At 38.6% G+C, this 57,671-nt stretch carries 44 protein-coding genes and 1 tRNA gene (1 of these 45 only partly in view); 27 read left to right on the forward strand and 18 right to left on the reverse strand.

Annotation, left to right across the window (positions count from 1 at the left end):
- Positions 1–68: the start of a sensor histidine kinase gene (locus tag NMK50_RS10135; protein ID WP_254770360.1), read on the reverse strand. It extends 1,714 nt beyond the left edge of the window; 68 of the gene's 1,782 nt are visible here — the first part of the coding sequence; the start codon lies at positions 66–68; its stop codon lies beyond the left edge, outside the window.
- A 39-nt stretch (positions 69–107) separates the two neighbouring features.
- On the reverse strand, positions 108–830 hold the full coding sequence (locus NMK50_RS10140; protein ID WP_241437912.1) for a response regulator transcription factor: 723 nt from the start codon (positions 828–830) through the stop codon (positions 108–110).
- Between the two features lie 395 nt (positions 831–1,225).
- Between NMK50_RS10140 and lysM the strand changes: the two genes are divergently transcribed.
- A complete protein-coding gene (gene lysM / locus NMK50_RS10145; RefSeq protein ID WP_254770361.1) occupies positions 1,226–1,681 on the forward strand; it encodes a peptidoglycan-binding protein LysM in 456 nt (151 codons plus the stop codon).
- A 121-nt stretch (positions 1,682–1,802) separates the two neighbouring features.
- Here lysM and NMK50_RS10150 read toward each other — a convergent pair whose 3' ends face one another.
- Positions 1,803–2,357, reverse strand: coding sequence for a copper chaperone PCu(A)C (locus NMK50_RS10150; protein WP_254770362.1), 555 nt, complete (start codon positions 2,355–2,357; stop codon positions 1,803–1,805).
- Positions 2,358–3,148: 791 nt separating this feature from the next.
- Between NMK50_RS10150 and dnaK the strand changes: the two genes are divergently transcribed.
- The 6 genes from dnaK (at position 3,149) to lepA (ending at position 13,143) form a co-directional block, all read left to right on the forward strand.
- Entirely contained in the window at positions 3,149–5,041 is a 1,893-nt protein-coding gene (gene dnaK, locus NMK50_RS10155) for a molecular chaperone DnaK (RefSeq protein WP_254770363.1), read from the forward strand.
- Positions 5,042–5,198: 157 nt separating this feature from the next.
- Positions 5,199–6,344 carry a molecular chaperone DnaJ gene (gene dnaJ / locus NMK50_RS10160; protein ID WP_309486027.1) on the forward strand — a complete coding sequence of 382 codons (1,146 nt, stop codon included), beginning with the start codon at positions 5,199–5,201 and terminating at the stop codon, positions 6,342–6,344.
- Between the two features lie 1,474 nt (positions 6,345–7,818).
- Positions 7,819–8,724, forward strand: a complete 906-nt coding sequence (argB, locus tag NMK50_RS10165) for an acetylglutamate kinase (protein ID WP_254770365.1) — start codon at positions 7,819–7,821, stop codon at positions 8,722–8,724.
- 31 nt (positions 8,725–8,755) lie between these two features.
- On the forward strand, positions 8,756–9,670 hold the full coding sequence (locus NMK50_RS10170) for a DMT family transporter (protein WP_254770366.1): 915 nt from the start codon (positions 8,756–8,758) through the stop codon (positions 9,668–9,670).
- Positions 9,671–10,930: 1,260 nt separating this feature from the next.
- Positions 10,931–11,083, forward strand: a complete 153-nt coding sequence (locus NMK50_RS10540; protein ID WP_309486016.1) for a hypothetical protein — start codon at positions 10,931–10,933, stop codon at positions 11,081–11,083.
- A gap of 254 nt (positions 11,084–11,337) precedes the next feature.
- Positions 11,338–13,143 carry a translation elongation factor 4 gene (lepA, locus tag NMK50_RS10180; protein WP_254770367.1) on the forward strand — a complete coding sequence of 602 codons (1,806 nt, stop codon included), beginning with the start codon at positions 11,338–11,340 and terminating at the stop codon, positions 13,141–13,143.
- Between the two features lie 63 nt (positions 13,144–13,206).
- Here the strand turns inward: lepA and dapD are convergent, their stop codons facing one another.
- On the reverse strand, positions 13,207–14,055 hold the full coding sequence (gene dapD, locus NMK50_RS10185) for a 2,3,4,5-tetrahydropyridine-2,6-dicarboxylate N-succinyltransferase (protein WP_254770368.1): 849 nt from the start codon (positions 14,053–14,055) through the stop codon (positions 13,207–13,209).
- Positions 14,056–14,161: 106 nt separating this feature from the next.
- Between dapD and NMK50_RS10190 the strand changes: the two genes are divergently transcribed.
- The gene (locus tag NMK50_RS10190; protein ID WP_254770369.1) at positions 14,162–15,025 is read left to right on the forward strand and encodes an LOG family protein; all 864 of its coding nucleotides are present in this window, start codon (positions 14,162–14,164) and stop codon (positions 15,023–15,025) included.
- Between the two features lie 33 nt (positions 15,026–15,058).
- On the opposite strand, the gene truA is transcribed toward NMK50_RS10190, so the two are convergent.
- The 3 genes from truA to def are packed head-to-tail and all read right to left on the reverse strand — an operon-like array spanning position 15,059 to position 17,263.
- Complete coding sequence (truA, locus tag NMK50_RS10195) at positions 15,059–15,802, reverse strand: tRNA pseudouridine(38-40) synthase TruA (protein WP_254770370.1); 744 nt, start codon at positions 15,800–15,802, stop codon at positions 15,059–15,061.
- A gap of 1 nt (position 15,803) precedes the next feature.
- On the reverse strand, positions 15,804–16,733 hold the full coding sequence (fmt, locus tag NMK50_RS10200; protein ID WP_254770371.1) for a methionyl-tRNA formyltransferase: 930 nt from the start codon (positions 16,731–16,733) through the stop codon (positions 15,804–15,806).
- Positions 16,733–17,263, reverse strand: coding sequence for a peptide deformylase (gene def, locus NMK50_RS10205; protein ID WP_254770372.1), 531 nt, complete (start codon positions 17,261–17,263; stop codon positions 16,733–16,735). Before def ends, fmt begins: the two co-directional genes overlap by 1 nt.
- A 90-nt stretch (positions 17,264–17,353) precedes the next feature.
- Here def and NMK50_RS10210 point away from each other — a divergent pair, with 90 nt between their 5' ends.
- Both NMK50_RS10210 and NMK50_RS10215 read left to right on the forward strand, forming a co-directional pair.
- Complete coding sequence (locus NMK50_RS10210) at positions 17,354–18,538, forward strand: DNA recombination protein RmuC (protein WP_254770373.1); 1,185 nt, start codon at positions 17,354–17,356, stop codon at positions 18,536–18,538.
- A 353-nt stretch (positions 18,539–18,891) separates the two neighbouring features.
- The gene (locus tag NMK50_RS10215) at positions 18,892–19,479 is read left to right on the forward strand and encodes a transglycosylase SLT domain-containing protein (RefSeq protein ID WP_254770374.1); all 588 of its coding nucleotides are present in this window, start codon (positions 18,892–18,894) and stop codon (positions 19,477–19,479) included.
- Positions 19,480–20,333: 854 nt separating this feature from the next.
- On the opposite strand, the gene NMK50_RS10220 is transcribed toward NMK50_RS10215, so the two are convergent.
- Positions 20,334–20,585: a BQ00720 family protein gene (locus NMK50_RS10220; RefSeq protein ID WP_254770375.1), complete on the reverse strand. Its 252-nt coding sequence runs from the start codon at positions 20,583–20,585 to the stop codon at positions 20,334–20,336.
- Between the two features lie 29 nt (positions 20,586–20,614).
- The gene (locus NMK50_RS10225) at positions 20,615–21,043 is read right to left on the reverse strand and encodes an Hsp20 family protein (RefSeq protein WP_254770376.1); all 429 of its coding nucleotides are present in this window, start codon (positions 21,041–21,043) and stop codon (positions 20,615–20,617) included.
- 118 nt (positions 21,044–21,161) lie between these two features.
- On the opposite strand from NMK50_RS10225, the gene nth reads away from it, so the two are divergent.
- From nth to NMK50_RS10275, 10 genes are all read left to right on the forward strand, one after another.
- Positions 21,162–21,911: an endonuclease III gene (gene nth, locus NMK50_RS10230; RefSeq protein ID WP_254770377.1), complete on the forward strand. Its 750-nt coding sequence runs from the start codon at positions 21,162–21,164 to the stop codon at positions 21,909–21,911.
- Positions 21,912–22,102: 191 nt separating this feature from the next.
- Positions 22,103–22,306 carry a 50S ribosomal protein L35 gene (gene rpmI, locus NMK50_RS10235; RefSeq protein WP_254770378.1) on the forward strand — a complete coding sequence of 68 codons (204 nt, stop codon included), beginning with the start codon at positions 22,103–22,105 and terminating at the stop codon, positions 22,304–22,306.
- Positions 22,307–22,339: 33 nt separating this feature from the next.
- A complete protein-coding gene (gene rplT / locus NMK50_RS10240; RefSeq protein WP_254770379.1) occupies positions 22,340–22,741 on the forward strand; it encodes a 50S ribosomal protein L20 in 402 nt (133 codons plus the stop codon).
- 95 nt (positions 22,742–22,836) lie between these two features.
- Positions 22,837–23,922 (forward strand): phenylalanine--tRNA ligase subunit alpha, encoded by a 1,086-nt coding sequence (pheS, locus tag NMK50_RS10245; RefSeq protein ID WP_254770380.1) that lies wholly within the window; start codon positions 22,837–22,839, stop codon positions 23,920–23,922.
- Positions 23,923–23,953: 31 nt separating this feature from the next.
- The gene (pheT, locus tag NMK50_RS10250) at positions 23,954–26,368 is read left to right on the forward strand and encodes a phenylalanine--tRNA ligase subunit beta (RefSeq protein ID WP_254770381.1); all 2,415 of its coding nucleotides are present in this window, start codon (positions 23,954–23,956) and stop codon (positions 26,366–26,368) included.
- A gap of 274 nt (positions 26,369–26,642) precedes the next feature.
- Positions 26,643–27,551, forward strand: a complete 909-nt coding sequence (locus NMK50_RS10255) for a metal ABC transporter substrate-binding protein (RefSeq protein WP_254770382.1) — start codon at positions 26,643–26,645, stop codon at positions 27,549–27,551.
- A complete protein-coding gene (locus tag NMK50_RS10260) occupies positions 27,548–28,378 on the forward strand; it encodes a manganese/iron ABC transporter ATP-binding protein (protein WP_254770383.1) in 831 nt (276 codons plus the stop codon). The genes NMK50_RS10255 and NMK50_RS10260 overlap by 4 nt, the downstream gene beginning before the upstream one ends.
- Positions 28,375–29,241 (forward strand): metal ABC transporter permease, encoded by an 867-nt coding sequence (locus NMK50_RS10265; RefSeq protein WP_254770384.1) that lies wholly within the window; start codon positions 28,375–28,377, stop codon positions 29,239–29,241. Before NMK50_RS10260 ends, NMK50_RS10265 begins: the two co-directional genes overlap by 4 nt.
- Positions 29,238–30,143, forward strand: a complete 906-nt coding sequence (locus tag NMK50_RS10270) for a metal ABC transporter permease (RefSeq protein ID WP_254770385.1) — start codon at positions 29,238–29,240, stop codon at positions 30,141–30,143. Before NMK50_RS10265 ends, NMK50_RS10270 begins: the two co-directional genes overlap by 4 nt.
- A 391-nt stretch (positions 30,144–30,534) precedes the next feature.
- Positions 30,535–30,921: a YbaN family protein gene (locus NMK50_RS10275; RefSeq protein WP_254770386.1), complete on the forward strand. Its 387-nt coding sequence runs from the start codon at positions 30,535–30,537 to the stop codon at positions 30,919–30,921.
- 411 nt (positions 30,922–31,332) lie between these two features.
- Here NMK50_RS10275 and pncB read toward each other — a convergent pair whose 3' ends face one another.
- From pncB to aroA, 6 genes are all read right to left on the reverse strand, one after another.
- Positions 31,333–32,637, reverse strand: coding sequence for a nicotinate phosphoribosyltransferase (gene pncB / locus NMK50_RS10280; protein WP_254770387.1), 1,305 nt, complete (start codon positions 32,635–32,637; stop codon positions 31,333–31,335).
- A 116-nt stretch (positions 32,638–32,753) separates the two neighbouring features.
- Entirely contained in the window at positions 32,754–39,596 is a 6,843-nt protein-coding gene (locus NMK50_RS10285) for a glycoside hydrolase family 94 protein (RefSeq protein WP_374112180.1), read from the reverse strand.
- Entirely contained in the window at positions 39,545–41,344 is a 1,800-nt protein-coding gene (locus tag NMK50_RS10670; RefSeq protein ID WP_374112181.1) for a hypothetical protein, read from the reverse strand. The genes NMK50_RS10285 and NMK50_RS10670 overlap by 52 nt, the downstream gene beginning before the upstream one ends.
- Before the next feature lie 219 nt (positions 41,345–41,563).
- The gene (rpsA, locus tag NMK50_RS10290) at positions 41,564–43,264 is read right to left on the reverse strand and encodes a 30S ribosomal protein S1 (protein WP_254770388.1); all 1,701 of its coding nucleotides are present in this window, start codon (positions 43,262–43,264) and stop codon (positions 41,564–41,566) included.
- A gap of 146 nt (positions 43,265–43,410) precedes the next feature.
- Complete coding sequence (gene cmk, locus NMK50_RS10295; RefSeq protein ID WP_254770389.1) at positions 43,411–44,058, reverse strand: (d)CMP kinase; 648 nt, start codon at positions 44,056–44,058, stop codon at positions 43,411–43,413.
- Positions 44,055–45,383, reverse strand: a complete 1,329-nt coding sequence (gene aroA, locus NMK50_RS10300; protein ID WP_254770390.1) for a 3-phosphoshikimate 1-carboxyvinyltransferase — start codon at positions 45,381–45,383, stop codon at positions 44,055–44,057. The genes cmk and aroA overlap by 4 nt, the downstream gene beginning before the upstream one ends.
- A gap of 187 nt (positions 45,384–45,570) precedes the next feature.
- Between aroA and NMK50_RS10305 the strand changes: the two genes are divergently transcribed.
- From NMK50_RS10305 to NMK50_RS10470, 4 genes are all read left to right on the forward strand, one after another.
- Positions 45,571–45,954: a TIGR02300 family protein gene (locus NMK50_RS10305; RefSeq protein ID WP_241437942.1), complete on the forward strand. Its 384-nt coding sequence runs from the start codon at positions 45,571–45,573 to the stop codon at positions 45,952–45,954.
- A gap of 122 nt (positions 45,955–46,076) precedes the next feature.
- Positions 46,077–46,152: transfer RNA gene (locus NMK50_RS10310), tRNA-Ala, on the forward strand.
- A 448-nt stretch (positions 46,153–46,600) separates the two neighbouring features.
- The gene (gene ilvD / locus NMK50_RS10315; protein WP_254770391.1) at positions 46,601–48,439 is read left to right on the forward strand and encodes a dihydroxy-acid dehydratase; all 1,839 of its coding nucleotides are present in this window, start codon (positions 46,601–46,603) and stop codon (positions 48,437–48,439) included.
- A gap of 43 nt (positions 48,440–48,482) precedes the next feature.
- The gene (locus NMK50_RS10470) at positions 48,483–48,605 is read left to right on the forward strand and encodes a hypothetical protein (protein ID WP_256481476.1); all 123 of its coding nucleotides are present in this window, start codon (positions 48,483–48,485) and stop codon (positions 48,603–48,605) included.
- A gap of 388 nt (positions 48,606–48,993) precedes the next feature.
- Here NMK50_RS10470 and mutS read toward each other — a convergent pair whose 3' ends face one another.
- A complete protein-coding gene (gene mutS, locus NMK50_RS10320; protein WP_254770392.1) occupies positions 48,994–51,735 on the reverse strand; it encodes a DNA mismatch repair protein MutS in 2,742 nt (913 codons plus the stop codon).
- Between the two features lie 206 nt (positions 51,736–51,941).
- On the opposite strand from mutS, the gene NMK50_RS10325 reads away from it, so the two are divergent.
- On the forward strand, positions 51,942–54,239 hold the full coding sequence (locus NMK50_RS10325; protein ID WP_254770393.1) for an NADP-dependent malic enzyme: 2,298 nt from the start codon (positions 51,942–51,944) through the stop codon (positions 54,237–54,239).
- A 51-nt stretch (positions 54,240–54,290) separates the two neighbouring features.
- On the opposite strand, the gene secB is transcribed toward NMK50_RS10325, so the two are convergent.
- A complete protein-coding gene (gene secB, locus NMK50_RS10330) occupies positions 54,291–54,773 on the reverse strand; it encodes a protein-export chaperone SecB (RefSeq protein ID WP_254770394.1) in 483 nt (160 codons plus the stop codon).
- Between the two features lie 140 nt (positions 54,774–54,913).
- Positions 54,914–55,420 (reverse strand): FxsA family protein, encoded by a 507-nt coding sequence (locus NMK50_RS10335; RefSeq protein WP_254770395.1) that lies wholly within the window; start codon positions 55,418–55,420, stop codon positions 54,914–54,916.
- Between the two features lie 203 nt (positions 55,421–55,623).
- Between NMK50_RS10335 and NMK50_RS10340 the strand changes: the two genes are divergently transcribed.
- Entirely contained in the window at positions 55,624–56,316 is a 693-nt protein-coding gene (locus NMK50_RS10340; RefSeq protein ID WP_254770396.1) for a Tim44/TimA family putative adaptor protein, read from the forward strand.
- 57 nt (positions 56,317–56,373) lie between these two features.
- On the forward strand, positions 56,374–56,964 hold the full coding sequence (locus NMK50_RS10345; RefSeq protein ID WP_254770397.1) for a Smr/MutS family protein: 591 nt from the start codon (positions 56,374–56,376) through the stop codon (positions 56,962–56,964).
- Positions 56,965–57,671 lie beyond the last annotated feature (707 nt).

Below are 57,671 nucleotides of genomic sequence, written 5' to 3' on the forward strand. Positions count from 1 at the left end.
GAAAAGAATGTTGATATACTCTTTGGTATCGTTTTTTGTAGTATTTCCTGTTGCGTATTTTTTGTCATCGATTTAATTGGTGTTTAGACGAATGCGACAAAAGAGCTTCATACTTCGTGGAAACGATAGCCTACCCCATAAAGTGTTTCAATCATTGCAAAATCATCATCCACTTGTTTAAACTTTTTACGCAGACGTTTAATGTGACTATCGATGGTGCGATCATCGACATAGACTTGATCACTATAAGCAGCATCCATCAGAGCATCACGACTTTTTACAACTCCCGGTCTTTGTGCGAGGGTTTGCAGAATCAAAAATTCCGTGACGGTTAAAGTAACAGGTTTATCTTTCCATGTACATGTATGACGCTCTTGATCCATCACCAGATCTCCACGTTTGAGAGAAGAGGTAGGAGAAGTCCCTGTTGCAAGCGGCTGGTTACGCGCGCTTGAACGACGCAAAATAGCTTTTACCCGTTCAATAAGCAAGCGTTGAGAGAAAGGTTTTGTAATAAAGTCGTCTGCGCCCATTTTGAGACCAAACAGCTCATCAATTTCGTCATCCTTAGAAGTGAGGAAAATAACAGGAATATCAGACTTTTGACGCAAGCGACGCAAGAGTTCCATTCCATCCATTCGGGGCATCTTAATATCAAAAATGGCTAAATGTGGGGGATGGAGTGTTAGGCCTTTGAGTGCAGAGGCTCCATCTGTATAGCTTTCAACCCGATAGCCTTCTGTCTCAAGCGCAAAAGATAAAGATGTTAAAATATTGCGGTCATCATCAACAAGTACAATCGTTTGCGTGATTGCTGGTGCATCTTTCATGGCTTCTCAGACCTTTCTATTGCTGTAGTAGCAAGTTATCCATATTATTTATATGGGATTTCACATTTTTTTTGCAAAACAAATATGATACAAATTGTAGCAGAGTAAAAAACCTTTCATCATGACGATAAAAGCTTGTTTTGCTTTCATAATTTTATAATGTTTTTGCGTGTGTTGAGATCCATTTGCTTGAGAGAAATTTTTCATTGCGGTGTTTTTTATCAAAATTTATGACTGTTTTTATCGAAATTTATTACCATCATTGTCCCATAATTGAACAGATTTGTTTTTGGTTGTTGAAGTTTAGAAAAACTGCCTATCTGTCTTAAGAGCAAGGAAGCGCGGTGGTATATATATACAAAAGATTTTCTTCCACTGCACAACAGGAGGGCACAATGGGATTTTTTAATTTTATGAAAACGGTTGGGGAAAAACTTGGTATTGGGGATAAAGAACCAGAAGAAAAGGATTTTAAGAATGCCTTTGATAATTTTCAACTGAGCACAGAAAAAGTAAATATTCAGGTTGAAAACGGCAAGGCTATTTTAAGCGGAGAGGTTCCAGATAGAGAAACTCTTGAAAAAGCGCTTTTGGTTGTTGGTAATGCACAGGGTATCTCTTCTGTTGATGTTGACCAATTAAAGATTGCAAATACTGAATCTACGAAATCTTCTCGCTTTTATGAGGTGAAGTCCGGTGATAATCTTTGGAAAATTGCTGAAGAAGTTTATGGAAAAGGGCAAGGGAATAAAAACACATTTATTTTTGAAGCCAATAAGCCAATGCTCAAATCTCCCGATAAAATTTATCCTGGACAAGTTTTGCGTATTCCTGAAATTGACAGCGCTTAATTCAAGAAAAAAATTAAGCTTATTTTTACGGAGTTGTATAAAAATTAAAGAGCATGAAAGTTCTCTTCATGCTCTTTAACGATATCATGCTTAATTACGTGTTAAATAGTCATGAAAGTGCTTAACGCGTAGGATGTTTTTTGGCAGGTGATTTATCATGTATAGCATGTACGGAAAATTCAATGTCAATCGTTCCCGCTTTTTCGAATGTTAATTTTGCGCTAATTTTGTCATCGGGTTTGAATGGTTGTGAAAGTCCCATGAACATAATATGGTCACCTCCAGGTTTAAGGGAAACTTCACCATCGCCGGGAATTTCAACACCATTGTGCATTTTTTCCATTTTCATAATATCATTAACGAAAGCCATGGAGTGGATTTCTGTTGTTTGTACCCCATTTGTTGAAACAGAAACCAAACGATCAGGGGTATTACTGTGATTAATGATATAGAGATAACCACTGCTCACTTTGATACCTTTAGGTGTTGCACGCGTCCAAGGATGAAGGATTTCTATATTTCCAATTTGATATTGTTGAGCTGTTGCAGGTAGGGTTACAAAAGTAAAGAAACAAGCCCACACAACATTTTTGATAATATTTTTTATGCGACATTGTGCGAGAACTAGATTTTTAGATATAAGATCTTTTATTCTTTTGACAATAAATATTATCATTGATTGACCCTCCTTAGTGAGATTCACTTTTCTCTATTTTAGCAGAGTTTTTATGCAAAATAAAAGAGAGAATTGCTAGAAGTTATACGAATTTCAATATAAGAAGGGAGGATGCATTTCTTTGGTTTAGAGGAAGACAATAAATTTTAAGATGACAGTGTGCTTAAAGGCAAAGGAGAACTTTTAAATATATTTTGCAAATTTAATATTTAATACGCAGAGAAAAAGAAAGTTAAGTGAGATATATCCAAAGTGGTTTTAAATCTCTAAACTGCTAGAAGTGAAGCTGTTAAGGGTAGATTGGCGGAATTTCTTATAAATTATGCATTTAGCATGCATGTGGTTTCATGTCATTGTTATAGAGAGTATATATGCATCTCTATGAGATTATATAAAAGTCATTAGAGAGTTTTGGTTATGGGAAGCTCTGATTGTGATATAAATCATTTGCGTTTGAATGATCTTTAAGAAATTTTTCTTATGAGAAATAAGGGAAAAAGTTTCGCTATTATCTTGTATTTTTTTAATCTCAATGAATAAAGGTGGCGTCTGTGTGTAATGAAAATGCCTCTTTTAAAAGAAAAATTTTATTTTAAGAATGTTTCTCTCATTATTCCCTTGTAGCGATAGGAGCCTGTTCTTATATACGGAGCAGAAAGGCTTTTGCGACTTGCGGTTTATTGTTTGTGTAACTTTGAAATGTGAGGTGCAGGCTTTTAAGTTTTATGAGGAGCTGTCTTAGAAAGATGCTTTATGAAGGTTGAGGTAGCTTGCTAAATGGAGATTATAATATGGCGAAAGTAATTGGTATTGATTTGGGGACGACGAACTCTTGTGTCGCTGTTATGGATGGCAAAAACGCAAAAGTGATTGAGAATTCAGAAGGAGCACGTACGACACCTTCTGTTGTTGCTTTTACAGATGGTGGAGAGCGGCTTGTTGGACAACCTGCTAAACGGCAAGCGGTTACGAATCCTGAAGGAACGGTTTTTGCAGTTAAACGCTTGATTGGCCGTCGTTTTGATGACCCCATGGTTGAAAAAGATAAAGCACTTGTGCCTTATAAAATTGTTAAAGGCGATAATGGTGATGCTTGGGTGGAAGAAGCCGGTAAAAAATATTCTCCGTCACAGATTTCTGCGATGATTTTGCAAAAGATGAAAGAAACAGCAGAGTCTTATCTTGGTGAAAAAGTTGAGCAAGCGGTTATCACTGTTCCTGCGTATTTCAATGATGCACAACGTCAAGCTACCAAAGATGCAGGTAAAATTGCTGGACTTGAAGTTTTGCGGATCATCAATGAGCCAACAGCCGCTGCTTTAGCCTATGGTTTGGATAAAAAAGACGGTAAAACCATAGCTGTTTACGACCTTGGTGGCGGTACATTTGATATTTCTGTGCTTGAAATCGGAGACGGTGTTTTTGAAGTTAAGTCGACCAATGGAGATACTTTTTTAGGCGGTGAAGATTTTGATATGCGTCTCGTTGGTTATTTTGCCGATGAATTCAAGAAAGAACAAGGGATTGATCTGAAAAATGATAAATTAGCATTACAGCGTTTAAAGGAAGCAGCAGAAAAAGCAAAGATTGAACTTTCTTCTTCACAACAAACAGAAATTAATTTACCATTTATCACGGCAGATCAATCTGGTCCCAAGCATTTAACGATGAAATTGACGAGGGCAAAATTTGAATCTCTCGTTGATGATTTGGTTCAACGCACTATCGAGCCTTGTAAAGCCGCATTAAAAGATGCAGGCTTGAAAGCGGGTGAGATTGATGAAGTCGTTTTAGTGGGCGGCATGACACGTATGCCCAAGATTCAAGAAGTTGTGCAAAAATTTTTCAACAAGGATCCACACAAAGGCGTTAATCCTGATGAAGTTGTCGCAATGGGAGCGGCTATTCAAGGTGGGGTATTGCAGGGTGATGTGAAAGATGTGCTGCTTTTGGATGTAACGCCTTTATCTTTGGGAATTGAGACATTGGGAGGCGTTTTCACACGTCTTATTGAACGCAATACCACTATTCCAACGAAAAAATCGCAAGTTTTTTCAACAGCTGATGATAATCAAAGTGCTGTAACTATTCGTGTTTTCCAAGGTGAACGTGAAATGGCTAATGATAACAAGTTATTAGCGCAATTTGATCTTGTTGGTATTCCACCAGCGCCGCGTGGTATGCCTCAGATTGAAGTTACTTTTGATATTGATGCAAATGGTATTGTTAATGTTTCAGCTAAAGATAAAGGGACTGGTAAAGAGCATCAAATTCGTATTCAAGCATCGGGTGGTTTAAGTGACACTGATATTGAAAAAATGGTAAAAGATGCAGAAGACCACGCAGCTGAGGATAAAAAGCGCCGTGAAGGTGTTGAGGCTAAAAATCAAGCAGAGGCTCTTATCCATTCAACTGAAAAATCGCTGAAAGAATATGGTGATAAGGTATCAGCTGAAGATAAAGAACAGATTGAAACCGCGATATCTGATTTAAAATCTGTGCTTGATAGCACCGATACTGAAGAAGTAACAGCAAAAATGCAGAAACTAGCAGAAGTGAGTATGAAGCTTGGACAGGCTATGTATGAAGCTTCGCAAGCAGCAACAGCCGATGCTGAAACACAGACAAAGGATGATGATGTGGTTGATGCTGATTTTGAAGAAATTAATGATAAGAAGAAATAGCATAAGCAAATGTGGTGACCCATTGATAAACCCGGCTTTTGAAAGATAAGGCTGGGCTTTGTCATTTGGAATGAGTTGCAACTTTTTTGTTAAAAATATAAATTGAAAGCAAAGATTATCCATCAAGATGGATGATAGAAATTATCAGGAATACATGATGAAAGTAGATTATTATGAAATTCTTGGCGTAACTCGCGAATGTGATGATAAAAAATTAAAATCTGCTTTTCGTAAGTTAGCAATGCAATATCATCCTGATCGCAACGCAGGGGATAAAGAAGCAGAAAGAAAATTTAAGGAAATTGGCGAAGCTTATGAAGTTCTCAAAGATCCTCAAAAGCGTGCTGCTTATGATCGTTTTGGTCATGCGGCTTTTGAAGGTAATGGCCGCGAGGGAGCCAATCCCTTTAGCGGTTTTGCTGCCGGTGGTGGATTTGCTGACATTTTTGAAGATTTTTTTGGTGAAATTATGGGGGGGATGCACCGTAAGCGTAATGATGGTCGTGAGCGTGGTGCGGATCTGAGTTACAATATGGAAGTGACCTTGGAAGAGGCTTTTTCAGGAAAAACCGCACAAATTAATATTCCGAGTTCGGTTACTTGTGATGTTTGTGAAGGATCTGGCGCAAAAAAGGGCTCTAAGCCACAAGTTTGTGGAACATGTCATGGATCTGGTCGTGTGCGTGCTGCACAAGGTTTTTTTTCTATTGAACGCACATGTCCTATATGTCATGGGCGTGGTGAAACCATTACCGATCCATGCCCAAAATGTCAGGGAACAAGACAGATAGAAAAAAATCGTTCATTGAGCGTGAATGTTCCAGCTGGTATTGAAGATGGAACGCGTATTCGTCTTTCTGGTGAGGGAGATGCCGGTATTCGTGGTGGTCCTAGCGGTGATCTTTATATTTTTCTTTCTATTAAACCGCATGAGTTTTTTCAACGAGAAGGGGCGGACCTTCATTGTCGTGTTCCTATTTCGATGGTAACGGCTGCTTTAGGGGGTGAATTTGAGGTTTCCGACCTTAATGGTACCAAAACACGTGTTAAAGTTCCAGAAGGGACCCAAAATGGGCGTCAGTTCCGCCTTAAAGGGAAAGGAATGCCCATGTTGCGTCGCCAACAAGTCAGGGGTGATCTTTATATTCATATCACTATTGAAACACCGCAGAAATTAACACCAGAGCAACGCGAATTGTTACAAAAGTTTGAGAAGCTTTCAAATCATGAGAATTCACCGCAATCGCATGGTTTCTTTTCACGTATGAAAGAATTTTTTGAAAATATCTCGAGACAACATTAATGTATGCACACTAGAATTAATAATTGGAAGAGCATATTTGAAAGATCACTTTCATTAAAGTCCTTATTGTATCGCAGCTTTTGTAGAGGGATTAAGGAACATTCCTCTTTCTGAAAGAGCGGATGGCTGCAAGAACATGAAGTAAATTCATATAACAGAATTTTAATGACTCCTTACGAAAAGACACTTCTCTTTAAAAGGAGCAGGGGGGGTATGCACAAGAAAAGCACCTGAAGCAAGAAGCATATCAGGTTTAAAAGGTTTAGGATGAATATTCTGCTCTTGTTTATTTTTTAGATGGGAAAATAAAAGAGGAATGCCTTTATTCTATAAAAAATTGAAACAATAAAAGCCTTTTATTGATTTTCATACTGTTAAGTGAAGCACTACACACATTTGCTATATAAGTTCAGTTGGTATTTTCAATAAAAGAAACAAATGGCTTTTTATAGAGAGAACCGCTTTTATTTTGATCATAATAAAAAATCTGCTTGTTAGGATCAAATAAATTCTGTGAAGCGTTATTCTCATTTCTTTCATAATATTTCTTATTGCTGTCTATCTATAGCCTTAAGGAATATAACGAAGAGAAGAAACAATTAAATGATTTTACAGTTCCCTTCAAGGGATTTTTATGGTTTAACGATAAGGGATTCTATTGTGCTAAAAAGTTTCTAATGTAGCACTATGCTATTTTATATTATCATTTATTTGTTATTTTCCAATATTTTTTTTACATTGAGATGTGTCATAAGAGATTTTTCCGTTCTTTTTAAAATGTTTTATCTCTACGCCAAGACCATTTGTAATATATAAACAAAAGGCGTTTATTGATTCATCATAAAAAAGGATTGGAATTGGAGAAAATATTCCTATATGAAAGGCTTTTATTTAAGTCAAAAATGATAAATTATGATTATAAATCAATATATTATTATCTTATTCATAATATACATTCATGAATCGTGTAATTGGTATTTCCTATTCTCAATTATTGAAAAAAAGACGAATTTTAAGTTAAAATTTTAATTTATTTAGGAAGAATGGATGTATGGCTGATTCATTCCGATGTTTGCGATATGATGCCTCATTTCATCATTATAACTGATTTTATTTTCATCTTTATAAAATCAATGATTGTATATATCTCTATCATTGTTAAAAATTTCATTTTGGGGTAAAAATATTAAGTTAAATGTACAATGTAGCTTAAAAATTATTCTGAATTTTGCTTTCAAGTTTTATAGATGAGGTTATGAAACAGTAAAATTTTTTACACCTATTTTATTTGGATTTTAGATGATAATTCTTTTTAAGAAAGCTGTTTTTGTCTCATCTTATTATAAATTTTGAGGTCATTTAAAGAAAAGCATTTTTTTTCAGGGGGATAGATAGAGTAAAACGTATTTTAAAATTTTTTCACTTTCCCTAAATTCCAAGAAGATTGGATAAAAAGTAATGAGGAGGCTTTTTGATGGATGATGTTGATAGCGATGTTGTAGATATTTTTGAAAAACAAGCAGCATTTTTATCGTCTGCTCTACCTTATATGCAAAAATATGAAAATAAAACGGTAGTTGTAAAATATGGTGGTCACGCTATGGGTAATGCTGCTTTGGGACGAGCATTTGCACGTGATATTGCTTTATTAAAGCAATCAGGCATTAACCCCGTTGTTGTTCACGGTGGGGGACCTCAAATTGCTGAAATTTTGATGAAAATGGGAATTGAATCACGATTTGAAAACGGTTTACGCGTCACCGATGAGCGTATCGTTGAAGTGGTTGAAATGGTTTTAGCAGGTTCCATAAACAAGGAAATTGTTGCTCTTATTAATGCTGAGGGTGAATGGGCAATAGGATTGTGTGGCAAGGATGGCAATATGGTTTTTGCTGAAAAGGCATATAAAACTGTCATTGATCCTGCTTCGCATATTGAACGTGTTTTAGACTTGGGATTTGTTGGTGAACCTGTTGAAATTGATCGCACATTATTAGATCTTTTAGCATGTTCTGAAATGATTCCAGTTCTTGCTCCTGTGGCTCCAGGTCGCGATGGCAAAACCTATAATATCAATGCTGATATTTTTGCTGGAGCTATTGCCGGTGCATTAGAGGCTAAACGCCTTTTATTTCTCACCGATGTTTCCGGTGTTTTGGATAAACAGGGTAAACTTTTAAAAGAATTGACTATTTCTGAAGCGGAAAACTTCATCAAAGATGGGACAATTTCAGGGGGAATGATTCCAAAAGTAGAAACTTGTATAAAGGCTCTTCAAAATGGTGTAGAAGGTGTGGTTATTTTAAATGGTAAAACCCCCCATTCTGTCTTGCTAGAACTCTTTACCGAACAAGGAGTTGGAACACTTATTGTCGCGTAAGATGTGGAAAAATTGGAGGCAAAAATCTTTCATGGTTGATAGAGAACATTTGAAACGTCCGTTATTGAGCAAGCAGGAATTGGCGTTATTTGCTGCGACAATATTATGGGGTATTACCTTTTTAGTGACTCACATTGCGGTACGCTATAGTGGTCCCCTCTTTTTTGTTGGATTTCGTCTTATGGTTGCGTCATTTATGTGTGGAGCAATTTTTTGGCGCTCTATGAAAGGTATAACTGTTTATGAAGTTTTTGCTGGGGTGGCGATTGGTTTAGGAATGTTTTTTGGTTATGGTTTGCAAGCTATGGGGCTTCAAACAATTATGAGTAGTCAGTCTGCTTTTATTACGGCACTTTATGTTCCGATAGTTCCAATCCTGCAATGGATTGTTTTTAAAAAGCCCCCCCGTTTAGCTTGTTGGATTGGTATTGTTTTTGCTTTTATTGGTCTTATCCTTGTTTCTGGACAAAAGCCTGGGAGTTTTGATTTTTCAAAGGGCGAAATTTTAACTTTGTTAGGTGCTTTGGCAATTGCTGGAGAAGTTATACTCATCGGAATTTTTGCTAACAAAGTTGATAGTCGACGCATAACGATTATACAGTTATTTTTTAGTGGTCTTTTTTCATTTTCTTTTATGCCCTTAGTGGGGGAAAGAATTCCTGAGTTTTCATGGATATGGCTGAGTATTGGTGCAGGATTGGCATTGATGAGTGCTGTCATTCAATTGGCAATGAATTGGGCACAAAAGTCTATTTCACCTACGCGTGCAACACTTATTTATGCAGGAGAACCGGTATGGGCTGGTATTGTTGGGCGTTTAGCTGGTGAGCGTTTATCCTCTTTAGCTTTATTGGGAGGAGCGCTCATCTTGATTGGAATCATCGTGGCTGAATTACAACCTTCACAATGGCGTAAAAAAGATAAAGTAATTAAGAAAACAGATTAACTTTGTCTCATCTTTCTTATTGTATTTTTATTTAAAGAACTTTCATTATTTTTACATCAAAACGAAGTGCGTTCTCTTTTATTTTCAAGCAAGAAGAGAGAAGAAATCTTTTAGAAAGAGACTCTTTTTCAGGAGGTCTTGCGCAAAAGAATATATTTCGAAAATTTAAAGAGTTAAGCAGATTAATCTGCTTCTATCGTTTTTTATTGTGTGCAAATTGAAACAGAATTTTTTGCAAATTTTAATCACAAGTTTAACTATTATATATGCATTTCTCATATTATTAAGTGATTATTACCAACGGATAGGAGAAAATGAAGAGCATTTGGGTGGTTTTATCACTAGTATTGCATTTGTCTCGCAACACGTTGATTTATAAAGATAATATATTCATATTAAATGAGGCTCCTAGATATCGTAAGATTCTCTCGTTTTAATTTTACTTATATTGAATGAATCAAAACCTTTCTCTTGCATATCTATAAGTAGAATGACCGTGTGTATTAAAAAAACTCTAAAGAAACTGTAAAAACACCTTTAATGAATTGGCTAAATGCGATGGCTGTTGTATTATTGGAGGTTGGTAAAGAGTATAATGGTGCCGTCTTGCTCTTTCACAAGCGTAAAGATGGTGGTGCTCAATGGATTTACCCATATACCTTTCATGAGTAGTATCGTGAAAAGGGTTTTGGTGCCTTAAGAGATATCTCTTTAAACCAAGCTCTAAATGTGCAACCTAAAGGTGTTCCATTCTTCATGAAGTTCGTGATCTCATTAAAGGACGTGACAAACAAAAGCGTGAAGAAATGCGTAATCTCCGTTATTTAAAAGACATTGCTGTGGATGCTTTCGAAAGTCGTAAAGCTGAATTTTAAAATGATGGTAGGGTTGGCAATTGGTTTCTCCCTTTACAATGTTATATTCTCCTCAAGTGAGGTTGCTTCTCCGTTTCAGAAATAACACAAACCAATATATGCAATGTGCTTGCTCCCATTCGCATACAAAAGCTGTAACAACAGAGAAAACACTAAACCGCCTTAATATTTGTCTCAAACATGCTGCTACATTGGAGCTGGAAGTTGATTGACAGGCAACAGAGAAAGCGCGCGCGTTTTTAGGAAAACAATGCCATAAAGTCAAAAACATGCCTGCTATGAATTGGAAAGATAGACCAGCTTTTATAAAATCACTTTGGAAACAACAACAATGATCTACTTAGTTTGGTAGTTTCTTATCTTTACAGGCGTTTGTACAAATCTTTTGCGTTATATTTTAAAAAGTCAGATTGGTTGTGATATTTTGACCATTTCTGCTAAGAATATGAAAGATCTCTGTGATGGTACAACAGAGTTTCGCATACCCTTATCGTTAGAAGCATTAGAAGTTTTGAAACAAGCGCACTTGCTGTCATGAAATGATTTTTTCTGTAATCGATTGTGGTCCCTTAGTATGAATTGCCTGTCACAATCTATGAGGGACTGGACTTAAAGCATGCCCGTATGGCGTTCGTTTTCGTTTATGGGCTTGGTGAGCGAACAAAAGTCTCATTTTTAGATTATGGAATATCATTTTTGGAAAGGCTCTTTTTATTTGTATTTTTTAAAAGGTTTGCAAAGGGGCATAATTGGTCTTTGCGTTTTGTGCTATTCTTTGCTAAATCGCCTCCTATGAAAAGAGATCGTAATTATATCCGTAATTTTTCTATAGTGGCGCACATTGACCATGGAAAGTCGACTTTGGCTGATCGTTTGATTCAAATGACAGGGGGGCTTGAGACACGAGAGATGAAAGAGCAGGTGCTCGATTCCATGGATATTGAACGTGAACGTGGAATTACCATTAAGGCACAGACGGTACGTTTGCACTATAAAGCAAAAGATGGTGAAACGTATATTTTAAATCTTATTGATACCCCTGGACATGTTGATTTTGCTTATGAAGTCTCACGTTCATTGGCCGCTTGTGAAGGTTCCCTTTTGGTTGTAGATGCAAGCCAAGGTGTAGAGGCACAAACGTTGGCAAATGTTTATCAAGCTATTGATAACTCTCATGAATTGGTTGTTGTGCTCAATAAGGTTGATCTTCCAGCAGCAGAACCTGAGCGTGTTAAAGAACAAATTGAGGATGTGATAGGCATCGATACTTCTCAAGCCGTAGAGATATCTGCAAAAACGGGTTTGGGTGTTCCTGATGTTTTGGAAGCAATTGTTACACAATTGCTCCCTCCGCATATTGGTGATGTTAACAAGCCATTAAAGGCAATGTTGGTTGATAGTTGGTATGATAGTTACCTTGGCGTTATCGTTTTGGTGCGGGTGATTGATGGTGTTTTGAAAAAAGGCCAAACCATTCGTATGATGGGTACAGGAGCAAAATATCCCGTTGAGCGGGTTGGGGTTTTTACGCCCAAAATGATTCAGATGGATGAATTAGGGCCTGGAGAAATTGGTTTTATAACAGCCTCTATCAAAGAGGTTGCGGATACACGAGTTGGTGATACCATTACAGAAGAGCGCCGTCCTTGTGAAGAGGCACTACCGGGTTTTAAGCCTGCGCAACCGGTTGTCTTTTGTGGACTTTTTCCCATTGATGCTGCTGATTTTGATGATTTACGCGCAGCCATGGGAAAATTACGTTTAAATGATGCAAGCTTTTCCTTTGAAATGGAAACATCAGCGGCTTTAGGATTTGGCTTTCGTTGTGGTTTTTTAGGGCTTCTTCATCTCGAAATTATTCAAGAGCGATTAGAACGCGAGTTTAATTTAGATTTAATCGCGACAGCACCTTCGGTTGTATATCGCATGAATATGAATGATGGTTCTGTCAAAGAATTGCATAATCCAGCAGATATGCCTGATGTTGTTAAAATTTCTTCTATCGAAGAACCATGGATTCAGGCAACAATAATGACTCCTGATAACTATCTTGGTTCCATTTTAGAACTTTGCCAAGAACGGCGGGGGGTGCAAGTGAGTTTATCCTATGTTGGTACACGTGCCATGGTGACATATGATTTGCCGTTGAATGAAGTTGTTTTTGATTTTTATGATCGTTTAAAATCAATCTCGAAGGGATATGCTTCTTTTGATTATCAAATGAAGGATTATGCCGAGGGTGATTTGGTTAAAATGTCTATTTTGGTAAATGGAGAAGCCATTGATGCATTGTCGATGCTTGTGCACCGCACGATTGCAGAAAAGCGTGGGCGTTCACTGTGCGAAAAACTAAAAGACCTTATTCCTCAGCATATGTTTCAGATTCCAGTTCAAGCAGCGATTGGTGGTAAAATCATTGCGCGTGAGACAATTCGTGCATTGCGTAAAGATGTGACAGCTAAATGTTATGGCGGGGATGTAACGCGCAAACGTAAACTTTTAGAAAAACAAAAAGAGGGCAAAAAGCGAATGCGCCAATTCGGAAAAGTAGAAATCCCTCAATCAGCTTTTATTCAAGCGCTCAAAATGAGTAAATAAAGAGTATTCTTCTTCATTAATTGCGCTTTTGCGTTGATTGGTTAAGATTTTCAGAAATGTTTTTTAATCACGCAAAAGATCATTAATAGATGTTTTTTCTCGTGTTTTTTGATCAACACGTTTTACTATAACAGCGCAATAAAGATTTGGACCTGCTTCACCATTTGGGAGTGGTTTTCCAGGAAGAGAGCCTGGAACGACGACACAGTAGGCTGGGACCTCACCTATAAAAACTTCACCTGTGTTACGGTCAATAACTTTTGTAGATTTTCCAATAAAGACCCCCATTCCTAAAACGGCTCCTTCACGGACAATACAGCCTTCAACGATTTCAGATCGTGCGCCGATAAAGCAATGATCTTCAATAATGGTTGGGTTTGCTTGCAGTGGTTCCAAAACCCCTCCAATTCCAACACCACCGGAAAGATGAACATGTTTGCCAATTTGTGCACAAGAGCCAACGGTAGTCCACGTGTCAACCATTGTCCCTTCATCGACAAAGGCACCAAGATTGACAAAGGATGGCATTAAGATAACATTGGGAGCAATGTAGGCAGAATGACGGACAATTGCTCCAGGAACACAACGAAAATCAGCTTTTTTAAACTCAGCTTCTTGCCAACCAGAAAATTTTGAAGGGACTTTATCCCACCAATATGTTTTATTTATTCCACCAGCAATAAGGTGCATAGGTTTGAGTCGAAAAGAGAGAAGAACAGCTTTTTTTAACCATTGATGAACATGCCATTGCCCATTCTCTCGACGTTGTGCAACACGGATCTCACCTTTATCGAGAAGGTTTAATACATGGTCGACACTCTCGCGGATTTCCCCCTTTGTCGTGGTATGGATCGAATTGCGCTCTTCAAATGCTTTTTCAATAACCATTTCAAGTTGTGTAAGATGAGTCATGATCACAGTTCCGTTAAACAAGTTGAAAGCTTCAAGATTTATTATCTATGACCTACGCGAAGAAATGTTTTCAGTCAATAAAACGATAAAGAAATAGGACAGATGTATGAAAAAAGACGATAAAGCAAAAAGAAAAGAAGAAAAAAACAGTTGCTGTTCATTTTTTCATGCGAAGGATGCTCTCCAACAGGGACATAAAGTTTCTAATTCAGCGCAAATCTGTTCACCTGCTTATCGTTTAGCTTATCTTGACCAAGAGTTTATGATGCGTCCTGAATTACGTTCACAACGTATTGGTTTTGAGTTTTTAAAACCAGAAATAACACTCCAAGAATGTGATATTCAATCAACCGTTGTGTTATTTGGTGGAGCGCGTATTCCTGAGCCTGGGCAAGAAGCATGGGCAGCAAAAAATGCAACACAAAAGAAGAACTTGCACGCTATGTCGCATTATTACAATGAAGCAAAGGGATTTGCACGTTTGTGCTCATGCTACTCTGCTACAACTGAATATCGTGAATTTGTGGTTGTTACAGGGGGAGGTTCAGGGGTAATGGAAGCAGGAAATCGTGGTGCTTTTGACGTTGGTGCGCCAACAATTGGTTTAAATGTTATGTTACCCCATGAACAATCCCCTAATCCTTATGTGACACCGCATTTATGTTTTAATTTTCATTATTTGGGAATGCGCAAAATGCATTTTTTAATGCGTGCCAAGGCATTAGTTTTTTTCCCTGGGGGCTTTGGCACTCTGGATGAGTTGTTTGAGACGCTCACTTTAATGCAAACAAAACGTATGAAAAAGGTTCCGATTTTGCTCTTTGGAAAAGAGTTTTGGAACAATGTGATCAATTTTGATTATTTATCTGCGCAAGGTACAATTTCTCCTTCAGATCTCACACTTATAACATTTGTTGATACAGCAGCAGAAGCTTTTGAACAAATTCGTGTCTTTTATCAGCTTTCCTAGCTACTTTTAGGAGAAATGATTTTTAAAGGGGAGTTAATAGTCAACTTGTGTCAAATAGAGTCCTGAAGGTGGTGCGACGACACCACAACGTGTGCGATCTTTAGCATGAAGGGCTGCTTCAAGATCACTGACTGTCCAGCGTCCAACACCAACTTCCATGAGACTTCCAGCAAATGAACGAATTTGATGATGAAGAAAAGACCGCGCCTGCGCATAGAGAAGAATCTCCTCTCCTTCCCTTTGAACATCGAGGCGTTCAAGAGTGCGAATAGGGCTTTTTGCTTGACAATGTGCTGAGCGAAAAGTGGTAAAATCGTGTCGTCCTACAAGTTTCTGTGCAGCTTCATGCATCGCTTCAGCATTAAGCGGTTTTGGCAACCACCACACGCGTTTAGCATGGAGAGCTGGTGGAGAGCGGCGATTGAGAATTTTAAAAAGATAATGGCGTTTTACAGCAGAAAATCGTGCATCAAAGCTATCAGGAACGTTTTGTACATTCAAGACTGAAATATTTTCCCCCTGTTTTTGTAAATGAGCATTGAGTGCATCGCGTACAGTATGTGTGTACCAGTTTTTTTCAAAATCAACATGTGCAACTTGTCCTGTAGCGTGTACACCTGCATCAGTTCGACCTGCTGTCGTAATGGTTAATTGTTGTCCAGAGAAGTGAAAAACAGCCTGCTCAATGGCACTTTGTATGGTAGGAAGTTCGGCTTGGCGTTGCCAACCAGCATAATTTGAGCCATCATATTCAAGGGTAAGTTTAAAACGGGGCATATTAAAAAACAGTAGAAATATGAGCGCCTCGCAAAAATGTTACGCTCTCAAGGATCCTACCACCAGATCTTTGTAGATGGGTTATTTCAAGACGCCCCTGTCCACAATGGATAATCAAAGAATCAGGTTCTATCCGACCAATTTCAAGAGAAGGACCTGTCGTTAAACGACTGCCAAGAATTTTGACGCGTTCTTCTTTTCCACCAATCTTCATATTACACCAGCAACCAGGAGAGGGGGAAAGTGCGCGGATATGTCTATGAATAAGTTCTGCAGGCTTTGTCCAATCAATGCGAGTTTCTTCTTTTTTAATTTTGGAGGCATAGGTTATATTTTTTTCTGATTGTGGGGTAAGTTTAAGCTGTCCTTTTTCAAGAGCGGATAGTGTCTCCACCATCAGTTTTGCGCCTATTTGTGCAAGTTCATTTGAAAGTTCAAAGGTCGTCATATTATTGGTGATAGGAATGGAGTGGGAAAGAGCGATAGGTCCAGTATCAAGTCCTTCATCCATTTTCATAATCATCATTCCTGTTTCCTTATCACCAGCCATAATGGCACGTTGAATAGGTGCAGCACCCCGCCAACGTGGTAAGAGTGAAGCATGGGCATTAAAACAACCAAAACGGGGTGCTTCAAGAACAGCTTTCGGTAGGAGGAGTCCATAGGCAACAACAACAGCAGCATCAACAGAAAGTGCGGCAAATTGCGCTTGTTGTTCGTCTGTTTTAAGTGTTTGAGGTGTGAAGACAGGAATAGATCTTGCTTGTGCTGCATTTTGAACAGCTGAGGGAATAAGTTTAAGACCACGACGCCCTGCTGGCCGAGGAGGTTGGCTATAAACAGCAGCAACATCATGACCGGCATTCAACAAAGCATACAAGATGGGAACAGAAAAATCAGGTGTTCCCATAAAACTTAAGCGTAATGCCATTACAAAAGTGCTTCCTCTATCTTTTTTTCTTTTGCGCGCTTTTTAAATTTTCGTATCACCATATCACGTTTAAGCTTCGAAATATGATCAATAAAAAGACAGCCATTCAAATGATCAATTTCGTGCTGTAAACAAGTAGCCAAGAGATCATCTGCTTCAATTTCTGTTTGTTTTCCTTCATAATCTTGATAGCGAACACGCAAGTGTTTGGGACGTTCAACTTCCGCATAATACTCAGGGATGGAAAGGCAACCTTCTTTATAAATACTGCGTTCATCTGAAAACCATAAAATTTCAGGGTTTATAATAACAAGCGGATTTTTTTTGGTCTCATTTCCAGAAACATCTATAACCAACATACGCAGTGGTATGCCAATCTGAATAGCAGCAAGACCAACGCCTTTGGCATGATACATAGTCTCCAGCATATCATCAGCAAGCCTCTGGAGAGCGGAATCAATATGCCCGACAGGCTTGGACACTTCCCATAAAATCGGATCAGGTAAAGTAACTAAAGGTTTAATTGGCATAAGCGTAGATTAATCAATGGTTTGTTGTGGGTCAATATAGAATAACAGATTCTTGCGCTTTTTTACGATAAGAGCGTTATATTACCTTTTATGTCTGATTCGTTATCTTCTTTTATGCTCTTTGGTGAGTCTTTTGCTCAAGGGATAATTGTACTTTTATTTGTACTTGTTTGCTTCATCTTTTTTATGTTGATACATTCTCATCGAAAAAAGGCGCTTTTGGAAAGTGAAATTGCTAAACGTGCTCGTGAGGCACAGATACAGATGGACATATTGTTGAAAACACAGGCTGAAATGCAAGGCCGGATGCAGACTATGGCAGAAATTTTTGGTCAAAGACAAGCTGAATTAAATAAATCTATAAGCGAACAACTCAATGGAATGACTACCAATTTGGGTCAAACTCTTCAGGTACAAACGAAATCTACCTATGAAAATTTGAACCGTTTACAAGAGCGTTTAGCAGTAATTGATGCGGCACAAAATAACATTCAATCACTTACGGGACAAGTTGTTCAGTTGCAAGCTATTTTAAGCAATAAGCAAACGCGAGGCACTTTTGGTCAGGGGAGGATGGAAGCAATTATTGCCGATGCTCTACCAGCAAATTCCTATGTTTTTCAAGCCGTTCTCTCCAATGGGAAACGTCCAGACTGTCTCATTCATATGCCTCATAAGGCACCTTCTCTTGTTGTTGATGCTAAATTCCCTCTGGAAGCTTGGAATGCCATGCGTAAAGCCGCATCAGCTCAAGAGCGTCAGGAAGCAGAACGCCAATTTCGCACTGACATGGACGTTCATATTCGCGATATTGCGCAGAAATATTTAATTCCTGGAGAAACGCATGATACGGCTTTTCTCTTTGTGCCATCAGAATCCATTTTTGCAACAATCTATGAAGATTTTGAGCCATTGGTACAAAAAGCCAATCGATTACATGTGATTATTGTTTCGCCATCTTTGTTGATGTTATCTGTTCAGGTTGTCCAAACCATAATGAAAGATGCGCGGATGCGTGAACAAGCGCATTTGATTCAGTCAGAAGTAGTGAAATTAATGGAAGATTTTGGACGAATGGATACACGTGTGCGTGCTTTACAGAAACATTTTTCCAAAGCAGGTGAAGATATTGAAGGGATTTTAATATCATCCTCCAAAATTATGAAACGGGCTAATCGTATTGAAACTTTTGAATTAAAAGAGCAAGATTCAGGGTCAAAGCAAATGCCTTCTCCTGTTCAGTCCCAAACATTGCATTTGGTTGATGAAGAATAAAGTGCGCTTTTGTAACAAGCCGTACCATCCATACTCTTTACTGTCCCCCAATGTTGCGACAACTCTTGGTATTTAGACGATTCATTAAAGGCGTTTTTACTCCTTTCTTTAGAGTTTTTACCCACACGACAGCACCGCTTATGACGTGCAGAAACATAGTTTTGATTGATTCAAATAAGGGGATTTAAGATGAGAGAATCTTATAATATTCTGGGGTTTCATTCAACATGTAAAATGATAAATTATCTTTATAAATCAATGCATTGTATTATAGATAAGGGTTCTTTATTGGTTGGTAACCTTTTTTTGCTATCTATAGCATGTTTTATTTCCCAATGAGAGGAATAGAAAAGATGCGACACCTTTTGTTGTTAGGAGCATTGGTGTTCTTTCTGGAGGGATGCACAACAAGCCGCCCCCTGTATACAAACAATGCTTGCGCCATTTTAGCTCAAAAAAATGGTTTTTTTGATAATTGGGGCAAGGCTTCTAAACGCGCAGAAATGCGCTATGGAATTCCGATGCCTATCATTCTTGCAACCATTAAGATAGAGTCAAATTTTCGTCACAATGCACGCCCTTCACGCACCAAACTTTTTGGTTTTATTCCGTGGAAACGCCGGTCAACAGCATATGGCTATTCGCAAGCGCTTGATAGTACTTGGGCAATGTATCTGCGTTCCACAGGAAGATCTTTTGCATGGCGTACCAATTTTGCGGATGCTGCTGATTTTGTTGCTTGGTATCATCGCCAAACGGTTCAACACAATGGTGTGAGATTTAATGATGCCTATAACCTTTATTTAAATTATCATATGGGTCATGGTGCTTATGCACGCAGTAGAGGTTATGTCTCTACAGCACTTTCACAAGCGGCACAGCGTATGGCAAGCCTTTCTAGAAATTATGAGCAGCAATTAAGGGTATGTGGATGGCGTTAAAAGAAATATTCTCAATAAAAGAGTGTGCGCGTTTTAAAATCAATAGGAATACAGGATTATTTATAAGGAGGTATGATTTTTAGCTTGCAACATTGAAGATATCGAAACAACCCAAAGCCTTTTTTGTAATGCATTTGAGAACATTATGGACAGGGCTTGTCTCAAGATCTTTATTAAAATTAAAGAAAGAAGCAATATCAAAAGTTAAAAAGTTCATTATAAAAGAAATACCGTTACAAAGATCAAAACTAGGCAGAGGGGGCTAATGTTTCTATAACACCAAAATTTTTCTATTTAATTCTATTATTGTCGTTATGTACACCATGTATAACTTTAAATACTGGTTATCCAGTAGGCCTTATAGTAGAACCATAACGAAATGTATATGCATTCATACACACATTACAATCATCATCGTTACTAACTTTATCAATGGAGCAAGCAAAATAACATAAAAAATTATCATTTATATCTTCGTAAGAGTAATGGACTCCGTTACGAATAAAAGCTAGACTGAAATATTACAAAGAGCTCCGTTTAGTAAAAATCTTTCCTAGTAAAAGTATACTTTGTATGAAAAAGAAAGAGACATCGCTTGCTTAAAAAATAATGCTATGGAGTGGAAGAGTGTAAATTTAAGCGCGATGATATTTTTATGGCAGTGCTCATGTTTATGACAACGCTTTATTTTACGAAATTTTACGAAGAGTGATACTCTTAAAATTAAAAAGATTTTCTTTCAATTTATTTATAGAAAAACTTATCTTATTTACAAAAAGACCTATAGCCATGCTTTATTGGTTCAAGACTGAAAAGGTCTATCAAGATATTTCATTTGCTCTTCATAAAACAGGTTAGTGTAGAGTTACAATTTGCAATTCATGTTCATTAGCACCTGCAAGAGCAATAGAGCGCTCATCAGACAAAATAATCGGATAACCTGTTTCACCAAAGAGAGCCCATATTGTAATGCCTGGAGTCATTGGTGGAAGATCTGGAAAGTTTTTCGCCAAATCATCCGTACAAACCTTTTTTAAATAAGCAATCTGCCCCGCATCAAAATGGGTAGTATCTTGCAACAAAAAGTTTTGTTTGTGTTCTCCCATTTCACTATTCCTTTACGCTTTAATTTTTACTACTTACTATCACTGACTCCGATTGGAATCTGCTTTGTTTGTTTTTTTACTTTTGGTTGATGTAGATTAATTGATAAGAGACCATTTTTCAACTCAGCATTTGTAACGTGCATTCCCTCTGCAAGAACAAAAGTACGTTGGAATTGACGTGCTGCTATTCCATGATATAAATATTGATGGTTTTGATTGTCTGTTTGCTTACCATGAATGATCAATTGATTGTCGTCGAGCAAGATATTAAGGTTATCAACTTTAAATCCAGCAACAGCGAGAGTTATACGTATGTGATTTGCATCATCGTTTTTATGTAAACGTTCGATATTATAAGCTGGATAAGTCTCATCGGCTTTACCAAGGCGTCGCAACGTTTTTTCTATCGTTTCAAATCCTAAAAGAAAGGGATTGGAGAAAGGCGTCACATGTGTCATTGTGAATTTCCTCTTCAAAGCGGCTTTATTTGACCAAACTCTATAAAAAGTGTTTGCTGCATTTCTCTCATATGGCAAGCGTAGACGATAACTTCAAGAGAGAAGATAAGAGAGTTCAATGATTCAAAGAACGCGTAAATTGTCAAAGACGCAAAAATCTTCTGAAATTTCTGGAATATTGTATGAGGAAGAGGAAATTGAGGAAATTTTTCGCCGTTTTTCTGTTCAACGCCCAATACCTAAGAGTGATCTTATCTATACCAATGCTTTTACGCTTTTGGTTGCAGTTGTATTGTCAGCTCAAGCAACAGACACCAGTGTTAATAAAGCAACAAAAAAATTATTTCATCTTGCAGATCAACCGGAAAAAATGATTGCATTGGGAGAAGAAGAGATTGCACGTCATATTCGTACCATTGGTCTTTGGCGTGCAAAAGCACGCAATGTTTATGCACTTTGCTGTTTTTTAATGGATCAATATGATGGTCAGGTGCCTAACAGTCGTGAAGCCCTTATGGCTCTTCCTGGAGTAGGGCGCAAAACGGCGAATGTTATTTTGAATGTTGCTTTTGGTCAGTCTACACTAGCGGTAGATACACATATTTTTCGTCTTGGCAACCGTCTTGGTTTAGCGCCCGGCAAAACACCAGAAATTGTTGAAGAAAAGTTTTTAAAGATTATACCGGTGCGTTATCTTCGCCATGCGCATCATTGGCTCATTTTACATGGGCGTTATATTTGCCAAGCGCGTAAAGCAAACTGTAGGCAATGCATTATTGCTGATTTGTGTAAAGCTGCCATCAAAACAAATGCTATTCCAGCACCTTTGGTTGAAGTTCAAGGAAATGGAGCACCGATTTTTTTTTGATACACTCTTGCTATTTTGTCTATACTAGCTTATGAAAACGCTGTTGAAGCCGCCCGGCAGGGCATGCCGTGGCTGCTTAAAAGCTTTTTCAAGTGTTGGTCCGCTTGAATCAATAAATCGATTTAAATGAATACGAATTGAATAAGAATAAAGAAATTCAATTGAGTATATAAAATGTATGGAGTAGCAAAATGCCCAAGATGAAGACCAAATCATCCGCTAAAAAGCGGTTTAAAATCACTGCGTCAGGCAAAGTTAAAGTAGCAGCTGCCGGTAAGCGCCATGGTATGATTAAGCGTTCGAATAAATTCATTCGTGATGCGCGTGGAACGATGGTTTTATGTGAACAAGATGCTCAAAAAGTTATTCAGCATTATTTGCCAAATGGTTTATAGACCTTACGCTTTTGATTTTGAGGAGAATATGACATGGCACGTGTAAAAAGAGGTGTGACAGCACACGCGAAACACAAAAAAGTTCTTAAACAGGCTGAAGGTTTTTACGGCCGGCGTAAAAATACTATTCGTGCAGCGAAAGCAGCCGTTGATCGTTCCAAGCAGTACGCGTATCGTGATCGCAAAAATAGAAAGCGGACTTTCCGTGCTTTATGGATTCAGAGAATTAATGCCGCTGTACGGGCAGAAGGCTTAACATATGGACGCTTTATTGATGGTTTATCGAAAGCGGGTATTGAAGTTGATCGTAAGGTTCTTTCAGATATAGCAATTCATGAAGAAGCGGCATTTTCTGCTTTAGTTGCTTCGGCAAAGAAGGCTTTAGAATATTTGAAACACACAACACCTAATGCTTTTGAGAGTGCTGTCAAGTAAGCCAGTCGTGTTCTCTTAAAGCATTCATTTATTCGGGATCCCGTACTGGTTTTTACGAGTGCGGGGTTTTTTCTATTCAAAAAATAGGCAAAAATATGAGCGACATTGAGCGTTTGGAACAAGAAATTTGTTTGGCTTTAGAAGCAGCAAGCGATGAACAGGCACTTGAAGCCGTGCGCATTGCGGCATTAGGCAAAAAAGGCAGTATCTCTGAAAGATTAAAAGCATTAGGAAAGATGGACGCTAGCGAGCGCCATAAAGTTGGACCCTTGCTTAATGGATTAAAAAATCGTGTTTTAGAATTGTGGTCACAAAAGCGTGATCTTCTCAAACGTCAAGTAATGGATGCACGTCTTGCTAGTGAAACGGTCGATGTCACTTTGCCCGTGCGTTCTTCACCTATAGAACGGGGGCGCATTCATCCTATTTCACATGTCATTGAAGAAATTATAGCTATTTATACGCAGATGGGTTTTTCTCTTGCGGAGGGGCCAGATATTGAAACGGATTATTATAATTTTACGGCATTGAATTTTCCTGAAGGACATCCAGCGCGCGAAATGCATGATACGTTCTTTTTTGATGTTGATAAAACAGGAGAACGGAAATTATTACGCACCCATACATCACCTGTACAAATTCGTACAATGGAAAAGCAAAAAGCACCGATACGTATCATTATTCCTGGAAAGACTTACCGTATGGATTCGGATGCAACGCATTCACCAATGTTTCATCAGGTAGAAGGTCTTGTCATTGATAAAACCTCCACTATTGCGCATATGATGTGGCTTCATGAGACTTTTTGTAAAGCATTTTTTGAAGTTCCCTCTGTAAAGATGCGTTTTCGTCCTTCTTTTTTTCCTTTTACTGAGCCATCGATGGAGGTGGATATTCAATGTGATCGTTCTGGTTCAGAAGTCCGTTTCGGAGAGGGAGAAGATTGGTTAGAAATCTTAGGATGTGGAATGGTACATCCTCACGTATTGAAAAATGTTGGCCTAGATCCCGATGAGTATCAAGGTTTTGCGTGGGGGATGGGCATTGATCGCATTGCCATGTTGAAGTACGGTATGCCCGATCTACGGGCTTTTTTCGATGCCGATCTCCGTTGGTTAGAGCATTATGGCTTTCGCTGCTTTGATATGCCGGCTTTTTTCCCTAGTTTAAGGAATGCGTGATCTTATCAGAGCTTTGATGTGAGGTTTTAAAATGAAATTTACATTGTCTTGGTTGAAAGATCACTTAGAGACAAATGCATCTTTAGATGAGATTTGTGATAAACTAACGGCTATAGGTCTTGAGGTTGATCATGTGGATGACCGTTCTTCTTTGAAAGGTTTTGTCATTGCAAAAGTTTTAACGGTAATAAAACATCCTGATGCAGATAAACTTCAGATTTTGTCTGTCGATGCGGGATCTGGTACGCCTATACAAGTTGTTTGCGGTGCACCCAATGCACGTGCTGGACTTGTTGGTGTTCTTGCATTTCCAGGCACTTATGTCCCTGGGCTTGATGTGATATTATCTGTAGGAAAAATCCGCGGGATTGAAAGTTTTGGGATGATGTGTTCACAAGCAGAGCTCGAATTATCAAGTGAACATGATGGCATTATCGAACTTCCAGAAGATGCACCTATTGGAACGTCCTTTGCTGCTTATGCTGGTTTAGATGACCCGATCATTGATATTGGTTTGACACCTAATCGTTCTGACTGCACAGGTGTTTATGGTATTGCGCGTGATCTTGCGGCGGCTGGAATTGGGCAGTTAAAAGAGTTATCTCTACCACAATTCGACACTTTTTTTGCAACACCACTTGATGCTTCTTTAGATTTTCCAGAAAATTCATCATTATGTTTAGGTTTTGCTTGGCGTGAAGTTCGCAATGTTCAAAATGGTGCATCGCCGCAATGGATGCAACAGCGTTTGAATGCAATTGGTTTGAGACCAATTAATGCGCTGGTGGATATGACCAATTACATCAGTTTTGATTTTGGGCGTCCACTGCATGTTTTTGATGCTGATAAGATTAAAGGCAATTTCCATGTACGTTGTGCACGTGAAGGGGAACAGCTTCAGGCGCTTAACGGAAAAGTCTATAATTTGAGTATTAAAGATTGTGTTATTGCCGATGATGAGGGTGTTGTTTCAATTGCTGGTATTATGGGTGGTGAAAGAACGAGCTGTGATGAAACGACGCGTCGCGTTATTATTGAATCAGCGCTTTGGGATGCACAAAGCATTGCGCAAACAGGTCGCGCATTAGGACTTATCAGTGATGCACGTTATCGGTTTGAACGGGGCGTTGACCCAATGTTTATGGAAAAAGGGCTTGAGGTTGCAACAGAATTGGTCTTGCGACTTTGTGGTGGTGAAGGCTCAAAGACGAGAATTGTTGGTTATCAGCAGCCGGAAGTTAATCAGATCGCTTTTCCCTTTTCTGAAGTTAAACGTTTGACAAATTTACAAATAGAGCGTGAGAAAGTTCTTGCTATTTTAACAAAGCTTGGATTTTCTATTGAAGGAAAGGGAGATGTGGTAACGGTTGAAGTCCCAACATGGCGCCCTGATATTGTTGGTAAAGCGGATTTAGTAGAAGAAGTGATGAGAATTTATGGGTTGGATAAAATTAAGCCCATTCCGTTAGAAAATTTTACAGAGGAAAAAGATCAAGGTTTAACATATTCGCAGCTTCGTTCACGTGTTACGCGTTTGGTTTTAGCGCAGCGTGGTATGAAGGAGGCTGTGACGTGGTCCTTTGTTTCTGAAAAACAAGCACTCGCTTTTGGAGGGGGGCAAGCAGAGCTTAAATTAGTCAATCCTATTTCTTCTGATATGTCTGTCATGCGTCCTTCTCTTTTACCTGGTTTGTTAGTAGCGGCACAACGAAATGCTGATCGTGGTTTCCCAGATTTTGCTTTGTTTGAAGTTTCGAGCATTTACGAAGGCGATACACCTGATAAACAACGGCGTGTTGCTAGTGGAATTCGCCGTGGAACAGAACGATTTGAAGGCGCAGGGCGCTTTTGGAATGGGAATGCAAAAGCCGTTGATGTTTTTGATGCGAAAGCAGATGCATTAGCCATTTTGGAAGCATGTGGTATGGATATTGATAAGGTGCAGATTGAGGTTGGAGCACCCGATTGGTATCATCCTGGTCTTTCAGGGGTCATGAAGCTTGGATCAAAGATTATTCTTGGTTTTTTTGGCACGTTTCATCCTGCTACATTAGAAAAGTTAGATGTGAGTGGCCCTTTATGTGGATTTGAAGTTTTTCTAGATCGGATTCCGGAATCAAAGAAAAAGGCTACAAAAAACCGTTCTCCTTTAAAACTATCGCCTTTTCAAATGGTACGGCGTGATTTTGCCTTTGTCGTTGATAAAACGGTTGCTGCCTCTCTTATTATTCGGATTGTGAGTGGAACGGATAAAAAGCTTATACATTCAGTACAGGTTTTTGATGTTTTTGAAGACTTAAGTCTTGGTGAAGATAAAAAATCCGTTGCAATAGAAATCGCTCTTCAACCTATTGAACGAACGCTCACGGATGAAGATTTAGAAGAGCTTACTTTAAAAATAGTAGAAAATGTTACCACAGCAACGGGTGCACGTTTACGTTGTTGAATCCATTTTATCAGATTATTTTATAAAGCGGGAGTATTTTTGAGTGCTCCCTTATTTTTTGACATCCAGATCGCTAGAGCTTTTAAAAGACAAGTTTTCCATATTAAAAGTTAAATGATCAGTCTTTTTCAAGACAGAAAGCATGTTTTTAAACATCCTAAAAAGTTATTTTTAGCAGAATCCTTCATTGCAAATATGAAAAATAACTGTTACTGCTAAATAATAATGCAAATCATTAGCAATAAGTGAAGATAGTAAACGAGAGAGAGGATCAATGAACGTGAAGGTGTTTTTTACCATAATTTGGGGAAGTGTTCTTTTTTTCACACCTCATTTAGCTTTGTGTGCTGGTAAGTTTAAAGCTGTTACGACATTTACAATTATTGCTGATATGGCGCGAAATGTAGCAGGTGATGCCGCTGACGTTGAATCAATCACCAAACCAGGTGCTGAAATTCACGAATATCAACCGACACCTCGCGATCTTATGCGTGCACAAGGAGCAAATCTTATATTGTGGAATGGGTTAGAGTTGGAACTTTGGTTTGAGAAATTTTTTCAAAATATTAAAGATGTTCCAAGTGTTGTTGTTTCTGAAGGTGTTGTGCCGATTAAGATTGGTGAGGGACCTTTCAGTGGTAAGCCTAATCCTCATGCATGGATGTCGCCAACCGCAGCTTTGATTTATGTTGATAATATTCGTGATGCTTTTGTAAAGTACGATCCTGAGCATGCTGCTATTTATAAAGAAAATGCTGAAATTTATAAGCAAAAGATACGCGCAACAATTGATCCAATTAAGGCTGAATTAGAAGCAGTACCACAAGACAAGCGTTGGCTTGTCACGAGTGAAGGAGCATTTAGTTATTTAGCGCGTGATTTTGATCTAAAAGAACTTTATTTATGGCCCATTAATGCTGATCAGCAAGGGACCCCGCAGCAAGTGAAGCATGTTATTGATATGGTTCGCAAATATAAGATTCACGCAGTTTTTTCTGAAAGCACTATTTCCCCTGCGCCGGCTAAACAGGTTGCGAGAGAAACAGGGGCTAAATATGGTGGTGTTCTTTATGTGGATTCTTTGAGTGAAAAAAACGGTGAAGTTCCGACCTATATTGATTTATTACGTGTCACAAGCGGGCGTATTAGCAAAGCCTTATTAGAGGGAGTACAAAGCCAATGACAAAATCTGGAATATTTGCTCAAGGTGTGACAGTAACCTATCGTAATGGGCATACAGCTTTGCGTGAAGTAAATTTTGAGAGTCCAACGGGTTCCATTACGGCGTTGGTTGGTGTTAATGGATCAGGTAAATCAACGTTGTTTAAAGCTATTATGGGGTTCGTGCGACCATCAAAAGGAAAAATTCGCATGTTTGGTTTGCCCGTTGATATGGCTTTAAAGCAAAATCTTATTGCTTATGTTCCTCAGAGTGAGGATGTTGATTGGAATTTTCCTGTTCTCGTTGAAGATGTTGTTTTGATGGGACGATATGGCCACATGAATTTTTTTCGTTATGTCCGTGCACGGGATTATGAAGCTGTTCGTGTTGCATTAGAACGTGTCGATATGTTGGCATTTGCCAAACGTCAAATTGGCGAACTTTCTGGTGGGCAGAAGAAGCGTGTTTTTCTGGCGCGTGCTCTTGCCCAGCAGGCAAAAGCCATTTTATTAGATGAGCCATTTACAGGGGTTGATGTCACAACGGAGGATAAAATTATTGCTTTGTTACAAGATCTCCGGAAAGAAGGCGCTGTGATTTTGGTTTCTACCCATAATTTGGGTTCTGTTCGTGAGTTTTGTGATCATACGGTTTTAATAAAGGGAACGGTTTTGGCTTCAGGGTTAACGGAAACTGTCTTTACAAAAGAGAATCTTGAGAAAACGTTTGGTGGATCTTTGCACCATCATATTTTTGATCTTCAAAGCACAAAAAAAAAGGATGTTTTGACAGGGGGGAAACAGCCTCTCATTCTTGAAAATACGCAAAATATGGAGCATGTTGCATGATTTCTTTGTTGCTTGAACCCTTAAGCTATCAATATATGGTTAATGCGATGTGGGTTTCGGGATTAGTGGGATGTGTTTGCGCCTTTCTTTCTGCTTTCTTGATGTTGAAAGGGTGGTCCTTGATTGGTGATGCCCTTTCTCATTCGATTGTTCCTGGTGTCGCGGGGGCTTATCTTTTAGGGTTACCTTTTTCACTTGGAGCTTTTTTTTCTGGTGGTCTTGCCGCCGCAGCAATGCTCTTTTTTAACCACCGAACGAAGCTAAAAGAAGATACCATTATTGGTCTTATTTTTTCTTCCTTTTTTGCTTTTGGATTGTTTCTCAAATCATTAAAGCCCATGGCTGTTAATATTGATACGATTGTTTTAGGAAATATTTTAGCAGTGAGTTCATCAGATATTATACAATTGGCTTTTATCGGTTTTCTTTCTTTGTTTATATTGCTTTTGAAATGGAAAGATCTTCTCGTTTCGTTATTCGATGAAACACACGCGCGTGCCATTGGGTTAAATGTAAAGTTTCTAAAAGTTCTTTTTTTCACACTTCTTGCCGCTTGTACCGTTGCTGCCATGCAAACAGTTGGAGCATTTTTAGTCATCTGTCTTGTTGTGACACCTGGAGCAACTGCTTATCTTTTAAGTGATCGTTTTGTAAACGTTTTGATTATTGCCGTTATGATTGGGACCTTCACAAGCATATTGGGTGTTTATGTGAGCTATTTTTTGAATGCGCAAACGGGTGGTGTTGTTGTATTGTTCCAAGCTTTTCTGTTTATGGTGGCTTTTATTTTTGCTCCAAAACACGGGTTTATTGCCGCACGTTTGCGTATAAAGGCGGCAAAAAAGGGTGTGATATTATCATGATTGATCAATTACTCCTTCCTTTTCAGTTTTCTTTTATACTTAAGGGTATGCTTATTGTCGTGATCCTTTCTATCCCAATGGCGATGCTCTCTTGTTTTCTTATTTTGAAAGGCTGGGCACTTTTGGGTGATGCAATTTCCCATGCAGTTTTTCCTGGTGTTGTGGTTGGTTATATGGCAACACCGTGTGTGATGTCATTTTTGACTTTTTTGCCATTTGCTTGGTTTCAGCATGTGCGTCCAGAAAATGTTACAATGACTTTGATTACTTGCGGTGCTTTTGTCGCCGGTATGATTTGTTCTGTTCTGACCGGTTTTCTGGGAAGCAATAGCCGTATCAAACAGGATACGGTGATGGGTGTTGTTTTTTCATCCATGTTTGGTTTTGGGCTTGTTTTGGCAACGGCTATTTATAGTAGCTTAGATTTGAATCATATTCTATTTGGGAATCTGTTGGGTGTTAATTGGCTTGATATTACCCAGACGGCAATAATTTCTACTATTGTCACCTGTATTTTAGGAGCAAAGTGGCGTGACTTTATGCTATATATTTTTGATTCAGTTCAAGGTCGTGCAATGGGATTGCGAATATCGCTACTTCACTACGCTCTTTTAACAATGATTTCTCTCACTATTGTTGCAGCTTTGAAAGCTGTTGGAATTGTTCTGGTGATTTCATTATTGATAGCACCAGGAGCAATAGCTTATCTTATCACAAAGCGGTTTTCTTTTATGTTGGTGATTTCTATACTTGTTGCAGCTTTTTCTGGTTTTTTAGGAATTTATTTAAGCTTATTTATCGGCTCTGATTCTGCTTCTACCATTGTGTTAATTTTAACACTCATCTTTATTACCATTTTTATATCACTTTTCTTTCGTCGAGCTACAATTCAGGAGATCTAAATACAACAAAATATGCGCATAGCAGACATGCATTTTTGTATGTTGTTTGTTATGCGTGTTTTAACTAAAAAACGCAGTGCTAGGACGTTTTCCTCCTAATGTCTAGCAGATGAGTGCAGTATATTCTCCCCCTAAACGCTGCATTTGTAATTAAAAGGCTGCATTGATTTATTCTGCAGCCTTTTTGTTTTTATCTTTTCTAAAAACTCTTTCTGATTTCTTGAAAATTTTGAAATGATCATCATATTGCATAAGCTATTTTATGCTTTAGAGGAGGTTATCATAGAAAATATACTTACCAATAAAGATGTATAGGCGTTATGCATGAAAGTATTGAGAAGCTAGAAAAGTATACATTATGATTTTTCATAAAGGAAAATAGTACTAAAAGATGAAGAAAAATTTTAAAATATCTCACCCTTTGCGTATTTTCACTTCTATAATAGGCTGGGTTATGATGATACTCGGTGTTATCGGTATTATATTACCTGTTATGCCAACCGTACCTTTTTTATTAGTTGCTTCATGGTGTTTTGCTCGCTCATCACCACGTTTTCATTATTGGTTGCACAATCACCGCATCTTTGGTCCTCCTCTTAAGCAGTGGGAAGAGAAAGGGGCCATTTCCAAATTTGTTAAAATTTTTGCGGTGGTGAGTATGGCAGGTGGTTTTTTATCTTTTTTAGTGATGATGCGTCCTGCTTTGTGGTTTGCTTTATTCGTTGCGACTATTTTGCTGTTTATTGCCGTTTATATTGTGACACGTCCATCTTCATAATGATAAAAACAGGACCTTAGGAACCAAACGTTTCTTTCTCCTTAGTTGATTTGTGAGAACCAGAGGTAAAGATTTTTTCTCAAAGTTTAAGGATTATGTCTCGCTATAAAGAATATACAAAACAATGCGCTTTTTAAAAATGATTTATTCGGTAGAATGATATGTTTGTGCAAACAATTTTATGAATAGAGAAGATAATATACCAATAGCTTAAGCAAAAGTTTAAAACCACCTTAATAAGGAACGATAGATGACATTTAAATAGAGGGCACTGTTTTGTTAGTGCTGAGAGGATTGGCATATTCTTACTAATATCCATTAATAATGGATTTTATATCTGCTTGTTTTTCATATATTTAGAAAGGCTGGAAATTACATTACAGCTTTATAAATTCATGAATGAATTTATAGTTAATTTTTTAGCGGCCTAGCAACACGTTTTTCATTACCAAACAGATTGAGGTAGCGTTGTATTTCTTGTGGATCACCGATCGTTTTTTCAGGATTATCTGAGAGTTTTATGGTTGGTCTGCCATTGGCGTGAGTAACTTTACAAACAAGGGAAAGAGCATCAAGGGTTGCAATTTTTTGAGGCGCACAGCCTATAAAGTCATTCGTAAGGTCTGTTCCCCATCCAAAGTTCATACGCACTCTACCATGGAAGTGGCGGTAGGTTGTTTCAATTGTATTGATATCAAGAGCATCAGAAAAAATTAATAATTTTTCTTTTGGGTTTTTTCCTTGCTCTTTCCACCATTGTATAATGCGTTCTCCCCCCTCAATAGGTGGAGCACTGTCAGGTCGAAAACCTGTCCAATCTGCGACCCAGTCTGGAGCGTTGCGTAAAAACGCTTCTGTACCAAAGGTATCAGGTAAAACAATGAGAAGATTTCCACCATAATAACGGTTCCAATCTTGCAGAACCTTATAGGGTGCTTTACACAATTCGCTGTCATTATTGGTAATGGCAGCAATGACCATGGGCAATTCATGTGCATTGGTACCAAGCGCTTCTAAATCTGTATCCATGGCAAGAAGAACATTGGAAGTTCCAGCAAAAGAATCGCCAATCCCTTCTTTTAATGCTTCAACACACCATCGTTGCCATAAGAAAGAATGACGACGTCTTGTGCCAAAGTCGGATATTTTAATATCAGGCAATTTTTTGAGACGTTCAACTTTACTCCACATTTTTGCTTTAGCACGTGCATAAAGCACATCAAGAGCAAAACGATCTAAGTTTTTCATAGCAGCACGTGAACGCAATTCGCTAATGATAGCAAGGGCGGGAATTTCCCACATGGAACTATTGGGCCAAGGGCCATGAAAATGGAGAATATATTGGCCATCTTTACGGGTTAGTTCATATTCTGGAAGTTGAAAGTTTTCAAGCCAATGAAGAAAATCTGGCTCAAAAATTTGTTTTCGTCCATAAAAGGTATTACCAGCAAGCCAGATCATTTCTTTTTTTGTAAAACGCAAACTAACGGCGTGATCAAGTTGGGCACGCAATTCACCCTCATCAATATCATCGACAAGGCGGATTGTTTTAGTACGGTTTATGAGAGAGAAAGTAACATTGACATTAGGATAAAGGCCCCAAATCATCTGCACCATAAGAAGTTTATAAAAATCCGTATCCAGAAGTGAGCGAATAATGGGATCAAGTTTCCAAGTGTGATCATAAACGCGTCTAGCAATATCTGGGTGATTCATAACCCTACTTCTTTCAGTTTCATAAAATCTAAAATTACTGTGTACCAACACGATCAATATAGGGGCTCCAAAAACTATAGCAATTGTAAGTTTTTGGGCAAGAAGAAAAAAGCTTTTTATCTTTTCTCTTTTAAAGATTTAATTGTACGTATGATTTTGTGCTTTCCCGTTTTTTGTAATTGTATACCCGCATCAACATCAGCATATTTTTTACCATCAACGCTGAGCATATTTTTAGACCCCCATTTTACTTTAATGGTATAAACAGCGTCATGCAATTTCATTTTTACTTCATATTCAGGCCAGAAGGAAGGTAAATTTGGCTTTAAAAATAATTGATGAGCTTGACGTTTAATCCCAAGAATGGCTTGTATTGCGGCGTGATAAAACCAGCCTGCTGAGCCTGTATACCATGTCCACCCACCTTGTCCACGACGTGGTTCAACAGCATAAATATCTGCGGCCATAACATAAGGCTCAACACGATAAATTTCAGGATTTTTCCCGTGGTTAAGAGGGTTTATCATAGAAAATAAAGTATAAGCTTTATCGTTTTCCCCCATTTGGGCGAGGGCTAAAATGCTCCAAATGGCACCATGTGTGTATTGACCACCATTTTCTCGAATTCCTGGTGGATAACCTTTTATATAACCGGGTTCAAGGGTACTTTTGTCAAAAGGCGGCCAGAAAAGGCGTATAAGATTACCTTTTTCATCATATAGACGTTCAAACATTGATGCCATTGCCTGTTTTTGGCGTTTAGGTGATGCCATTTGAGAAATGACTGCCCAAGATTGAGCAATGGTATCAATTTGGCATTCATCATTTATCTTAGAACCAAGAGGGGTCCCATCATCAAAATAACCACGTCGATACCAAGCACCATCCCAACCGTTTTTTTCTAGGGATTTTTTCAAATGCTTAAGATATGCACTCCATGTTTGCATATGGCTGCTGTCACCACGTTTTTTGGCAATGGGGATGAAAGCTTTTAACGTTGTACCAAGAAACCAACCGAGCCAAGTGCTTTCCCCTTTTCCTTTAATGCCTACCAAATTCATACCATCATTCCAATCACCACCTAGAATAAGCGGGAGTCCGTGTTGTCCACAGCGTTCGAGGGCAAGATCTAAAGCTAAAGCACAATGTTCATAAAGGGTTGCGACCTTTGAGGATTGTGTAGGCTGGAAATAAGTATCATGTTGTTCGCTTTTCAAAGAAACGCCTTCAATGAAAGTAATAAGGGTATCAAGGAATTCGTAGTCACCAGTTGTGTTGACATAAAGAGCTGTTCCGTATGCAAGCCAGACAATATCATCAGAAATGCGTGTACGAACACCCGCATTGGTGTCAGGCAACCACCAATGTTGTACGTCCCCTTCAAGAAATTGATGCGCGGCAGCATTTAACAATTGTTCACGCGCGAGTTGTGGTTTTAATAATAACAAGGATAAACTGTCTTGCAATTGATCACGGAAGCCAAATGCACCACTTGCTTGATAAAAAGCTGTACGTGCCATCATACGGCATGCATAAATTTGATAAGGAAGCCAGTGATTGACCATAATATCAAAAGAAGGATCAGGTGTTTTTACTTGGAATGGGGAAACAAAATCACTCCATTGCTTTTTTTGTTGTGTAAGGAGAATTTCAAAATCACTTGTGCGTACTTGATCGAGGAGTTTTTCAGCTTCTTGCCTATTTTCAGCACTACCAAGATAAAAGATTATTTCTTTTGTTTGTCCTGGTAACAGATCAATATCATAAGAAAATGCCGAGCAAGGATCACATCCTGCTTCAATTTTATTTGAAAGCACATCAGCTTTACGGATTGCATGAGGATGTATCACCGTTCCTGTTGAACCAATAAATTCAGTGCGATCGGTGGTAGTGCTGGTTGGCATTTCAGATGCTGATAAAAATGTTGTTTGTTGAGATTTTTCAATGTGATAGGGATTTTGAATAAAATGCGCACCCCGTTTTGGATCATAAGAGGGAAGTATAAAAGGTGCATATTTGGTACGAACATTTCCTAAAACCCATTCAACATAATTATAGAGGCGTAAACTGCGCAACTTTTTCCCTTCATTTTTCAGAATAAGACGTGAAAAGCGAACAGGTTTTTCTTGATCAAGGGTATGAGTAAGCTCTAATGCAATTTCTAAATGTGTAGATTTAAATGTTGAAAATCCAAAACCATGACAGGCTTCATAAACAACATTTTCGTCACATTCAACAGCAGAAACGGGTGAGAAACATTTTAAAGATAAACGATCTACAAGATAAAGCGCTTCTCCTGGTCGGTTAGAAACAGGATCATTTGCCCAAGGCGTTAATTGATAATCACGACTATTGTGAGCCCAGGTAAAGAGTGCACCTTCAGCAGAGACATGAAATCCAAAGCTGTGATTAGCAATGACATTAATCCACGGATGTGGTGTCGTTGTGTGTCCATGAAGACGGATAACATAATGATTATCATGATTAAAGCCACCATAACCATTCCAATACTTTAGATCTTTGCCTTTTGTAACAAGGGGTGAGGTTTTTTGTTGGCCAATAAGGCCAATAGAAGTAAAAGGATTGGGTTGCGTTGGTATCGCTATTTGCTTTTTTTTGTCATATTTTCTGTCATTGAATTTATTATCAAATTCTTGATTACTGTTGTGTGTCGCCAGATCAGAATCAATATTTTCCATACGTTTGAGCTGTTCAGACAAAGATCCATTTTGCGCATAGAGGATGATACGGGCTGATGCAAGAAGTGTCTTGAAACTTTGTTCATTCATTTGATCACGCCGAAGGGTAAAAATATGTTGGCGTTCATCCATGTTATGCGTATGATGCCGGTAGGATTCGCATACCCATTCAATAGTATGTTGTGTATCTTGTATATAGGAAAAGGCTTGCTCATTTAAAATAACAAGATCCACAATGAGACCACGTATACGCCAATATTCATGTGCTTTAAGGAGTTCGCGAAGAACAGTTATATCCACTTCATTATCTAATCTTAAAAGGCAGATAGGGTTGTCTCCTGAAATGGACATTGGCCAAAGATCAGATTGTTTCCCAAGAGTTTTTGCTAGTATTCCAGGGGGAAGACGCCAGGTATGGTCTGGATAGATAAGCGGTGTTGCATATTTTTGATAAGTAATAGCTTCTTTAAGGCTTATATCTCGTTGATAGAGTGAGACTTGTGAGCGTGTCCACGCCATTGAAAATTCTTGCTGGAATATGTTGGGTTGTCGATAATGTTTAATATGATTGTGTAATGTTTCTTTTTCATGAGCAGCAAAAGTCCAAAAAATGAGTTCGACTTTTTCATAGGCAGGAATTTTTACACGGCAGCGAAGTGAGATAATTGGATCAAGGATACAGCCTTGACTGTTACTCAAACGAGCATTTTGATCAAATGCAGCAGGTCTATGAATGGATCTACCCCGACCAATAAACAGAGAACGGTCTGTTTCAGCTTCTGTTTCTTGGATACTATTCATAATATCGCTCACAAAATGGGCAATATGAATTTCAGGATCATGAGGAGAGCGTTTGCGTCTTTTGGCAAAAATTGTTCTTCCTTCTTCAACGATTTTTGTTTCTATAAACATATGTGAAAAAACAGGATGAGCGCAGTCTGTCTCCATTGTCGCGAGCGCTAATTCACCATAGGAGGTAACTTCAATGAAGCGATCTTTGTTGGTCATATTTATAAGTTGGAGACGCCGTCCTTCACCATCATTTTTGGATGCAACAAGACATTCGAGTGTTGATTTTATGCCGTCAACTATTTTCATATAGTCAGCTTTTTCATCGGTAAAAATGCTAATTGCTTCTTCTTCAGCAACGCGTGTTGGTTCACCGGTGACAGACCACCACCGTTCACTATGCATATCACGTAGAAAAAATAAAAGGCCCTGTTGATCTTCTGTTGCATCAGGAATAAAGCGTGTAATCGTATAATCATGCCAACGGCTGTAACCTGAACCATTGCCTGTCAACATTGTAGAATAAAAGCCATTGGATAAGAGTAAAGTTGCACGCGGTTTGAGAAGTGGATTCGTGATAATACGAGTAGGGGCATTATCAAATTCCTGAGCGTTATTACGGATGGGATTGGCAACTTTTGTGCGAATGATGGGAATTTGATGTGGTGCTCTTTCGTGTAATAACAATTGTGTTGCTTCAATGACGGTGTCATGATGAAAACGATTACGCATCCGTCCTTCAAAAATGACATTGTTGATAGCAAGAATTGACATACCATGATGGTGTGCATAATAATTACGTACAATAGCGTATTTTTCTCCCTTTTTAACACGTGAAGGCGTAAAGTCGATAGAGTCGTAATAACCATATGTTCCTAAAGCGCCAAGATCGCGGAGTCGTTTTAAATTTTTGACTGCATGAGTTGGCATATATTGTGCTGCTAAAAGGCTTGCGTAAGGAGCAATAACGGCATTGCGTGATAAACCACGTTTGAGTCCAAGGGTTGGGTCCCCAAAGCTAGCATATTGGTAATTCATTAAATGATCGCGCGCATTAAATGCGGCTTCAGAAATACCCCATGGCAATTTTTTTTCATGACCATATTGTATTTGATGACGAACAATTAATCTATTTGTTTGATTGAGAATTGAACCTTTGGGTTCGTGCATAATAAGAGATGGCATCAGATATTCAAACATGGATCCAGACCACGATAATAACGCACCTTTTCCACCAATTGGGATGAGTAATCGACCAAGATGAAACCAATGTTTGAATTTTAGATCGCCTTTTGCGATGGCAAAAAAGCTTGAGAGGCGTGCTTCTGAAGCCAAAAGGTCATAACATCCTTCATCAAGTTTGTTTTCCTGAACACGGTAGCCAATGGACAAGAGTTGCCGTTCGGGCTGTTCTAGAAAATCAAATTCCATATTAAAGGCTATTTGTCGTGCCTTTGTCGCTAAAGTTTCTAATTTTTGACGTATTTTTTCGGTATTGTAGTTAGCAGTAGAGTCGTGATAATGCGCTTGGCATGTTTCTACTAGGCATTGAGCCCAACAGTGTGCACGGGCAGATTCTATAATCTGCGTTTTTTGATGAAATTTCTCTATTAAGTGCTCAATATTGCGGGCAGTAAGTAACAGCTTTGTGATAGGGAGAGCGGTTGTCTTTGATTTTTCCCTGAAAGTGCGCATAGCGCGATGGAAATTGGCGATATGCTCTTCGATTCGTTGGCGTAAGGCATGTGCGTTAGATTGATTGGTGGGAATTTCTTTGACGGTTTCTTCAAGAATAGTATAAACATCCCAGAAGCCCATGTGGTCACTTTGAAAAAAAGCATGAGGCTTTTTAGCCCATTGGCTTAAGGCTGAAGAGAGTGTCACCAAATGACCGGCGAGATTTCCTGAATCAACCGTTGATATATAAGTTGGCAAGAGAGGGGTGAGTGTATCCGTTGCGTACCAATTGTAGAGGTGTCCACGGAATTTTTCCATTTTTGCAAGAGAGCTTAATGTACATTCAACGCGTGTCATCGTTTCTTCAAAACTAATCCAGCCAAAATCACGTGCAGCAATAACAGAAAGAAGATAAACTCCAATATTAGTAGGAGATGTGCGATGAGCAATAAGAGATTGAGGATCTTCTTGAAAATTATCAGGTGGTAAATAATTGCTTTGTGCATTGACGAAGGTTGTGTAATAAAGCCATGTACGTCGTGCAAGAGATCGTAGTGTTTTTTTATCTTCGGAAGATAGATCAAGGGTATTTTGAAATTCTGAAGGTTGACTAACAAACCAAGCAATCAAGGGTGAAAAAAACCATGCAAGCCCAAAAGGCAAAGCAATAAAACTTGCGGAACTCTTAAAAAAGAGAGGTAATGCTGCGGCAAGAATACCAATAAGTGATGCAGGCCACATTGTAAGGATATAAAAGCCTAAACTGTTGGGCATGGTCTTTGTTGCAGAAGAGGTTTTCCATTCAAGCAGATGTTGTTTTGAAATGGTCATACGATAGAGTGCCCGCATGATGGCATCAGTCATAAAATAAGCTGAATGGGCAAGAAATATAAGTTTAAGAAACATATTTGCCCCCGTAAGGGTGATTTTGTTCAAAATGAATTGAAAATATCCTTGCAGAGAATAATCAATAGTGGATGGAACAAGAGTTTGTAATACGCCTAAAATTGGTGAGACAAAGAGACTAAGAAGCAGGAATATTTGCCATATGATTGCACTCTTTAATGGTAAAAGAGACCATCCTGCGAAGGTGGCGATTATCCACATAAGTGGTGTGAGAGAACGACGTAGATTATCTTGTATTTTCCAACGTGTTGTGGAGCTGATTTTATGGGGGGAAAAAAGATAAGGCAACAGTTGCCAATCACCACGAATCCAACGATGATGACGCATCACATCCATGTTGTAGGTTGTTGGATAATCTTCAATGACTTCTACATTACTAACCAAGGCAGTGCGTGCATATCCTCCTTCTAAGAGATCGTGACTAAGAACAGTATTTTCTTTAATCTTTCCCTCAAGGGCTTGCTGAAATGTATCAAGATTATAAAGGCCTTTACCAATGAAGGTTCCTTCTCCCAAAAGATCTTGATAAGTATCAGAAACGGCAAAGACATAAGGATCAAGACCACGGTTCGTAGAAAAAATACGTTGCAGAATTGATGTTTCTTTTCCTGTTGCAAGGGAAGGTGTAATACGGGGTTGTAAAATACTATAGCCTTTTACAATTTTTTTATTTTGTGTATCAAAGATTGGTTTATTGAGTGGATGGTTAAGTTTTCCAACGAGTTTTGTCACACTTTCATGGGTAAGACGTGTGTCTGAATCGAGTGTCATAACAAAACGGCAATCCATGGGAAGAAGTGGATTTGGAGGGTAAAAGTTTGTGTTTTTATCGCCTCTCAATAACAGATTGAGTTCGTAAAGTTTTCCTCGCTTTCGCTCCCATCCCATCCAGCATTTTTCACTGGTATTATAAAGACGCCGACGGTGTAAAAGAAAAAAAAGGGGAATATCATCACGATGATAACAACGATTGAGTTGATCAATTTTTTTTGTGCATAATGCAGCAGATCAAGATCATCTTGCGTTTTTTCGAAGGGAGCATCACTCCAATCCGTTACAAGAGCAAAATGAATGGCACCTTTTGGATTGGAAAGAAAGTGTACTTCAAGATTACGCACTTGCTCATCAATAGACTCATGGGATGAAATAAGAGTAGGCACGACAACCATTGTGCGTGCATTTTTGGGAATCCCTTCTTTATATTCATAACCAATGAGTTGTTTTGATGGAATAGTCCATGAAACAACAGTATTAAAGAAGGCAAAAGCCGCATCCATAACAGGAAAGAGCGCTAATGTGGTAAAGAAAATAGACATCCATGGCGCTATGCCAGATATCGATAATAGAAAATAAATTGTAAGCAAAAAAACAAAGGTTAAAAAAGAGACAGGAATTGCAATAGTTTTTATCTGTAAAGAAGAGAAAGCTCGTGCCCATTTTGTAAACAGAGGAGGCGTGTATTTACAAGCTTTTTCAAAAGCATAGCGACCATCGTCAACAAGATACCAGCCAACAGAGGAATGATAATGATGAGAGGATTCTTTAGCAGAAGCGTATGCCATTTTTACAGCTTTTCGTGCAATTTCCCATTCACTAAGAGGCGAAAGACGTGCAATTTTTTCAATGACTTGTCGATAGATATTGCGTGAGCGAGCATCAATTTCAGAAAAATCACTGTTTTCACGCAAAATAGAGTCTACAGAACTGACAGTTTCAAACCATCCTGTCCAATCAACATCATCAATGGCTTTAAGGGAACGAACAATATTGCCCATGGTTACACCATCTGCTGCTTGGCGATTGTGTTCATCAGATGTTACAATTTCTAAGTTACTTTCTCGATTTTGTAATTGCTTTTCAAGCCAATTTAATGCGTTTGTTGAATCGACAGATGCGCTACGGAGACGATAGAACAAATGCGTTGAAAAAGTTGGATCTACAGTAAATGGCTCATACTGCATAAAAAGTGTCTGTAATTTTGTTGTATTATCTGCGAGAGAAATTTTATCCGCGACTTTATGAGCAAGATGGCGCATAGATCGTGTTTGTTCAATACGCTGTGAAAGACGACAAACATTTTCAATTAACAACATTTGTATGACAGAAGGGAGGGCCCATAATTCACCAATTTTAAGGGTACAAATTTCTTGAAACCCATTGATCATGGCAGTGAGTGTTTTTTGTGAAAATCCACTATCTTTATGGGCAATATAAAGCCAAGCTAAAGCAAAGATACGTGGTATATTTGTATCTTGTTTATAAACAGGAAGTTTTTTGATGAAGGAATTAGAGAGATTACGATGCAGTTGTTGTATCGTTTTGTCAATAGTATAATGATTATCAATGAGCCATTGGGCAGCTGGAGCAATCGTTTCATCATTCCAAGCAGCAATATCACTGGTCTGAAAAGCATGGAGAATAAGTTTGGCATTTTTTCTCAAGCTTTTGTGAAAATTGTTTTCTCCTTCATATTCAGGAAGTAAAATTTCTTTTTGAGACGCGATATCATAGCCTAATTGATACAATTCACCTTGTGATTTATAAGTTGAACGAAGAGGAGAATTGGTTTTAATAAGATGATAGGTTTCGCTTTTTTGAGAAAAGAGATAATTGATAAAGGATATTGTGCGTGCCATAATATTTTAAGTGCTGTTCAATTCCATTTTTTTACATTTAATAATCTATAAATACTTTATCTTAATAGTGAGGGATTGAGAGAAAAAAGTAAATTTTTTATTTTTCTTCTAAGAGTATTTGCAGAGATCATTGAAGAAAAAAACAAACAATTTCTTAAAAAAAGGTCGCTCAAAAGATGAGCGACCTTCGTTTTAAGAATTTATTTTAATGACTAAACACTAATTTTGTTCTTGTTTTTTCAAAGCGGCACCAAGAATATCACCAAGAGAAGCCCCTGAATCTGTAGAACCATATTGTGCAACAGCTTCTTTTTCTTCGGCAATTTCTAAAGCTTTGATTGATACTGAAAGCTTGCGTGTTTTTTTATCAAATGTGGTAATACGTGCATCAATTCTTTGACCAATTGAAAAACGTTCAGGGCGCTGCTCATCACGATCACGAGCCAAGTCAGCACGACGAATGGTTGTTTCGAGATTATGATCAATTAATTTTACATTGATATCATTTTCATTAACCGCAATAACTTCACACGTTACGACAGCCCCTTTGCGAAGTTCACCAGCGGCAGCAGCTTCTCCAACTTTATCGCTGGAGAGTTGCTTAATACCAAGAGAGATACGTTCTTTTTCCACGTCAACATCAAGAACCACAGCTTTAACAACATCACCTTTATTGTAACTATCAATGACCTGTTCACCCGGACGATTCCAATCAAGATCGGAAAGATGAACCATGCCATCAACATCACCTTCAAGCCCAATGAAGAGACCAAATTCTGTTTTGTTTTTGATCTCTCCTTCAATTTGTGAGTTGACAGGAAATTTATTTGCAAAAGCAATCCATGGATTTTCAAATGTTTGCTTTAAGCCAAGGGAAATACGTCGCTTAGAAGGATCAATTTCAAGAACCACAACTTCCACTTCTTGTGATGTGGAGAGAAGTTTTCCTGGATGCACATTTTTCTTTGTCCAACTCATTTCAGAAACGTGGATCAATCCCTCGATTCCTGGTTCTATTTCAACAAAACCACCGTAATCGGTAATATTAGTAACAGCACCAGTAATTTTGGTACCAACGGGATATCGAGCGCTGATGGTTTCCCAAGGATCACTTTCAAGCTGTTTCATGCCAAGCGAAATGCGGTGTGTATCTTGATTGATACGAATAATTTGCACTTTAATCGTTTGACCAATTGTGAGGACTTCAGATGGGTGGTTAACACGGCGCCAAGCCATATCTGTAACATGCAAGAGGCCATCAATTCCGCCAAGATCAACAAAGGCACCATAATCAGTGATATTTTTAACAACACCTTCAACGATTTGGTTTTCTTCAAGATTTTGTACAATCTCTGAACGCTGTTCGGCGCGACTTTCCTCTAAGACAGTACGACGTGAAACAACAATATTGCCTCGACGACGATCCATTTTTAAAATTTCAAAGGATTGTGAGTTGTGCATGAGAGGGGAAACATCACGAATGGGTCGAATATCGACTTGGCTGCGAGGCAAGAAAGCAACAGCACCATCGAGATCGACTGTAAAACCTCCTTTAACTTGGCTAAATATAACCCCATCAACGCGTGTGCCAGCATTGAATTTTTCTTCCAAACGAATCCAGCTTTCTTCGCGCCGTGCTTTTTCACGCGATAAGACGGCTTCACCCATGGCATTTTCGATGCGTTCAATATAAACTTCAACTTCATCGCCGACTTTTAAGGAACCATCTTTTCCTTTAGCTCCAAATTCTTTGAGTGGAATACGTCCTTCGACTTTAAGTCCAGCATCAATAATGGCCATGTCTTTTTCGATTGCAATGACACGACCTTTAACAACGGATCCTTCATTGAGATCATTGGTTTGAAAAGATTCTGTTAAAAGGGTTTCAAAATCCGCTGTTGTGGGATTGTATTGTGACATAAGAACTCCTGATACATACCTTCATTTAAAAGGTATAAGCGCTAGGTTAGTGTTAACACGGATGACTTCCTACCTTTTTTCTTAATATAATTATTCTTAATATAAGAAGAAAAATAAGCGCTAGGATGAAAATCACCTTGACGACTTTATCCAATTATACGCAATTTTATGATTGGATCAATAAAAGCGCATGCAATTGCAAATGTTGCTTCTATACTCAATTCTGATGTATCAAGCAAGTGGGCATTTTTTGCTGGCTTTAACGGGCTTTGTTTGCGCGTTGCATCACGGTTATCGCGTTGTTCAAGTTGAGCTAAGATTTCATGATAATCTGCCTGTATGCCTTTTTTTAAAATTTCCTGATAGCGACGTTTTGCACGTGTTTGAACATTGGCTATAATATAAAATTTAATATCAGCATCGGGACAAACGACAGTGCCAATATCACGCCCATCAAGGACACTGCCGAGCATAATGCTAGCAAAATGACGTTGTTTGGCAACAAGAACTTCTCGTACAGCAGGGTTGAGCGCTATTTTTGAAGCGGCTTCACCAAGTTCATGAGAAGAGAGAAGAGCTGGATTCAAAGTATTAAAATCAAGCTCTATAGCACAAGCAAGAGCACTTTTTTCATCCTCTAGAGGCAATTTTTGTTGTAAAAGTGCATAAGCAACACCACGATAAGTAAGACCAGTATCAAGATGTTGAAGATGATAATGAGCAGCAATTTTTCGTGCTAATGTTCCTTTCCCTGAGGCTGCTGGTCCATCAATTGCAATCACAAAAGGTTTCAAGAGATTTTTCCCCCAAGTTGTTTTATAAAAGGGATAAATTCTGGAAAACTCGTAGCAATCATTCGTTTATCATCAATAGTAACAGGTTTTTCTGATACCAGCCCAAAGATGAGAAAACACATGGCAATTCGATGATCAAGATATGTGGTAACATTTCCACCACCCAGTCCTTTTTCGGAGCCTTTTCCGTGAACAATGAGAAAATCTTTGCCTTCTTCACATTCTACATGATTTATTTTGAGTCCTTGCGCAAGAGCAGACAATCGATCTGATTCTTTAACGCGTAATTCCTTGATTCCGAGCATCGTTGTTTTTCCTTCAGCAAAGGCTGCTGCTACCGCTAGAGCGGGATATTCATCAATCATTGAGGGAGCCCGTTCTTTCGGCACCGTGACACCTTTGAGCATAGAAGATGTGACGCGCAAATCGGCAACATTTTCTCCTCCTGTTTGGCGTTGGTTCAAAAGCGTAATTTGCGCACCCATTTCCCATAATGTTTCGATAAGTCCCATTCGAGAAGGATTGATAAGAACATTTTCAATGGTGATATCAGAATTTTCGACAAGAAGGGCAGCGATAAGTGGAAAAGCAGCAGAAGAAGGATCACCTGGAATATCAATTGCTTGCCCGGTAAGGTGTGGTTGGCCATTGAGATGAATAAAGCGCGTCCCTTCAGCATTTGTTTCTACCTCAAGTTCAGCACCAAACGCTTTTAACATTTTTTCGGTATGATCACGTGTGGGAATGGGTTCAATAACAGTTGTGGTACCAGCAGTATTAAGCCCAGCAAGAAGGACGGCGGATTTAACTTGGGCAGAAGCCATTGGAATACGGTAGCGAATCGGGTTAGCCGTTTTAGGTCCATAAAGCGTTAAAGGCAGATAGTTGCCTTGAGTTGCGTCAATTTCAACCCCCATTAAACGGAGTGGATCGAGAATACGGCCCATTGGGCGTTTGGAAAGAGAGGTATCCCCGATAAAAGTTGTTTTCATATGATAAGGACCAACCAATCCCATAACGAGGCGAACACCTGTTCCAGAATTTCCGAAATCTAAAGGGTTTTGTGCAGTTAAAAGGCAGCCATTCCCCGTTCCCCGTATGACCCAGAGATCATTTTTCTTTTGGATATAAGCACCCAGAGCTTGCATAGCAGCAGCTGTATTGAGCACATCATCGCTTTCCAGCAAGCCGTGGATATGTGTTTCACCATTTGCTAAGCCTCCCAATATAAGAGATCTATGGGAGATTGATTTATCTCCTGGTATTTTAATTTTACCAGAGAGATTAGTAGATTTGTAAGAAGTTATGGATATTGCTTTTTGCATAGAAATTCTATTTAACTTTATCGAAATTTGATTGAATGAAGTATTTTCTAGCACATGCTTTGACAAGCGTCATGAGAAAATCTATGTGGAACGAGGGATTTATCTTTGACAAAGACATTATTTTTCGATTAAGGACCGTAAAATTTATCTTTTAACGCAATTGTAGTTAATCAAAGAGGGATGGTTCATGGCAAAACAAGAACTTGGAACGAAGCGTATTGATCCAGAAACAGGAAAAAAGTTTTATGATCTTAATCGCGACCCCATTGTATCACCTTATACGGGAATTTCTTATCCGCGCTCTTATTTTGAAGTTGCAGCAGCTGAAGCGAGTAATGAAGAAGAAGTTGATGCGGAAGAACTTGATACAGCACTTGAAAAATCTGCCTTTATGCTTCTTGAAGAGGACGATGACGATTCTAAAGATGATGATCTTCCTGATTTGGAAGATAGTGATGTGGATCTTGGTGATGACGATGATACGTTTTTATCTCACGATGAAGAAGATGATGATGACGATGACGTGACGGGTATTATCGGAGGTGGTGTTTCTAACGATGACGATCTATAAGAGAAGTTAAGAGGGGCTTCTTTTGATTGAATATAAATTTTTCTTGATCTTCGATTTTTCTCGTTCTAGAAAATCACATTGAGAGTATTTTTATCCTTTTTGGAGATGGTCTGTCTTTATATGGGGCTATAGCTCAGCTGGGAGAGCGCTTGCATGGCATGCAAGAGGTCAGCGGTTCGATCCCGCTTAGCTCCACCAAAAAGAAACAAATTTTTATAAGCAAAGCATCATCATTGATAACAGAAATTGATACATTTTAAGGGATGCAGTTGTGGTTAGTACTGCTCTCCTTGTAATTTTTTAATCATTCTTAAAACAATATTTATTTGCGGTTTTTGACCTACTTATAGAATTTTACTGGCATAGAAGGGAAAAATAAGTGCGTGATATTTATCGGATGCCTATGAAAAGGCGCCTTTTTATCCCAATGACATCATGTGTAAAAAAAACAGCTGTAAAAACTCTTAAAAGAAGCTTTATGAGAGTATGAAAAATACTGTCGCATGAGGTTTTATGTTTAACTTCGAATTTTGTGATTTAAATGTCTCAAAAGAGGTATTTTTTTCTTTTTTATGCATGCGCTCTTGTTTTTAAGGTTTGCTTGCAGCAAAACAAAGAAAATGGAATTATTTGAGGGGAAAAAATAATGCCTTCTTACCGTTCAAGAATATCGACTCATGGGCGCAATATGGCTGGGGCCCGTGGTCTTTGGCGTGCAACAGGGATGAAAGATAGCGATTTTGGTAAACCCATTATCGCCATTGCCAATTCTTTTACGCAATTTGTACCAGGGCATGTCCATTTAAAAGATCTTGGACAACTGGTGGCAGATCAGATCGCTGTCGCTGGTGGTGTTGCGAAAGAGTTTAACACAATTGCTGTAGATGATGGAATTGCTATGGGGCATGATGGGATGCTTTATTCCTTGCCTTCGCGTGAAATTATTGCGGATTCTGTTGAATATATGGTCAATGCTCATTGTGCTGATGCGCTTGTCTGTATTTCCAATTGTGACAAAATTACACCTGGTATGTTAATGGCTTCTTTGCGATTGAATATTCCAACAATTTTTATTTCAGGTGGTCCTATGGAAGCCGGTAAGATTAAATGGAAAGGCCAAGATCTTACTGTTGACTTAGTTGATGCAATGATTGCTGCGGCTTCAGAGCAGAATTCAGAAGAAGAAATTGCGGAAATAGAACGCGCTGCTTGTCCTACATGTGGTTCTTGTTCAGGGATGTTTACAGCAAATTCTATGAATTGTTTGACCGAAGCATTAGGGCTTTCTCTTCCTGGAAACGGGTCAGTATTAGCGACCCATGCAGATCGACGAATGCTTTTTGAAGAAGCTGGACGACAGATTGTTGCGCTGGTCAAGCGTTACTATGAAAAAGGTGATGAAACAGTTTTGCCGCGTTCTATTGCTTCACGCAAGGCTTTTGAAAATGCAATGACCGTAGATATTTCCATGGGGGGATCAACCAATACTGTCTTACATCTTTTGGCAGCAGCGCAAGAAGCTGAGGTCAATTTTACCATGACGGATATCGATCGTCTTTCACGTCGTGTTCCTGTTTTATGCAAGGTTGCCCCTGCTGTTGCCAATGTTCATATGGAGGATGTTCATCGTGCTGGTGGTATTATGGGGCTTTTAGGAGAATTGGATGCAGCGGGTCTCATTGATACATCGACTTACACAGTTCATGCGAAAACGATGAAAGAAGCTCTTGAGCACTGGGATGTGAAACAGGCACATGAAACAGTGATTCATGAATTTTATCGTGCAGCTCCAGGGGGTATTCCAACACAAACAGCTTTTAGTCAATTTTGTCGCTATGATACTCTTGATCTTGATCGTAAAAAAGGTGTCATTCGGGATAGAGAACATGCTTATTCGCAAGATGGGGGGTTGGCGGTTCTTTATGGAAATCTTGCAGAAGATGGCTGTATTGTAAAAACAGCAGGTGTTGATCAGTCGATTTTAACTTTTAAAGGCCCAGCAAAGATTTTTGAGAGTCAGGATTCAGCTGTTGTAGCAATCTTGAATGATAAAATTCAATCAGGTGATATTGTTTTAATCCGCTACGAGGGGCCTCGTGGTGGACCTGGAATGCAAGAAATGCTCTATCCAACGAGCTATCTCAAATCCAAAGGATTAGGAAAAGTTTGTGCGCTTATAACGGATGGTCGTTTTTCAGGGGGAAGTTCAGGGCTTTCTATAGGGCATATTTCACCAGAAGCTGCTGAAGGAGGAGCAATTGCTTTGGTCGAAGAGGGGGATATTATAGAAATAGATATTCCCAATCGCACCATTCATATATTGATTGATGCTGCTGAGATGGTGCATCGTCGTGCCAAAATGGAAGCAAAAGGAAAGACAGCTTGGCAACCCACAGAAGTGCGTAAACGTAAGGTCTCAAAGGCTCTCAAAGCGTATGCAGCAATGACGACTTCTGCTTCTAAAGGAGCGGTTCGTAGCATTTGACTATGGTAAAAAAATTTATTTTATGAAGGAGTGTTTTTTTTAAATGAGAGCATTTCTTGCATGGTATTCCAGTGGCTCGTTTGATGCGCTTAGACGGCGTATTTCAAGCGATTGTAAAGATGATTTAAAATTACAGTGGATTTTGTTTTTTCGTATGAGAAGCTAAATATTATAACATCAATATATTGATTTATAAAGATAACTTATCGTCTTATCTCTTAAATTAGTCCTCCGAAAATTGTAATATTTTCTCATCTCAAGCCTTTTATATTCAATCAATTAAAATCACTTGCTTGCGCATCACAAGCGGGGTTGATGTATGGGTAAAAATCCGTTGAGAGAGGAGTAAAAATGCCTGTTTGAATTGTTTTAATGCAAGGGCTGTTGGAACATTGGGGCAAGCAAACACAATGAAGGTACAGGTTTGTGACTCTTACACGCAGGATCTTTTCGAATGCTGATCAATATACCTTGAAATAAGGAGTAATAATAATGCGAATAAGTAATTATGCATTACGAATAATCATGAAACAGCACTTTGTTTAGTTTTTCTATCAGGGATGATTTTTTTCAAGTTGTTTGAGGTGATAGAGTGCCTCTAAAGCTTGCTTAGGAGAGAGTTCATCGGGATGGATATTTTTTAAAGCTTCATGAAGTGCACAATGTTTATTTGTTGTATTATCTACGGGAGATGTCGCTTGAAGGGAAAAGAGCGGGAGGTCATCAATTAATTTATGTCCTTTTCCAGCCATTTCACCTTGTTCTAATTGGTGGAGAACATCTGTAGCACGTGTAATAACCGCCTTGGGAAGTCCAGCAAGTTTTGCAACTTGTACGCCGTACGATCTATCGGCAGCTCCTTTTGTAACTTCATGAAGAAAAATCACATCACCATCCCAATTTTTTACTTTCATTGTTACATTATGAAGGCGATCAAGTTTTTGGGTGAGAGCTGTCATTTCATGAAAATGTGTAGCGAGAATAGCACGGCAGTGATTAACTTCATGAAGATATTCAACAGCGGCCCAAGCAATAGAAAGCCCATCAAAAGTCGATGTGCCGCGTCCAATTTCGTCAAGAATAACCAGGGAATGACTACTCGCATGATTAAGAATCGTTGCTGTTTCGACCATTTCCATCATAAAAGTTGAACGTCCGCGTGCAAGATCATCAGAAGCACCAACACGACTAAACAAACGATCAACAACGCCAATATGCGCTGTCGTCGCTGGAACGAAAGAACCCATTTGTGCCATAATAGCAATAAGAGCGTTTTGCCGCAAAAAGGTTGATTTCCCTCCCATATTGGGACCTGTCAAAAGCCAAATAGCTGCATATTGTTGATTTTCTTGCACAGAGAGATCACAGTGATTGGTAACAAATGGTTCTGCTGCTTGCTTTCGTAGTGCTTGCTCTACGACAGGATGGCGCCCTGCCATGATATGAAAGGTAAGTGATTGATCAACTTTAGGACGACAATATCCTTGTTCTTCAGCAAGATGCGCTAAAGCAACAGTGACGTCTAAAACAGCGAGTGCTTCAGAGGCTTTACGAATAAAATCAACCTGTTCGGTCATTTCATGAACAAGAGTCTCAAAAATTTCTAATTCGAGTGTGAGTGCATGGTTAGCGGCATGAGCAATACGGCTTTCAAGGTCGGCAAGCTCTGTTGTGGTAAAGCGCATAGCATTTGCCATTGTTTGTCTATGGATAAAACGGGCTTTAGCTTGTGGGCTATTTGTAAGAGCAGACGCTTGTCCATTGGTTACTTCAATGAAATAGCCTAGAATATTGTTATGTTTGATTTTGAGCGCCTTAATATCTGTTTCTTGAGCATATTGTGCTTGAAGTTCAGCAATAACACGGCGAGATTCATCACGCAGAGCACGCATTTCATCGAGCTCTTTACGGTATTGAGGGCGAATAAAACCACCATCACGTTTAAGGAGAGGAAGGTCATCCGCTAACGCCTGTTCAAGATGTAAATGCAAAGCGGTAGGGAGGTGTGAAAAAATCTGTTGTACGTCACTTATTTCTTGAGGAAGCAATTCATTGTTGAGAAGCTGATGAAGTTCACGAATGATTTCAAAGCCGCGCTGGATTGTCGCCATATCACGGGGTCCCCCTCTACCAAGAGCTAACCGAGAAACTGCGCGTGGCATATCTGGTCCCCCTTTTAAAGTTAACTTTATGGTTTCTGCAAGGGATGGGTTGCGTAGAAAAAAGTCGATGGAATCTAGACGTTTATCAATAGCCGCAGGTGTGGTGAGAGGAGCAATAAGACGATCAACAAGGAGGCGAGATCCCCCTCCTGTTACGGTACGGTCAATAGCTTTTAATAAACTACCATCGCGTTGACCAGATGTTGTTCGAATAAGCTCAAGATTCATTCTAGTTGCTGCATCAATGAAAAGGGTCGCACTTTCATTTTGACGTTCAGGACGCATGAGAGGAGGGCGATGGGTGATTTGCGTTTTTTCAATATAACGAATGGCAGCAGCGATTGCGGAGAGTTCGGGGCGTGAATAATCGGCAACGCCTTCAAGGGTTGAGAGTTGAAAATAACTACAAATATCGCGTTCAGCAGTAATGACATCAAAGAGATTAATGGGTTGAGGCGAAATGATGCGACCAAGAACATCAAAAAGTGATTTGTGGGATTTATCATGAAAAAAAGCGTCAGCGACAATGATTTCTTGAGGATCCACGCGCATAATATCTGCTAAAAGCTTTTCATTGCGGCTTTCCATGACACGAAAGATGCCTGTTGAAATATCAATCCAGGAAAGGGCAAATTCCTCTCCATCGCTGGTTTTTATACGGGCAAGTGTCATCAGATAATTTGCACGCGTTGGATCAAGGAGCTTTTCTTCTGTTATGGTCCCAGGTGTGACAAGACGAACGACATCGCGCCGAACAACCGATTTTGCCCCGCGTTTTTTTGCTTCTGCAGGATCTTCTGTCTGTTCACAAACAGCAACACGATAGCCGCAGGCAATAAGTTTTTGCAAATAATCATCAGCAGTATGAACGGGAACACCACACATAGGAATATCTTCACCCAAATGTTTTCCGCGTGTTGTAAGTGTGATTCCTAAAGCTTGAGCGGCTTCAATTGCATCATTAAAAAACAACTCATAAAAATCCCCCATTCTATAAAAGAGAAGCGAATCATTATTAACTGCTTTGATTTCTATGTATTGCTCCATCATAGGTGTGAGGCGCTGTTGATGAAGAGCAGGTGAGGGGGTAGGCTGTGGAACTAAATTATTGTTATGATCACTTATCTTATCCATTTTTGTGCGCTTGTCTCTTGCAAATGAGGCTTTGATACCCTTTTTTGTTTACTTCAATGTTTATCTTCATTATCCCTAAATTAAAACGTATGATCCGCTCTGTTAAAGAAAGCATAACGATTTATAACATATGAATCAAATTTTAAAATCGGACAATGACGCACATTTAGAGCAGAATTTACACTGTTTTTGGAAAGCTAAATGAGATGAAAAAAAGTGATCAAGATCAGAAAACACCTCAAACGATTTATAGTGCTAGTGAGAGGGAAGCCCTTGATTTTCATAGTCGTGGTCGGCCTGGAAAGCTTGAAATCGTTGCAACAAAGTCTATGGCAACGCAGCATGATTTAGCACTTGCTTATTCTCCAGGTGTTGCTGTTCCCGTTAAAGCAATTTCTGAAAATCCAGCATTGGCTTATGACTATACAGCAAAGGGCAATCTTGTTGCTGTTATATCAAATGGAACAGCGATCTTAGGTTTAGGCAATTTAGGTGCACTCGCATCTAAACCTGTCATGGAAGGCAAAGCAGTCCTTTTTAAGCGCTTTGCAGATATTGATTCAATTGATCTGGAAATTGATACAAACGATACGGAAAGCTTTATCAATCTGGTGCGTCATTTGGAACCTTCTTTTGGTGGCATAAATCTTGAAGACATTAAAGCACCAGAGTGCTTTATGATAGAAAGTCGCTTACGTGAGATCATGAATATTCCTGTTTTTCATGATGATCAACATGGTACAGCGATTATTGTTGCTGCTGGTGTAATCAATGCACTCCATTTAACGGGGCGCGATATGCAAAATACGCGGTTAGTCTGTAATGGTGCTGGTTCTGCGGGAATTGCTTGTATTGAATTGATTAAGGCGATGGGATTTCGATCTGAAAATATCATACTTTGTGATACGAAAGGTGTGGTCTACGAAGGTCGCAAAGAGGGAATGAATCAATGGAAGTCTGCCCACGCTATTCGAACGGATAAACGCACCCTTGCTGAAGCAATGGAAGGCGCTGATATGTTTTTCGGAGTTTCTGCTAAAGGGGCGATTACTCCTGAAATGGTAAAGTCGATGGCACCTCAACCAATTATTTTTGCTATGGCCAATCCCGATCCAGAAATTACACCGGAAGAGGTTATGCAAGTGCGTGGTGATGCCATTGTTGCAACAGGTCGTTCGGATTATCCAAATCAGATTAATAATGTTCTTTGTTTTCCTTATATCTTTCGTGGTGCACTTGATGTGCGTGCAACGGTCATCAATGAGGATATGAAAATTGCTGCCGCAAAGGCTTTGGCGCGATTGGCCCATGAAGATGTCCCTGACAGTGTTGCGGAAGCTTATCGTGGAAAGCGATTAAAATTTGGTCCGGATTATATCATTCCTGTCCCCTTTGATCCGCGTTTGTTCACCGTTGTTTCAATGGCGGTAGCAAAAGCGGCAATGGAAAGCGGTGTTGCACAAAAGCATATTGATGACTTAGAAGCTTATGAACGTGATTTGAATGCGAGGCGTGATCCCATTTCTTCCATTATGCGTGGTGTTTACACTCACGTTCGTCAAGCACCAAAACAAATTGTTTTTGCAGAAGGTGAAGAAGAGCAAGTAATGCGAGCGGCTGTTTCCTACGTTCATCAAAAACTAGGACAGGCGATTTTAATTGGTCGTGAAGAACAAGTGAGAGAAACAGCTGCTCTTGCTGGGATTGATCTGGAACGTGAAGGTATTTCTATTACGAACGCCAAGCTTTCTTGTCGCACAGATGCTTATGCAAATTATCTTTATAAAAAAATGCAACGCCAAGGCTGGTTATTGCGTGATTGTCATCGTCGTATCAATAATGATCGCAATTATTTTGCTGCTTGTATGGTGGCATTGGGTGATGTTGACGCGATGGTGACAGGGGTAACACGCAATTATGAAACAGCATTGATTGATATACGTCGCGTGATTGAGGAGAAGCCAAAAGAACGATTGATTGGTATTTCCATGGCTATTTGTCGTGGACGCACGGTGTTTATTGCGGATACAGCGATTTATGAACATCCCAACGCTGAGGAACTTGCTGATATAGCAGAACAAACAGCTTCTTTTGTTTGTGGATTTGGGTATCAACCGCGGGTAGCGTTTGTAGCATTTTCTACTTTTGGCTATATGAAAGGACAAGTTACGCAACATATTCAAAATGCTATAAATATTTTACATGAACGCAAAGTTAGCTTTGAATTTGATGGGGAAATGAGTGCTGATGTAGCGCTTAATTCAAAATTGATGCAGCAATATCCTTTTATGGGATTGAAAGAGCCTGCTAACATTTTAGTGATGCCTGGATATCATGCGTCTTCTATTGCAAGCAAAATGCTACAAGAGCTTGGTGAAGCGACAATCATTGGTCCTATTTTGATTGGATTGGAAAAATCTGTCCAAATTGTACCATTTAGTGGAAGTGATACAGATGTTGTTAATATCGCAATGCTCGCTGCTTACCATGCAAAAAAGATGTAAAAAAAGGCCTCTGATATTTCAGGGCCTTTTTGAAAACAAAAAAATAACTTTTTAAGAGAGCTGTCCCTCACTTTGATTGTCTTTTTGTTCTTCAGCAAGGCGCTTTTGGAACAGAGCGGCAAAATCAATTGGGTCAATCCACAAAGGTGGGAAACCACCATTTTGAGTGGCGTCAGAGATAATCTGCCGAGCAAACGGAAACAAAAGACGGGGACATTCAATAAAAACAAGAGGCATCACATGTTCTTGTGGAATATTTTTAATATGAAAAACGCCACCATAAATGAGTTCTACATGAAATAATGTTTCAGTGTCATCATCAGCTTTGACAGAGAGGGTTAAAATGACATCGTAATTATCATCACCAATTGGGTTGGCGTTGACATTAATGTTGATATCGATTTGGGGTGCTTTTTGACGTGGATGTAGTGAGCGAGGAGCGTTTGGATTTTCGAATGACAAATCTTTTAAATATTGAGTTAATACAGCAAAAACTGGTTCTCCACCGTTATTGTTCATTTCACCTTCAGCCATAACCAACCTCTCATCATCATTGTGTGTATTTCTATTTTATATCTAAAGATCAAGCTGGTTATCATGCTTCGCAAAAGGTTGCAAGGAACCCTCTTGTTGTCTTGATTATTTTTTTAATCACTTACAAATTTTTTAGCATTTTAAGGATGATCATCATTTTTACGCCATGGAGATTCTGTGGAATTATGGACCTGATAGTCTTCTCCGTTAAGATCAATGATTTTTTCAGATTCGTTTTGCGCACTGGTGTTGTTTTGAGTGTGAGAATTCATTTTATTACCAAATGATGAAAAAAAACGCCAAACAACGGAGCGAACTGGTTTAATAAGGAATAATATTCCCAAAAGATCGCTTACAAAGCCTGGAAGAATAAGTAAAATCGCGCCAACAATGATGAAAACATCATCAATCATATAATTTTTTAATGAACGCCCTTGGATAAATTCACGTTGTATGTTTTTTAAAAGACTAAATCCTTGAATTCGCAATAAAATAATACCAAATAATGTTGTAAGAACAATCAGACTCAAAGTTGCTAAAATTCCAATTTCTTTTCCAACAAAGATAAAACCGGCAATTTCAATCAAAAGAGCGCCGAGGAGGAGAATGATAAAAAAGCGAGGATTTATGGAGTAAAACTTTATCACACAAAAATTTCCTTCTCAAGTTTAGGATAGAAAAATAGAGAGCTCTTCTTGTATAAACACGAATGAATAAAGGCCATGAAGATGTATGAAAGGCTATAAAAATATTTAAATAGTAGATTCCTTATTTTACATATTTAGTTATAAATGATATTGACTGCAATGTTTATTACAGATCATCTTAGATTTGGAGATTAACAGCGCCCATGGAATTTGACGTTATACTTGTCATAGCTCTTGTTATTATGGTTGTCGTTTTTGTACAGCTGCGTAATGTATTAGGAAAGCGAATTGGTTTTGAAAAGCCTCCTTTCGACCCTTATTCACGTCATTCTAAAAAACAGAGTGAAGCAGAAACGACAGATAATGTTGTTTCGTTCCCTCATCAGGATAATGCACAAAAGAGTGATTTTAATGAAATTGATGCAATTTCACCAGAGGGAAGTGCACTGAATAAAGGTTTACGCGCACTTCGCCAGAGTGATCCTCATTTTTCTCCTCAATTTTTTATAAAAGGTGCCCAAGTTGCTTATGAAATGATTGTAACAGCTTTTGCTAAAGGGGATCGTGATCAGCTTAAGAAATTACTTTCTCAAAATGTTTTTGAAAGTTTTAGTGCGGCTATTGAGCAACGCAAAAAAAACAATGAAAAAGTTGATTTCACTTTTGTTGGAATTAATAAAATCGAGTTTATCACGGCAGAAATGCAAGAGAAGGAACAATTTTTAACTGTACGGATTGTTAGTGAAATGATTTCTGTAACTTATAATGAGCAGGGAGAGCGTATTGATGGTGATCCTGATGCTATTGTAGAAATTAGAGATATTTGGACTTTTGTTCGCAATAGTCTATCGTCGGATCCCAATTGGAAACTTTTTGCAACGGAAGATGAAAATTAAGATCTCTTTGGTTCATAAGGTCGTATAAATAAGCTTTATAAGAGATTGATAATTGAAATGTCTACGGATAAAGGGAGAGAGAAGAAGGATTTATTGACTGCAAAGGATCGTCTTTTATGGGAAAGGGTTTGTCATACGATCTTTCCTCTTCATGATGAGCTCCATTTTTCTATAGAAAAAAATGCAACAAAGATTGATCATAAAAAACAGCATCTGTCATCAATCTTTTCATTATCTCAGGGGAAACAGCAAAGACCAACAGTGGTTAAAAGAGAAACGACAGCGATTGCCAAAACACAGAGGGTCCATTTCTTTGATCATGTTGTCCATCGTAAAATTGCTAAAGGGCATTATCCACTTGAAGCGCGTCTTGATCTTCATGGTTATGGGCAGGAAGAAGCTTATTTTCTCTTAAAAGAATTTTTACAATCATCTCAGCAAAGTGGATTACGTTATGTGCTTGTGATTACAGGAAAAGGTCGTTCAGTTGGAAGTGATGGCACTTTATATAAATTTGTTCCTCATTGGTTATCGACATCAGCTTTTCGGTATTATGTTCGTGCATTTGAGCGCGCAGCTCGTCAACATGGTGGTGGAGGTGCGCTTTATGTTTGGTTGCGCCGTTTTGAGCGGGGCAAAGGGCTATAATATCGTTTAGATTTTTTCAGGTTCAGGTTTGGTTTTATCAGCTATAGTATTTTACAAGCTATATTTTGGGGCAAAAGCTGTGAGAATATAAACTTTATCGTGAAATTCACACCATTGCGTCTAATTTTTACAAACAAGGATTCTGCTGAAAACATTTTTGAGTGAAAGGATTATCGTTATTGCTAAAAAATATTTGTTGAAACAGTATTATAAAGAATATTCAAAGCATTACGGGATTTTTGAGAGGTTTAGTTTTTTTCAACAATGAGATGTTTGTTTGCTCGCTTTGTTTTTGATTATTGGGATTATTCTAGCAATATGTTTGAATTTTTGTATGCTATCAACAATTTTATTACCAAAAAGCATACAATTTTTCTTAAAAATATATACGCTAATGGAGCTTTTTCGCTATCCTTCTTCTGTTTATAAAGCAACAGACTAAGAGTGTTATTATATTGACTCTCTCCATACTGTACTTTTTTGCATGAAGATAATTTATAAAATTCTCATTTGAGCTCGATGACAATTGCTCTTTTGATATTCAAGCATATTTTTTTGATTCTTAAAATATATAAGATATTGATTTATAAATGTTAATTTATCGTTTTGCATGTTGAATAAGAGACCAAATATTCTAAGATTTTCTCACTTCAAACCTGCTTTTGTTAAATCAATCAAAGCCATTCCCGTGCATCTCACAAGTGAAA

This window comes from Bartonella harrusi, from assembly GCF_024297065.1.
GTDB classification, from domain to species: Bacteria; Pseudomonadota; Alphaproteobacteria; order Rhizobiales; family Rhizobiaceae; genus Bartonella; species Bartonella harrusi.

What these genes read in the sequence shown, in the direction of transcription:
- rpmI (WP_254770378.1), top strand. Translation starts at nt 22,103, where the DNA reads ATGCCCAAGATGAAGACCAAATCATCCGCTAAAAAGCGGTTTAAAATC.
- NMK50_RS10260 (WP_254770383.1), top strand. Translation starts at nt 27,548, where the DNA reads ATGACAAAATCTGGAATATTTGCTCAAGGTGTGACAGTAACCTATCGT.
- NMK50_RS10220 (WP_254770375.1), bottom strand. Translation starts at nt 20,585, where the DNA reads ATGGGAGAACACAAACAAAACTTTTTGTTGCAAGATACTACCCATTTT.
- rpsA (WP_254770388.1), bottom strand. Translation starts at nt 43,264, where the DNA reads ATGTCACAATACAATCCCACAACAGCGGATTTTGAAACCCTTTTAACA.
- secB (WP_254770394.1), bottom strand. Translation starts at nt 54,773, where the DNA reads ATGGCTGAAGGTGAAATGAACAATAACGGTGGAGAACCAGTTTTTGCT.
- argB (WP_254770365.1), top strand. Translation starts at nt 7,819, where the DNA reads ATGGATGATGTTGATAGCGATGTTGTAGATATTTTTGAAAAACAAGCA.
- NMK50_RS10190 (WP_254770369.1), top strand. Translation starts at nt 14,162, where the DNA reads ATGAAAAAAGACGATAAAGCAAAAAGAAAAGAAGAAAAAAACAGTTGC.
- lysM (WP_254770361.1), top strand. Translation starts at nt 1,226, where the DNA reads ATGGGATTTTTTAATTTTATGAAAACGGTTGGGGAAAAACTTGGTATT.
- nth (WP_254770377.1), top strand. Translation starts at nt 21,162, where the DNA reads ATGATTCAAAGAACGCGTAAATTGTCAAAGACGCAAAAATCTTCTGAA.
- pheS (WP_254770380.1), top strand. Translation starts at nt 22,837, where the DNA reads ATGAGCGACATTGAGCGTTTGGAACAAGAAATTTGTTTGGCTTTAGAA.
- aroA (WP_254770390.1), bottom strand. Translation starts at nt 45,383, where the DNA reads ATGCAAAAAGCAATATCCATAACTTCTTACAAATCTACTAATCTCTCT.
- NMK50_RS10140 (WP_241437912.1), bottom strand. Translation starts at nt 830, where the DNA reads ATGAAAGATGCACCAGCAATCACGCAAACGATTGTACTTGTTGATGAT.
- mutS (WP_254770392.1), bottom strand. Translation starts at nt 51,735, where the DNA reads ATGGATAAGATAAGTGATCATAACAATAATTTAGTTCCACAGCCTACC.
- NMK50_RS10345 (WP_254770397.1), top strand. Translation starts at nt 56,374, where the DNA reads ATGTCTACGGATAAAGGGAGAGAGAAGAAGGATTTATTGACTGCAAAG.
- NMK50_RS10170 (WP_254770366.1), top strand. Translation starts at nt 8,756, where the DNA reads ATGGTTGATAGAGAACATTTGAAACGTCCGTTATTGAGCAAGCAGGAA.
- rplT (WP_254770379.1), top strand. Translation starts at nt 22,340, where the DNA reads ATGGCACGTGTAAAAAGAGGTGTGACAGCACACGCGAAACACAAAAAA.
- pheT (WP_254770381.1), top strand. Translation starts at nt 23,954, where the DNA reads ATGAAATTTACATTGTCTTGGTTGAAAGATCACTTAGAGACAAATGCA.
- NMK50_RS10285 (WP_374112180.1), bottom strand. Translation starts at nt 39,596, where the DNA reads ATGGGATGGGAGCGAAAGCGAGGAAAACTTTACGAACTCAATCTGTTA.
- NMK50_RS10275 (WP_254770386.1), top strand. Translation starts at nt 30,535, where the DNA reads ATGAAGAAAAATTTTAAAATATCTCACCCTTTGCGTATTTTCACTTCT.
- dnaJ (WP_309486027.1), top strand. Translation starts at nt 5,199, where the DNA reads ATGAAAGTAGATTATTATGAAATTCTTGGCGTAACTCGCGAATGTGAT.
- dapD (WP_254770368.1), bottom strand. Translation starts at nt 14,055, where the DNA reads ATGACTCATCTTACACAACTTGAAATGGTTATTGAAAAAGCATTTGAA.
- NMK50_RS10670 (WP_374112181.1), bottom strand. Translation starts at nt 41,344, where the DNA reads ATGGCACGCACAATATCCTTTATCAATTATCTCTTTTCTCAAAAAAGC.
- NMK50_RS10470 (WP_256481476.1), top strand. Translation starts at nt 48,483, where the DNA reads ATGAGAGCATTTCTTGCATGGTATTCCAGTGGCTCGTTTGATGCGCTT.
- lepA (WP_254770367.1), top strand. Translation starts at nt 11,338, where the DNA reads ATGAAAAGAGATCGTAATTATATCCGTAATTTTTCTATAGTGGCGCAC.
- NMK50_RS10270 (WP_254770385.1), top strand. Translation starts at nt 29,238, where the DNA reads ATGATTGATCAATTACTCCTTCCTTTTCAGTTTTCTTTTATACTTAAG.
- NMK50_RS10225 (WP_254770376.1), bottom strand. Translation starts at nt 21,043, where the DNA reads ATGACACATGTGACGCCTTTCTCCAATCCCTTTCTTTTAGGATTTGAA.
- def (WP_254770372.1), bottom strand. Translation starts at nt 17,263, where the DNA reads ATGCCAATTAAACCTTTAGTTACTTTACCTGATCCGATTTTATGGGAA.
- dnaK (WP_254770363.1), top strand. Translation starts at nt 3,149, where the DNA reads ATGGCGAAAGTAATTGGTATTGATTTGGGGACGACGAACTCTTGTGTC.
- NMK50_RS10150 (WP_254770362.1), bottom strand. Translation starts at nt 2,357, where the DNA reads ATGATAATATTTATTGTCAAAAGAATAAAAGATCTTATATCTAAAAAT.
- NMK50_RS10325 (WP_254770393.1), top strand. Translation starts at nt 51,942, where the DNA reads ATGAAAAAAAGTGATCAAGATCAGAAAACACCTCAAACGATTTATAGT.
- NMK50_RS10340 (WP_254770396.1), top strand. Translation starts at nt 55,624, where the DNA reads ATGGAATTTGACGTTATACTTGTCATAGCTCTTGTTATTATGGTTGTC.
- NMK50_RS10255 (WP_254770382.1), top strand. Translation starts at nt 26,643, where the DNA reads ATGAACGTGAAGGTGTTTTTTACCATAATTTGGGGAAGTGTTCTTTTT.
- NMK50_RS10265 (WP_254770384.1), top strand. Translation starts at nt 28,375, where the DNA reads ATGATTTCTTTGTTGCTTGAACCCTTAAGCTATCAATATATGGTTAAT.
- NMK50_RS10215 (WP_254770374.1), top strand. Translation starts at nt 18,892, where the DNA reads ATGCGACACCTTTTGTTGTTAGGAGCATTGGTGTTCTTTCTGGAGGGA.
- fmt (WP_254770371.1), bottom strand. Translation starts at nt 16,733, where the DNA reads ATGGCATTACGCTTAAGTTTTATGGGAACACCTGATTTTTCTGTTCCC.
- pncB (WP_254770387.1), bottom strand. Translation starts at nt 32,637, where the DNA reads ATGAATCACCCAGATATTGCTAGACGCGTTTATGATCACACTTGGAAA.
- NMK50_RS10210 (WP_254770373.1), top strand. Translation starts at nt 17,354, where the DNA reads ATGTCTGATTCGTTATCTTCTTTTATGCTCTTTGGTGAGTCTTTTGCT.
- NMK50_RS10305 (WP_241437942.1), top strand. Translation starts at nt 45,571, where the DNA reads ATGGCAAAACAAGAACTTGGAACGAAGCGTATTGATCCAGAAACAGGA.
- truA (WP_254770370.1), bottom strand. Translation starts at nt 15,802, where the DNA reads ATGCCCCGTTTTAAACTTACCCTTGAATATGATGGCTCAAATTATGCT.
- ilvD (WP_254770391.1), top strand. Translation starts at nt 46,601, where the DNA reads ATGCCTTCTTACCGTTCAAGAATATCGACTCATGGGCGCAATATGGCT.